Here is a 57671-nt window from a genome sequence, read left to right as displayed (position 1 = left end):
ATGATTTAGACCATTAGTGCGTAGATTCGGGCAATGCAAAGGCGACATAAGCATCACCCGAGGGAGTACCGTTTTTTCCACCGCCTCCGGATGCGATGACGACATACTGACGACCGTCAATTTCGTAGATGGAGGGATTTGCATAAGCTCCGAAAGGGAGTTTGGTTTCCCACAAGATCTCGCCCGTTTCACTATCAAGAGCTCTAAATTTTTCATCCGTCGACCCGCCAATGAAAACGAGGCCACCTGCAGTTACGGTTGGGCCTCCAAAGAGCGGCGTTCCAGTAGCCGGGATGCCACGCCGAGTGAGTTCTTCGTATTCACCAATCGGAGTTTGCCAGACAATTTCTCCTCTATTGAGATCGATGGCGCTCAGCACACCCCACGGGGGTTTGACGGCTGGGTATCCCTCTTTATCCACGAATTTATTGAATCCACTAAAGGTATAGTCTTGTGGAACGAAATCCGGATCTACCGGCTCCTTGTTTTCTTCTTGGGGATCAATGAGAAGAAAATCCACAAGATCGGCGATTACCTTGTCTCCAAGATGGGCAAAGGAAGGCATAATACCGCGACCCGCCTTGAGCAGATCCGCAAGCGCTTCAGGTTCGTATCGCCGGGCTGCGCCACTCAAGCGTTCAATGGCATGACACATCGTGCAGGTTGCTCCGAAAGCAACCGCACCTTTGGCAGCTTTTCCCGTCACTGGATCGAGACGAATGATCAAAGGCAGGTTGTTGCCCGCAACATAGAGCAGATCTGAATTTGGATCAAACGCGGCACCCGGCCACTCGGCTCCTCCTAACACGCCGTATAGAATAGTGCCTTTGGGGCTGATAGGCATAAACCAACCACTGCGGCTTTCAATAAATTGCTCAACCGCGTCGGCGCGAGCTTCCGGAGAGAGGGTCGTAAGCTGGTCGTAAGTAACTTCCTGTCGAGTAAATGGCGGTGGAAGCAGAGGCACCGTTTGAGTAGGCCATGCTTGCTCGATGGAAATATCGGATGCGGGAGCCGGGCGCTCGACGAGTGGAAAGAGTGACCTGCCTGTCAACCGATCCAGCAGGTAGGTATTGCCTGTCTTGCTTACCTGCGCCACGGCATCGACTTGCAAACCATCGCGTTCTACGGTGACGAGCATTGGCGGAGCGGGCAGATCCAAATCCCAAATACCATGTTTGATCTCCTGAAAATGCCAGACGTATTCACCCGTAGCTGCATTGAGTGCGACAACTGAGTTCGCTAAGTCATTTTTTCCTGGATACTGCCACCCAAAAAGGTCTGGTTTGGGGCTGGAGGTAGAACAAAAGACAAGTCCGTTTTCCACATCGACACTTAATCCACTCCAAACATTGGCCCCATAAACTTTAGCCCATGCACCCTCTGGCCACGTGTCTTCAAATCGTTCACCCGGGTGAGGAATCGTATTAAAGATCCATTCCATGTTTCCACTGCGTACATTGTAGGCGCGGACATGCCCCGCTGTATTTCCACGCGAGCCGACAATGAAGAGATCTTTATAGATAACGCCGGCTGCCGGATTCGCTATACCCACGAACTGAGGCGGTTTAGATAAACCATAACGCATATCTACCCGACCGTCTTCTCCAAAGGATGAAATCAATTTTCCCGTATCCGCCTTCACTGCCAGAATGTGATGACCGCGACTGTACAAAATACGTCTATCATCGCCATCCTTCCAGTAGGCGACTCCACGGTTCAGGCCAAAGTACTGACCCTGGTTCGTATCCGGACCTTTTTCAACCTCACCAGAATCACTAAATCTCCACCGTTCGACTCCAGTCGAAGCATCCAAGGCGACCAGATCAAGGTTCGGGGTTGTTGCATAAAGGACACCATCGACGACGATGGGATTGCATTGTATCGTGGATCGTCCTTGAGCGTCGCCCGATCGATAAGTCCAGGCCACCTCCAATTGAGACACGTTGGTCGTATTGACCTGATCGAGACTGGAGTAGCGAGTGATTCCGGTATCTCCTCCAGCCGTGCCCCAATCACGGTAGCCGGACCCTTGTTGGGCCAAAATACAAAGAGGCAGAAAACCAAATAAAAACGATGAGAGTAATTTCATTTTACTCAGAATATGGAAAAGGCAGATCGCCTCAATAGGTGGCAGCAACTTCTTCATGTCCGAGTGCTTCTAATATCGATTTCAAACCTTTCAGATTTGCCACATAGACGGGTTCAGCATCTTGCTTGGCAAAATGGTGAAGGATTCCGATGGGACCCTTGAACCCTGAATCGATAACCGTCTTGATCATCGCCTGTTCACGATCGCCTTCACCAATCAGGATAATCTTTGGACCTTCTACTCGCATGCCATTCAGATTGAACGCAAACAGGTAGGGCTGCATTTTTTGGAAAACCGTCTTAAAATTATCTATGCGGTCATGTCCGTGGTGCATGTTATAAACCATACCCACATGATCCATATTTCCTTCGGAACGAAGTCTCTCAATGATGGCTATCTGGTTGTCCGTTTCACCAAACCATTCCATGTGATTGTAGAGCGCAAATCGAACACCGCGACGTCGCGCTTCAATCGCTAAGGGCCGGAGAATGGCAACCGCCCTGTCGAGCCGCTGATCTTCGGGAATGGCTTCAACCAGATCTTTGCCCAGGGAAAACCAAATGTCGGGCTTTAGATTATGTTTGTCCAAACCCACCAATACCATCCGGGTTTTGGGATCTTCCATGAGGTCCTCATTCGAGGACTGCCACCATACCGAAATAATTGAGATGTCGTACTTCTTGTAGGCCAAGACATGAGCATCAAAAGCATCCTTTGCATTCGCATTGGAAACGATATAACCCGCTTTTTTAAAACCCACTCGTCTCAGCAATTGAGCACGCTCCTCAGCGGATCGCTCGATATCGAAATTTGTAAATGCCCAGGCGAGAATATTTTCTTTGGCAAAATTTTCTGCCGTCGCAACATCCTTAGCGCTCTGCTTTGGAGCACAGGCGGTCATCAATAAACAGAAGCAAAGAAAGAATACATTTTGGATAAGGCGGCTAGACATTTTGCAGTAGAGTTTTGGATTTCAGATAAACCAAGATAGGGGCATTTACTGGAATTCGGTGACCGATCATACTCTATTTGCGTGTCCGCGAAAGACTGTTATCCGAAGGTTTAGCTGGAAGGAATTTCTTCCATGTGTGGATTTGCTTAATAAGCCTATCGGCAACTTCAGGAAAAGTTTTAGCCAGATTGCTTTTTTCAGCCCAATCAGATTCGATATCGTAAAGCTCGATGCGGTCTAACTCCTCGTTCAGCAGTAGCTTCCAGCGGCCGTCACGAACACCCAGGGTTGGCCAGGTATAGTCCTTTGAAATCCCACCTCTCCACTCCCAGAAAATGGGCTTTGTCCGGTTAATGGGTTCCCCCTTAAAAGCCGAAAATGCACTTTGACCGTCCGGCACGAAACCTTCTGGCAAGGCTACTCCCGCAGCCTCAAGAAAGGTCGGGAGCAGATCAACTGCAGTAAGGACGGAGGTCCTGTCCACTTTCCCGGAGGGTACAATGCCCGGCCAACGGACCACGAAAGGCACTCGAACCCCTCCTGCATAAAGCGATCGTTTCTGACCAATCAGACCGCCCGACTCTCCCACCGAATAATAACCCCCGAGGCCAACTTTTGAATTGTTGTGAAATTTATGTTCCGGTCCGCGGGTGGCCTCAGGTCCATTGTCAGACGAAAACACCACGAGGGTGTTATTATCCAGATTCAATGCCTTCAACAAGCCGAGGATCCGCCCTACCCCTTCATCTCCTTCAGCAACCACCGAAGCATAAATCCGTTTCTGCTCATCCAGATTTTTGAATTTCTCCAAGTATTTCTCCAGAGGGAAATGGGCGAGGTGCGTTTCGTGCAGCCATAGGTTCACAAAGAAGGGATGATCCTTGTTTTCCTTTATAAACTTCTCGGCATGGTCAACGGATTCAAGGCCCTGTGGACGAAGCTCATTCTTTCCCGATCCGTTAAAGGTGGCAAAGGCATCATACCCATACAGATCTTCCGATGGAGAGTCCGTCGCATTGCCCAGGTGCCATTTTCCGAAGTGACCCGTCTTATAACCGGCCTCTTTCAGTAAGCGTGGAAGCATAGGTTCCTTAGGATCAAGCCAGTCAGGCATCCCCCGTTGTGCGTTGGAAGGAACGCCAGCAAAATGTTGATGAATAGAAAATCTTGCCGGAAATTTTCCGGTCATGACTGCAACCCGGCTTGGCGAACACACCGGACTGTTCACCGTGAAGTTTTGGAAATCAATCCCCTCCGCTGCCATTTGATCGATGTTCGGAGTTTGCACAAAATCACTCCCGTGCAAACTCAGATCTCCGTAGCCCCAATCGTCCGCGAATATGAAAACTATATTAGGCTGCTTCGCTGCAACCGTTAGCCAGCTAAACAATGCCGATACCATCAAAAATATAAGGTTCTTCATTTTCATACTATTCATATTGGATTACTTTCTTAGTCCAATCTGTGAAAGATCGATTGGAACAATACCCAATTTAAGTGCAGGTGAGTTGGGTTTAAACCGGAAATCGCCATTCTCCACGTCCATAAACAATGGATTGAATGCCAGACTATTGTCATCAACGCCGTCTTGTTGTTGCTTCTTCAGCATTTCACTTCCGAGTTGGGGGTCCTCCGCGCAAAAGTAGATGTTGTAATCGGTATTGGCATCCTTGGCCAGCGCCAGTCCTCTTCCCCTGCTATCCTCGGTTGTTATTCCTTTCCCGGGTTCCAGTTCATCGATGAAAGTCACATTAGCAGTGGAAGAATAAAAAATGTTCTTTTGGATGACCGCATCCGTCATGGGACCTTCCCTGAGGGACAGGTAGTATCCGCGTGGCGGGGCGATGACGTCTATGACGAAGTTATTTTCTGCCCGGTTGTTCAGTTTTAATATGATGCCTTGGGCAGTACACTTGTAGATGATGTTTTCCGTGATCAGCGTATCCATCTGCCCCCCATCCGTACGCAGGGCAGCCTGCATGTGCATCGGTGTGACCAGGTGATGAATGTAGTTTCTACGAAGCACGTTTCCCGCACCAGCACCACGCACATAAATTCCGTTTCCGTCTCCCATCTTCTCCATCACATGATGAATTTCGTTGTACTCGATCATATTGTCATGGGAGTGCTTGTATATGAGAGCCTCGGCATCCGTTTTTCTGGAACGTCCGCCCCCGACTTCCTGCCAACGGATGGTTCGCACCAATTCCCGATTATCCCCTCTCTCAAAAAAATGGGTCATGCATCCGGAAACGATCATTCCGCAGTAAGGCGTGTTATGGATCAGATTATTGGCTACCCTGTTTTCCCCACTCTGCCAGAGGAAAATTCCAGGCGAATGGATGTAGATAAGTCCAATGTGGTGGATATGATTGTTATAAACGAGGTTCTTCCGGTTCACATCCTTGGTACCCGGACCATATCCACAGAGCAGGATTCCTCCACCGCCCATCTGTTCAATATGATTGTTGGATATTGTGTTCTCCATCCCGTGTAAATCCACACGAATGGCGCCACTGCCACTGTGGGTAAAATGACATTGCTCAATGGTGCAGTTCTCCGTACTGCGCAGACGCACCAAAGCATTCGCCTTATCGAGCATGTCCCAGTCATGCTGCAGACCGGCGTCACCCTCAGCCAATGTATACCGCTCGCCATGCATAAAAGTCAGGCCACGAAATACGAGGTTGCGCACCGGAATGTCAGTCGGTCCCTCCTTGTCTATGTCCCCCTCCACACGAATCAGCTCCAGTAACTGGGGAGCCAGAACAGGCGTCTGGTTTCGCGGCCAGAGGTAAAGCTTTCCTTCTTTCGTGTTCAACACCCACTCGCCCGGTTCATCGAGCTCCTCCAGAACATTTTCCACCCAACAATTTTCGGTGGTCTTCAGGAAATGGAGATCATTCATTGCATAGGTTGCCTCAATGGACGTTCGGGCAATCCCTGCTCTCTCATCGACCGACTCCAGTGGCAGAACATTGGATATCCATGCATGATGCGGACGAACTATAATTTCCACGTCGGAAATATTGGACCAGTTTTTCAACCTGCCTGCTGGGAAATGCATTTCCGTTCTGCTCCCTCCTTTCTGGGTAATGAAACCTTCCGACTTGGCCCGCGGTAGCATACCCTCCCCATCATACAGAGTTTTGAAGCTGCCGGATACCTCAGCCACCAAGACCTTTCCTCGCGCCTCTTTGGGCAAACCTGCTAAATCACTCGGTGCTTGTTTCCATCCCTGGATTTCCCGGCCCGAACTGAAGACAGGAGTCTCTCCCGAATAGGCGGCATAGGTGACGGTCGAGTTGCCCATACCTGAGTCTTCGACACCGAATACTATCGTTTTGTCCAGCTGGTAAGTGCCCTCCCGAATAAGCACAATGACATCGGCCTGTTTACTTTTCTTCAATTCCCGAACGGCGTCACGCGCTCGTTCCAGGGTCGCAAAAGGACCTTCATTCCCCTGCCCGTTGGGCTCTGCTGTGGTGCCCGACCAAGTATCGGAGCCGTTGGCAGAAACATAGAAGTCGGCCTTCTCAGAAGATTGAGCTGAAAGATTACAAGTTATCAGAAGTAAAACGGATAGAAGGAGGTATATAAATCGAATTACTTTCATTGTCCTAAATACTAACTGCCGCAGGTCAGTTGCCCACCCTATTTTTACAGGATAATTTAGTTTGATATTTCTTTTGTTCAGGGCATCCACCAATTCGGCGATCAAGTCCTCTTGCTTCCTCAAATTCCCGAATCCAAAACTCGGTGAGTTACGACCTTACTGCAATTGATTTCCCTTTTTCCACAGACATACAGTTAGTCGCTACACGTCCCCGTGGCACCGTGCCTTGCGCGAAGGCAGGCACCGCCCCCGAATCTCCTGGAAATACACGGCACTGCGAGGACGCACTAGCCCTACCAATCTCGGTTACAAGAAAGTTGCATTGAGCTGTTCGCTCGAGCCCAAAGACCGGATACTCCCCGCAGATAAATGGTACCCCGAATCCAAATCTCGGGAAAACGCAAGCTTGCTAAATCCTGATCACCGCGCAGTATTTCAAAGGTTCCGTAGGCGTATTCAAAATCGCTGACAACGGATCCATAGAAAAACAAACTCAAGTTCTGATGCACGAAGTCCCCTCCAAAGTGAATAGCCGCCAAATGGATCCTCACCCGCACTGGACCGGCTTTTCGCCCGATGGTAAATTCGCCCTGGTCCCGGATCTCGGCACCGATAACATCCACATCTACAAGGTCGACTTAGACGGATCGTCGCTCACTCCCCATAGTCTTGCCCCATCCGTACCGGGCGGCGGACCACGCCACATGAGATTCTCAACCAACGGGAAATTTGTCTATTCCGCAAACTGGGGCCACGATTCAATCACCGCTTTCAAGACGGAATCCACAACCGGAAAGCTCACTGAAATCGAAACAGAACCCATCCATGGAAGCTGGCCAAGAAACGCCCGCATCGATCCCACGGGAAAGTGGTTGTTCGTATCCGGAGAAGCCTCCAACACGGTATCCATTTTCTCCATCAATCAAGAAACCGGCGAACTTACCTTCCCCACTAAAAACCTGGTAAACCTCCCCAGCGTATACTGCATCCTCTTCAAGGAGTAGACGAATAAGATCTCGAAGTTTGATGAGGTCAGGGAAAGAGCAGCATCACAGTCAACCATCAAGACCTTACGGACGTCTGTTCCTCACATTACATATTCTGTCGCGCCTGGAATATAAAGTAATTTCATTATTCTTGTTTGGAAATGCTAACCAGATTTGGTATCACTATTGCGATGGCGGTTACAGTATTATCATGCGGTTGTCAGGCAGTTCAGCGCTTCAACGCGCGGGGGCAACTTCATGGCGAAACGGTCCATACTACCCTGGATTCACCCCAGGCGGCCTACTACTTGTCCCATTACCTTCAGGGCGAGAAAAGCAATCCTGAGTTTAACGCCCGAATCGATACCTTGTTCAGAACAATGCCATCCACGGGCTGGCCGGACCGGGAATATCTGCTTCGGATCGCGGAAGAGGAATCGGTCGATTTCGCAGCGCTCTATCTAGCAGGCCTTGTGAGCAGAGATCCGGCCAGTTTGGATTGTCAGCGGCGATTCCAATTCTACCTAGAAAACCCGGACTCGGAGCGCCTGGAAAAGTATTACAACCGTTACCGGGTGCTTTTCGTGCCGGGGTGGGATTACGTGAAGAGCGGTCATTTGACAGGTGCGGATCTGGCCCGACCCAGGCAGCTTCTCAGTGATCTGGGAATCGACAACCGGTTGATCGAAATAGACCCCAATGGATCGGTGGAAGAGAACGCGGATTTGATCGTTGAAACCTTAAGGAGACTGGCGAGTCAGGACAAAAAATGCATAATTGCGGGGGCGAGTTCCGCAGGACCGGCGATACATCTTGCCCTGGAGGAGTTTCGGAATACCGGAAATGTCCATTTCGGAGCTTGGATCAACCTGGGAGGTATCCTTCAAGGGAGCCCGCTTTTTGAGCACTACAATACTTTTCCCAGGGCATGGTTCATGAATGCGGTACTGTTTATTAAAGGATGGAAAAAGGATGCCGTGGCCTCCATGGGAGCTGAGTCCTGCCGTAAACGGATTGAGCAACTGCAACTTCCTGCGGGACTGCTAATTGTCAATTATGTGGGTTTGTCCTTTTCCGGACAACTCAGCAAATACGCCAAGAATAACTACAAAGCCTTGGTCAGCCAGGGCCCCAACGACGGTTTGACCCTGCTTGCAGACACTCTCATCCCCGGCAGCCGGACTTTGATCGCGCCCAATAGCGACCACTTCTTTGCGGAAGACCCACACATCGATGCCAAAACATTGGCTATGGCCAAAACAGTCATATCTATCCTTGAGGACGAACTACTGTAGAATTGGAAATATCTGGCTCCGCTATGCTTAATCATTTGGAAGGCACCCCAGGATCACAGGAGCATCTCAGTCAACAATCAAAACCTGCCCCCGCTGATTCCTTTTGCCATTGCCGGTCCTTGTCGCTAGTTCTGAGATACAATGATGGACGCATTTTTTAAGGGGCTTGGAAAAAAGGTCGGGGAGACTTATAAAAAGTCCCGCTGGCTCTATGATTCCTTACTCGGAACCGAAGAAGAGAGCATCGCCTCGGAATATAAGCTGGGCCATCAGATGGCCAAAGAAATCACAGCCGAAAGTGAAAGGGTCGAAATCGAATTTATAGATGCGCTTTATAAGCGCCTGGCCGCATGGATCAATACGCCTCACCGCTTCACCTGCACGGTCATACGATCAAGCGATGTGAATGCCTTTGTGCTGCCGGGCGGATTTATATTTCTGACGGATGCCCTCGTGAATCACTGCGGGCGCAATGAAGACGAACTCGCCTTTATTATCGCTCATGAAATGGGCCACGTAGTGAAAGGGCATGCGTTTGACCGCATGATAGCCGAGCATTCCATTCAAGTGATCAGCAAATGGCTTCGGGCCGGTGGCCTCCTCGGGGCTGCCGCCAAGCAGGCCACTCTGAAATTCCTTAAGACGGAGTATTCGCGCGACAACGAATACGAGGCGGACGACTTCGGAATACGGCTCGCTATGGCAGCCGGTCGTGATCCGAAGGGAGCCATTCGAATATTTGAGCGACTGAAGCCATTGAAGGAATCGGATATCCCTGAATATTTCTCAACCCACCCTTCTTTTAACTCCCGCATAGCCCAGATAAAAGAAGCCGCGCAGCGCATACGACCTCGATGATCGAACGGACGGAGCAAACGACGTCAGCAACTGTGTTTTCAAAAACGGTATCCATTTTCTCCAACCATCAAAACCGGCGAACTCACCTGCCGCACGGTGGAAGAGACGCGTCTGGTCACCGAAGCCGCGCGCAAGGCGGGTGGCTCACCTTCGATTGGAAGACTATGGAATGCCCTAGTGCGCCGGAGACGGAGGCGCTCATCAAGCCTCAGTACAAGGAGGTTTGGAAAAGCTAGCCGGGAATTCTTGGACCTTTACTAGTTGTCTTCCTAATCAAGTTTCGAGCAACAAGACACTAACATCAGAGAGATTACTGGTAGGCACAGAGCCCCGAATAATCCTTATAAGCGAGGATTCTCACACCAAACAACATTGTTTGAAGCGCGCCCGCCAATCAGCAGATCCAAATCTCCATCCAGATCCATATCAAAGGCCCTAATGTCATAAGCCTCTTGATTGGTCGTGACCAAATGGTTCTTGAACTGACCGTGCCCGTCGTTTTCGAACCACCAAGCTTCCTTGTCTCCAAAAGCACAGGTCGCAGCGTCTAGATCTCCGTCCCCATCCATATCCGTAACCAACAGACTATGGGGCTCTTTCAGCGTGGGGTGAATCCCATGCTCTTTCCACATCGGAGCCTCGAACCAAACTACGCCCCGCCCGTGACCTCGCGATGCCACAGATGGGCAGTTGATTCTTCGCCGTCACATTGAGTCCTCGGCCGAAAGTGAAAACTTGATAGGACTGCCCTTTGAGTGAAACCAAGCGCTCCAATCCTCGGCCCTCTTGCCCGGGCTCCGGACAATAAACGAGTAGGTCAAAGCTAGCATGAGTATTGATGACCGTTTCAAGTTGATTTATTACCTCCTTTGGAAGCTCTCGCCTGAATTCATAAGGAACTGTCAAAGCAAGTGCTGTTGCCGGAGCGATTCTAATAAGCTCCTTCATTTCAGATCGCCGAACAGAAGCAACTGCTACACCCTCCTCTACCATTGAAGCATTCACAGTTTCATTTTCATTGAAGAATCTCTCCATCCATTCTTCAAAAGCCTCGATAGCAGAGGACGAAACCAAATCTGGTGTTTCTTCTATCACCGATGAATTCAATCTTGATCCTGCAGTTTTCTTCAGAGGGGAATTTCCCTCCTCCACTCTTTCCAGACCGGTAGAATCATACCGATTGGAGATCCAAAGAGAGACCCCACAAAAGATCAAAAAGGAAATAAAAAATCCGGTCTTTTTAATGAGGGTCATAAAATGGAAACATAAGGAAACTGGTTCTTATTTTCTCTAAAGCATGAAGCCTAAGGTATTGTAGACGACTCAAAAAAATTCTTTCAACGAAACTCGAACAATAGTTGATTGCAGACGGCCATAACTCTTGAGTAAATACAATGACGACATGAAAAAACGTTGCCTGCTTCATACACTGCTAATTCTGACGATTGGCTTTCCCCCAACATTCCTTCCGGCCGAAGTTGAGCTTCCCTTTGGGAAAAATCCTTCACGCAAGGAAGTGAGAAATTGGATAAACAACCTATCGCAGAATGAACGGGCGGAGGGGATTGCCACATTTTACGAACAAATTGGAAAACCCGTTTTGCAACGAACTCTGAACCAAAAAAAATACGTAGCTCCTGGGCTGAGCGACGAAGATACCAGGTCCTTCGTTTTTAAGACCACCGAGAAAAGGAATCTTCATATCTTTGTGGATTATCCTGACACCTGGCAAGCCACCGACAAACGCCCTGCCCTTGTTTTCTGGCACGGTGGCGGTTTTACCCAAGGAAATGCCGGACAATTCTACCACCAAGCCAATTACTTCACTCAACGTGGAGCCGTTTGTTTTCGTCCCGAATACCGAATACGAGATCTGGATCAGACGATTCCTGTCTCGGCAGTAGAGGACGGGATCAGCGCCATTCGTTGGATTAAGGAAAGAGCTCAGGAGTTTGGTATCGATCCGAATGAAATAGTGGTTGGCGGAGGTTCCGCCGGAGGATGTATGGCTTCTGCCGTTGCGACAGTAGATGCCCAGAAATTTGCGCAGCTTGGTTTTGTCGGCGAAGAGGACAATCTCGACATCGATATCGGCGTAAAAGCCATGCTTCTATTTAACCCATTCGTCGATTTCTTTGAACCAACCCACCCGAGACAAATTGAGGAAGAATGCCTCTTCCTCGGCAAAGACCCAGAAGACTACCGGGAAGGACTGCATGTGGTATCGGCCATCGAAAATCTGACCAAAGATTCGCCACCGAGCATCATCCTGTTTGGGACAAGGGACGCGTTTTACGTTTCGGACATTAGATGGATCATTCGCACAAAAGAACTTGGATTAAAGTGCCAAAGTTACGTCTATAAAGGCGAGGTTCACAGTTGGTATAACAACTCTCCTCACCTGGAATACACCACCCACAATGTAAACGAGTTTCTGATCGATATAGGATTCCTCAACAGGGAACCCGTGGTCGAAATGCCTCACAAGTCAATCAGCTCGAATAGAAGCGACATTCAAGACACCAAATACGACGGAAAAAAAGACTGGGATGAATTGGCGAAATTCAAAAAACTTCGCGAGGATAACGATATTCCACTCATCCCATTTAAGCACTACGAACAATAGATTTTCTATTCCTCTTGATACGGCTAAGCAAACTTGGTCAATATCCGGAGCAAATTATGGGAAACAAAAGACCTCTTAATGTCGGCCTGATCGGAGGAAGCAAAGGCTTCATCACCAACGCGCATCAACGCGCCATTTTCATGGATGGCACACGTCGAGTGACTGCGGCGGCACTTTCGTCGAATCCGGAGAACGCACTGCGATCTGCTGAGGAGTGGCCGTACCCCATCACAGGGTATGAAAGTTACGACGCCATGCTGGAGCAGGAGCTTGGAAAACCGCAAGGTGAACGAATTGATTATGTTTTAATTCAGACTCCCAACCACGCACATTTTGATCCTGCAAAGAAATTTATCGAAGCAGGCATTCCGGTGTTTTGCGAGAAGCCACTCACACTCAACCTGGAAGAATCCCAAACGCTGTGCAGGTTGGTAAATGAAAAGATCATCCCTTTCTGTGTTGCCCATACCTACCTGGGGCATTGGACCACACGGTTGGCACGACACATCGTTCAAAGTGGATTGCTGGGAGACATTCGTTGGGTGGATAGCTCTTATCATCAATCATGGATGGCCATGCGCGCAAGCGATCCGGATATCAAAAAAACCACCTGGCGTCTGAATAAAAACATCTCGGGTATTTCAAACTGTGGTGGTGATATCGGTACCCACGCTCTCATGCAGCTACGTTACATTACAGGTCTCGAAGTCAAGGAGCTCAGCGCTCATCTGGAGTCGTTTTTTAAGTGGAATGAAAACCCGGACGACAATCTCGATGATCATTTCACTGCCTATTGTAGATTGAGCAACGGTGGAAAAGGATTGGTGCGCGCAACACAGATCGCCATCGGCCACAAAAACGATCTTCGCATAGAAGTGAATGGAGAAAAAGGTTCATTGCGCTGGGCCCAGGAAGAGTCGGAGAAACTGCAGGTATACCCACTGGGAAAACCCGACCGCGTTTATTATCGAGATCCAAATCTGAAACCAGATGATTTCCTAGAAAAACTTCCTCAGGAACTTTTGGATGAAAACACCATTCCCTGGGGTCACAGTGAAGGGTTTCACGATGCGTTTGCCCGCCTACATCGTTGTTTTGAAAACGATGTCCGGGCGTACCAGACAAATGCTTACACCGCAACCGACGGCTCAAAATACGCTACGGTTGAGGATGGCCTCGCGGGAATTCAATTCATCGAGAAAGCGGTCGAAAGCAGTCGAAACAATGGCTGCTGGTTAAGTCTATAAATGGAGAGCGGCCATTAGGACTATCCATTTAAAAGACCACCTCTGAATTCCAAGCTCAGAAACGGAAGGTATACTGAAGTTTGGTCGCAATCTTGGTATCGCTTACATTAAACCGCAGGCTGCCAGGTTCGTTGATCCACCCCTGGTTAAAAGAAATAAATAAGTCGTTGCCAGGCTTGGGCGTCCAACGGATTCGGCTCTGCCAACCGAGATTTCTCGAGCGATTGTCAAACTGCACCAGGTTGGAAAAAGTCAGTTGGGGTGAAACGGCGTAATTAAATGTGCCTGTATAAATACGTGCTATGAAATTACCCTGCGGTAAATGAGCAAAGGTTTGGTTCACATTTATCGTAGTAGTAAAGTGAGGAGGTAACTTGTAAGTAACCCGCGCACTTATATTTTCAGATGTACCAGACCAGAAATCTCCGTATCCAACATTAATAAATGCGGACACCGCACGTTTGCTTGCTGTGGCGATTACAATATTAGAGCGGTTAGTCCTATACTCCCCGACTGGCAAAAATACTCCTGGAGAAATTTCAAACGGTTCGAAAAGCCGTTCATATAGTCTTTGGTAATCTATCAATGCGTGGACAGAATCTCCTGAGTTAAAGTGCCAGTCGAGCGGCGTTATATAGAGCTCCGTCGTCTCCTTCATACCTTTCTCAAGATTCTCGTAATAGGTATAGTAAATGTCGTGAAACATTTGCTGAATATCGAGGAAGTCTCTTGGGCGAGGATTGTAGCTTCCGGCTACTCGATACATTCGAACATTACTCCGTTGCGCAAAACCGATACCAGGATCGAAGTTCTTACCAATTTCCCTAAACACCAGCATGCCGTCCACTTGGTCATTTGGATAACGTGCAGAAAACCCAAAAGACTCTCCCGTTCCATCCGCTTCCGGATCGGACTTCGAACTGTTGTCAGAGTTTAACGCAAAAGCATCAAAAATGAAATTCTTCTTGTCTCCAAAAAGATCCGAAGTGGCCAATCGAATATCGGCTCCATAGGTATTTCCAGACTCACCTTGATTTGGGTTTCCATAGGTAAATATTCCACCTACATAAGACTCTTCAAATATCCTTTGTTTCACCCGGCCTACGAAAAATTCTTTGGCGTCAACGGAATCGTTACTACCTGTTTGAACTCCCAATATTCCGACATCGGTATTCCCCACTTTACCCGTCAACTTAACTCCTACTTCCAGTGGGACTTCGTTGCCGTTCAGCAATCCGATTCTTCTGCTAAAAAAGGGAAATACATCCACTCGTCCGGGAGGTGCCCCACCGGGCTGTTGAGGACCCGTGCTGGCAAAATCGAACACCCCCACATCCTCCAGAAAGAACGAACGTTTTTCCGGGAAGAAAAGAGAGAAACGGGTTAGGTTAATTTGACGGGCATCGACTTCGGTTTCTCCAAAGTCCGTATTAATGGTCCCTGTGAGTTTTAAACTTGGAGTTATATTCCAAAACACATCTAAACCTGGCTCAAAATCGACATCGTTATTTCCAGTAGATTTAGTGTGCAACAGGCTTGAGGCCAGAAAGGGTCGGACATCCAAACCAATTCCTTGATTGATTCCTGTCATGTTCGAAATTTCACCGGCTTCAGATACCTTTAGAAATCGATTTTCCAGGCGGGACCCTGACCACATGTCTTCCTCAAGCTTGCGATAAATAGTACGGGAAATATTGAAACCCCACTCAGAGCTGTTTCCAGGAAAACTGAGACTTTTAAAGGGAATGGCAATTTCAGCCGTCCAACCCTCTTCCGTTATCTGTGTCCGCAAATCCCAAATGGCATTCCAATCCGTATTCAAATCCTGAGTCCCAAACACCAAACCATCCACTAAAGCGCCATTCGGATTAGTGGCGAAATAAAATGCACTTTGTTGATCCCGGAAGGTATCCAGAAGGATTTCCAATCGATCATCTGAGCTCACACTCGCATCTCGAGACATTTGCGCACGAATAATTTTATCGGGTTCAGAATCGTAAGCGACAACACCGATATAAAGGTAATCAGCATTTCTCAATAAAGTGACATCTGTTCGTTCGCTAGGGGTTGTCCCCGGGTTGGGCTGTCTCTGAATCAAGTCTCCAATTGTAGAAGTCGATTTCCAAACAGCTTCATCGAGTTTGCCATCAATCACAATATTCTCGGATATGGCTGTTACCGCAATCCGTCTTTTCTCAGAACTTCCTTGGGAGGAGGACTGAGAATAAGCATGACTTCCAGTCACTAACAAAGCAGCAAGAAGCCAATTGATTCGATTAAAGAGCGATGCTTTAAAGTCATAAAACACCAGGGAATTTGGGCAGGGAATTTTCACAGGATCTGGGGAAACCTAGGTAGGATTTTTATTCTGTCCAGTCAACAAAACCTCAACCAGATACTATTTTCTTATTATCGAAAGGCAAGGAATCCAAAGATCCGGAAATCAACCTTCTCCGATACAATAGAGCATATTTTCTGACCGATAATACATCAGTCCATCCACTATGGCTGGAGTAGCATCTGTTATCCCAGGTAAATGATTCTCGGATACTTCAATATACTTCGTAGAGTCGGGTTTGATCACCTTGGTGGTGCCGTCGCGCAATATGAGATACAATAAACCTCCCGCGATAAAAGGCGAAGCTTGTACCTCGGTTCGAAAACGTTCACGCCAGAGAATCATTCCCGACTTCGCATCCATACAGGCGAACTCCCCCTTGTTAGTACTTCCATAGAGATAGTCCTCATGAAAAACCAAAGAGACTATGTACGCATCAAAACGATTCTTCCAAATGACCTCCCGACGGCGCAGGTCGATGGCTGAACATCCCATTTGGGGCCATCCACCTCCTAGATACAAATAGCGTCTATCCAACAACGGAGTACCCACGGTAGCATCGGAACCGGCCTCTACATCCCAAAGCATTTTCCCTGAGTCTGGATCATAGAATTTTACTCTACCTAACCCAACAGTCACCAACTGATCCTTACCCTGTATATTAAATATCCGTGGGGTAGAATAACTGTGAAAATCAGCATCGTCTGGTCCGTCCCGGAAGGATTTCCAAAGTTCTTTACCGTCCAAAAGATTGTAAGCAACCAGGACAGGGTTGGGTTCCATGTCACAGAGGACAATGACGCTCTTCTTGTAAACCAGGGGACTCGATCCAAATCCAAAATTGGATTTTACTTTGGCAACTTCTTTTTCCCAAAGACCTTTTCCATCAATTGTATAAGCCGCCAACCATATCGCTTTCTTAAAGCCAAATAAAACAGTCACTGTTTCACCATCTGTGGCGACGGAAGGAGATGCATGCGTATTATTCTTATGAACATTATTTAGCAGCTCCCCCCAAAAGACTAATTTCTCCCAAAGCTTTTTGCCGGTTTTCTGATCATAACAAAGCAAATACGTCTTGTTTCGCTTTTCATCAGCCGTCGTCAGAAAAATCTTCCCGCCTGAAATAATAGGGGAAGAACTTCCACGTCCTGTAACAGGCGATTTCCAAATAATATTCTTGTTTTCAGACCATTCGGTTACAGCACCTTTACCAGAAACTTCCCCCTGCCCATCCGCAGCCCCACGCCACTGGTTCCATTGTGCATTTGCGGAAGAAACAGCTAAAATGAGTATAAATAAAAGTGAGAACCACCTTTTCATGGCACCTTTCTTAGGTAGCCACCATTGGAAATGCAATCTTCAGATTCCATGACCGTTATTTGTAAAAATCCAAGTTATATGAAATAATTCAGTCGCTGGTTGAAAAACTTCAAGTGCCTCAATAAGGTCGATCAGTATGAAAAAATTCACTGCAATTGTGCGATCTCAACTTGGATTACTTCTGGTGTCTGTTTTCCTGAATACAGGCACAATAATGGTTAATGGAGAAGGACTTCCAAATATTATTCTAATTTTCGTAGATGATATGGGTTACGCTGACATCGGTCCTTTTGGTGCAAGAGACTACCCTACTCCAAACCTCGATAAACTTGCTCAAACAGGGCGTTGTTTCTCAGATTTCCATGTAAGCGCCCCCGTATGTTCAGCCTCCCGAGCGGCTTTGCTTACAGGAGTCCTGAATACACGTCTCGGAATTACGGGAGCTTACAGCCCCAAAGCAGAGGTAGGACTTAACCCAAATGAAATGACCATTGCTGAGCTTGTTAAACAAAAAGGCTACGCAACTGCGGCGTTTGGAAAATGGCATTTGGGTCACAATCCGAAATTCCTGCCGACCAACCAGGGATTTGATGAATACGAGGGGATCCCCTATTCCAACGATATGTGGCCTCAACACCCCAGGTATGCACACCTGCCTCCCAACGATCCTGAGCGTTTTAAAGTCTATAAACCACTGCCATTTGTGAAGGATGAAGAAGTTATAAACCCCGATCTGCAGCCAGCCGATCAGGCACTGCTTACACGCCGGGCAACTGAGTCAGCCCTATCATTTATTAATCGAAACCACAAACAACCCTTCTTCCTCTATATGCCGTACTCCATGGTGCATGTGCCCATTTTCGCCAGCGATAGGTTTCTCGGAAAAAGCGGTGCAGGCCTTTTCGGTGATGTCGTAATGGAACTCGATTGGTCTATAGGAGAAATTATAAATGCTTTAGAAAACCATAATATCCGGAACAATACCTTGGTGATCTTCACCACTGATAATGGTCCCTGGTTGTCCTATGGAGATCATGCCGGATCAGCCGGTATTTACCGTGGTCAAAAGCACACCTCGTTCGATGGTGGCACACGAGTTCCAACTATAATGAATTGGCCTGGGAAGATTCCTGCCAACACTCACTGCGATCTTCTAGCTTCAACCATCGATATTTTCCCCACAATCGCAAAACTTATTGCTGGAAAACTTCCTGCTCACAAAATCGATGGTCTAGACATCCGAGGTCTCATGTTTGAACAATCCAATAACAAATCACCGCACAATTTTTTCCCTCAATATGGAAGAGGTGAATTACAGGCGGTTCGAAGTGAACATTGGAAACTCGTCTTTCCGCACCTATCGAGCAGCTTGAACGGAAGGCCCGGTGGAAAAGGCGGATTCCCTGTCGATTATGAAAATTTCATAACAGAGCTAGCCCTGTATGATTTAGACAATGATCCTGGCGAAACTACCGATGTGAAAGATCAACACCCGGAAATATTTAAACAACTATCAGCGGCAGCCGACAAATACCGAGATGACCTGGGCGACAAACTCACGAAAACCACAGGTAAAAATTTGCGTCAACCAGGAATTTTGAGCGCCGACGACAAACGATTGGCCTGGTAGTCCAAAAAACAAATTTTCAATGAATCGATAACCCTCTGTTTTTTGAAAGGAGAGGAATTACTAAACCTCATTAGTGGTTTCCCTTAATTATTAAACAAAATTACTGTTAAACCTTGAATATATAGCAGTGTTCGGACACAAGTCTAAGTGGTTCTGAACCCGCCAATCTTCATTGTTTACCGTTATTACCTCCTTACTTCGTAAACCACTCCTAAAATACCTGAGTGTTTTTGGACTCCTGGTCCCTTTGTTGCAGGCTCAGGCCCCTTACCAATTGGGCGATATCGACGCCGATGGTCAGCCCACGGTTTATGACCTTACCCAGCTGATCGCGTTATATAAAGGAGAGATCGAATTAACCGACAGCCTTAAACCCTATTCGGACCTCAATCAGGACGGGAAAACGGACCTTACTGATATTTATCTTCTCAGAGATGCGGTCCTGAAACGGATAGACTTACCCGTTCCAGATATAACGCCTGAATTGGATTCTGAATCTGAATCTACTTCCATGCCTACTTACCGCATGTTGGGTTCTACATGGCCTGGAAGCCAGGTGCTAATCGAAGGGGGAAAAAGTCCGATAATAGTAAATACGGACGCCAACGGAAACTTTGAAGTCGAGGTAGAATTAAATAAAAATTCAATCAACAAGCTATTTATCACCGCGATTAATTCGAATGGTGACGCAAGCCATCCTCAATCCATCGACGTAACCCACGATTCTGTTCCGCCAGATCTGTTTATTGATTTTCCCGCTGACAATGAGGAGCTGATAACTGCAATGGCCGACATTGCTGGGCGTATTGGCGATGTTTTGAGCGGCTACCAAGGCCTGGATGTAAAAGTAAATGGAGAATCAGCAGAGGTCATAGTAGGCATTGGCCAAAATGGAACTTTTGAAAAAGGAGGTATACCTCTTGAAGTAGGTAAAAACGTAGTATCCGTGACAGCCAAAGATATGTTGGGTAATTCCGTTACTAAAACGAAAACACTTTACCGGATCGTACCCCAAGGACCTACGATTTCTGCCTTCACGGGAAATGGCCAGACCGGGATTATTCATACGGGATTACCCCAAGCCGTAAAAGTAAAAGTTCAGTATCCGAATGGGGCGCCTGTCGCCTACAAATGGGTGGATTACAAAGTGATTCGCAGTAACGGTTTGTTAAGCACAAATCCAGTTGATTTCTCAGAAGCTAAACAAACGATTCAATTAAGGACAAATGAGGATGGTGAAGCATTCGCCTACTGGAGAATGGGATCAGATGCCGGTTGTGGAAATAATCGAATTCAGGTCACAAGTAAGGACGTCGCAGGTACTGCTTACTTTTGTGCCTCGGCTAACCCACGCCCTGCAGAACAAATAAACATTGGATCAGGGAATGATCAACGCGGTGCAGCAGATACCAACGCCATCGATCTCCTGAGAGTCTGGGTCAACGATACCTGCAATGGAGTGAAAGATATTCCAGTTATTTTCACGGTTATTTCCGGAGGAGGAAAAGTGAATGGTGAAGATGAAACAATAGCAGTCACCTCAATAACGGGCCACGCAGGAGTCTCGTTTAAATACGGCCCCAATACCGGTAACAATGTAATCCAGGCAACCTTTGATGGAAACACCGGACCTCCGGCCACCTTTGTCTTATTTGGTGCAGCCAGTGATAGCACGGTGCCGACTTCATTTTCAGGTGTAGTGTTCGATAACTCAAACCAACCAATCGGAGGCGTTCGTTGCCAATTGGAAATTGGAGGCGAATTTCTGCCTCCCGTGTTGTCTGGTCGGAGGATGCCGCAGGTTATTACCTTGAGGAAAGCCTGACCCTGGGTGCTTTCACCAATTGGCAGAGCCTAAGCCAGACTGCACTCGAAGAAGCTGGTGAACTGGTGATGAGTCTAAACATCAGTGGCCAAGCTCGCTACTTCAGGCTGAATCTTGAGGCGCCTCTGGTCACGCTCGGTAATTTATCTCCGGCAAATCGAGAGCGGGGTGTAGCCGTCACGCGCGAAACCATTATCCATTTCAGCGCCCCCCTATCCAGCGAGACGATCCTCGATCAGGATATGTTTTATGCCGAATTCGGCGGCAGTAAAATTCTTTCCCGCGCCGAACTGTCCAGCGACGGAATGAAGGCAACGCTGTTTTATCTGGAACCACTGCCGGGCAGCGCACAGGTGGTGGTAACCTTCGACGGCGACACAGTAAAGGACCACGCGGGCGCATTCGTCGATGCCGATGGTGATGGCGATCCGGGAGGACAAGCCGTCATCGCCTTCAATACCCTGAGCTTGAGTCCACTGCCAGGCACCGGAGTGACGGGACAGGTCTTTGCATCGGAGTTGGCACCGGCAACCGAGGGAGGCGAGCCGGTGGATACACCGCTGGCCGGAGTGACAATTACTATCGATGGCTTGGAGGAGACACATCGCACAGTCACGGATGAGACGGGAAGTTTCACCCTCAGTCCCGTTCCCCCAGGACGATTCTTTGTCCACATCGACGGTCGGACGGTGGTGGATGAAGCCGCGGGCATCCGGTATCCAGATCAGGCATACTATCCTTTCGTGGGGAAGGCGTGGGAGGCAGTGGCAGGAGTGATGGACACTCCGGTCGGTGGCACTGGAACGGTTTACCTGCCGCTGATCACAGTGGGAACTTTACAGGCGACGAGCATGACGGAGGATACGATGATCGAATTGCCTCCGGACGTGGTGGCAGACAATCCAGCCTTGGCCGGGGTATCCATCATGGTGCCAGCCAATTCGCTACTCAGCGACGACGGTACACGCGGCGGGATGATAGGAATCGCACCGGTCGCGCCAGATCGATTGCCGGGCCCATTGCCACAGGGATTAGATCTCCCGCTGGTGATCACTGTTCAGACCGATGGTCCGAGTAATTTCGATCAACCCGCACCCGTTTGTTTCCCAAATCTACCCGACCCAACTACTGGCGAGCTGTCACCGCCGGGAACCAAGGGCACTTTGATGTCCTTCAATCATGATAAAGGGATTTGGGAAGCCGCGGGAGGCATGACCGTAAGCGCTGATGGAACACTTGCCTGTACCGATCCCGGCGTGGGCATTCTTCAACCGGGTTGGCACGGTTGGATAGGTGAAGCCTGGAGAGAGTTTTTTCCGCCGCCGCCTCCAGAGCCACCGGTTTGCTATTGGGCAGATATCTCTGATTGCCTTTCTTTTGCTAGAGGCAGCCATGATGTGTGCAATTTCTATGCATATCAAGCATACAATGAGGCTACGAAAATCTGTGACGCGAGGGAAAAAACTCTCCATCCTGAAAATACGGGTACAGATAATAGGTCTGATCAGTGGGTTGAATGCAAATTAAAATATGGGAATATAGTGGATGCTAAGGATGAGGCTTGCGTAGAACAATTTGAAATGGATTTAGAATATTGTGAAGTATGCCACGTGGAATCCACAACTCCGCAAACTAATCCCGCTAAGGCATCCGCTGTGATACAAGCAGCGCTAAATGAACCTACTATTGAGGAGGAACTCGCCAATATTTTCGAACAGATTAAGGATTTGCTTCGCCCAGTTTTGTCCAATCAGTCGCCATTAACTCCGGAATTGGTGGCCCAAGAAAACGCTCTCCATCAACTGGCTGATACGATGGCCGGTGGAAACGCTGGCGAATACTTGAGAAATCTCATTATCAAAAAAGAAGAAGCTCTTCTTCTCGAAGCCAACAAGACCGGGATTGAACTGGATGATTTGAAACTTGGCAATGCTCCAGCTTACCCAGTGTTGTATGCGGCCAATATCGCAAGACCGAGCGGCGATGTAGTTCTACGTGGAGAGACACAGCCCTATGGTCAGTATACCCTATTCGTACCTGCTGATGGAGAGTTGCTGGACGTAGTCTTCTACGACCCGATTACCAAAGGGATAGCAATCATCTCACCTTACTTGAGTCCCAACCTTCCCTACAACTTGCCCCGTTTCAACCTGTTTCCACTCCCAGCGGACGCAGTCGACTCGGACGAGGACGGCCTTTCCGATCTGGTCGAGGAGGTTTATGGTACCGATTCGAGAAATGCCGACTCTGATGACGACGGAATACCCGATGGCGCGGAGGTTGAGCAGGGCACCAATCCGTTGGACGGATTACCTGTCCAAACAGGAGTCATTGGCACCCTCAAGACGGCGGGCAAGGCCATTGATATTGCCACCGGAAACAATCTCGCGGTATTGACTGAGGGCGCCAGCGGAGTCTCCATCGTGGACATCACTGACTTCAGTCAACCGACCATACTCGCGCAGCTCGACACTCCGGGCACCTCGCAACGTGTCGCCTTTTCCGGCAATCTCGTGGCCGTCGCAGACGGCGATGAGGGTCTGACAGTAATCAACATTTCGAACTCAGCGAATGCACGAATCACCCAGCGGGTTAATCTGCCTGGCACGCAGGCCATCGCCGTCGGAGCAGGCATCGGCTATGTCGGGCTCAGCTCCGGTCAGATCGTTGTCGTGCATTTGTCCAGCGGAAGTATCCTTGACCAGTTGAGTGTGAGCGATCCAGTGCAAGACCTGGCTCTCGAAGGCGATTATCTCTACGCCCTGACCGGTGATCGACTGCATGTCATTTCTGTTCTTGGGGACGTGTTCGCAGTGGTTGGCTCTGCCTCCTCTCCGTTCGATGCATCGCAAAACACGCGACTCTTCGTGGGTGGCGGCGTGGCATACACCCTGCACAGAACAGGCTACAATACCCTCGACGTCAGCAACCCGGCTGAACCGGTTTTGATCACTCAGGGTAACACCACCCAATTCGGCTGGAGACAGATCGTGGCGAATGGTTCTGGCCTGGGGCTCGCCGCTGTTGGTCCAAACAGCACCAATGACGGAGCGCATGATATTTCCCTCTACGATCTGACCGATCCGGCGCAAACCGAAGTGTTCGTCACCACCTTCCCGACGCAGGGTAAAGCCCATGCCGTTTCCATCTTCAACGGATTGGCCTATGTGGCAGATGACAGCGAAGGCATGCAGATCATCAACTACCTGCCCTACGATGCGAATGGCGTGCCGCCAAGCATCACACTCTCCAGCAGTTTCGGCGAGGGCGAAGCAGAGAGCGGACAACGGGCGCGCGTGACAGCGCTGGTCGGAGACGATGTGCAGGTGCGCAACGTCGAATTTTATCTCGATGGTGTGAAGGCGTTTACGGACAGCGCGTTTCCCTTTGAATTTAGATTCGTTGCACCAATCCTGAGTGAAGAGAAGGATTCCTTCCTTCTGAGTGCCCGTGCCGTGGATACGGGAGGCAACTTCACCTGGTCCGATGAACAGGTGGTTCCCCTCGGGCCAGATATCACCGCACCGAGAGTCACTGCGACGACGCCAACCGGTGGGGCCAGGACATTGCTCCGCATCCAAGCATTTTTCAACGAACCCATGGATCCGGAGACGTTGACCTCCACTTCACTCACACTGTCCTCAGCCGGACCAGACGGTCTGCTCGACACGCCGGATGACGGGGAACACGGAACACAGTACCGTGAAATTCTATATCGCCCGGATCAGTCGTCGGTCTCCCTGAATTTCGCACCCCTTCCAGATGATTTGTATCAGGCTGTAATCACCACCGCCGCCACGGATCTCGCCGGAAATAATCTAGCTGAGGATGTCTTCTGGACCTTCCGTGTGGCAGACGCAGCCTTCTGGATCTCCACCAATAATGGCGAGTGGAACGACCCTATAAACTGGAGCGAGGGGGCAATTCCGGTTCCGAATGACGACGTGATTTTGCCGAGTTTTGACAATGTCGCGATCACCCTTCCTTCAGGAGTTACTCAACTAAGAAATCTCACGATTTATGGAGCTCTGGCAATTTCAGCAGGAAGCAGCTTGGAAGTGACTGAAAACCTGATTCTAAATGGAAGCCTGGAAATCAGTGGAGCTACCCTGGCACTCTCCGGCATCGCAGAACTCAATCAAAACCTGACCCTCAACGGCGGAACGATCCTCGGTGGAACGGTGACGCAGACAGACGAGGGACGGTTGTTGTTCTCCAACTTTCAAAGCGTGCTCGACGGCGTGAGCGTCAACGGCGACTTGGACCTGACCACGGGAAGCGCCCGCGTGCTCATCAGCAACGGGCTGACCCTCAACGGCACCGTACGGATAGACAACAACGGGGGCATCGGATTTACCGGGGTGCAAACTTTCGACAATGCCAGTGTCGTGTTCGAGGGTAGCTCCGGTTCCCTGAGCGCGGAGGGCAACGCCACCCTGACCCTCGGTCCCGCCATGGTGATAAGCGGCAAGACCGCCGATATCGGCCGGCCCGTTTTCCAGGGCCTCAGCAGCCATCTCATCAACCAGGGACTCATCTCCGCCGACATGGACGGAGGTACTTTGAGGATCAATCCGACACAGTTTACCAACACTGGCACCGTCGAGGTTAAGAACGGCGGCAACATCAGCCTCAGCCTCATCGGTAACACTTGGAGCAACTCGGGCCTGGTGAAGGCCACGGGCGGCATGCTGACACTGGCCGGAACCTTCACAAACACCGGAACGATTCAGGCCGACACTGCGACGGTTAATCTCAATGGAACTTTCACTCTGCCCTCGCTGGGGACGTTCCAGCGCACGGGTGGCACGGTCCAGGTGAGCGGGGACTTGGACCTCACCGGCGATACGCTGACCCTGGACGCCACGACCGGAACGTGGACCCTCATCGGCGGGACGATCATGGGCGGGACGGTGACCCAGACGGACGAGGGTCGGTTATTGTTCTCCACCACAGCAGGCACGCTCGACGGCGTGAGCGTCAACGGCGATCTGGATTTGACCACGGGCGGCTCCCGCCTGCTCATCCGTAACGGGCTATCCCTCAACGGCATCGTGCGGATCGACAATAACGGGGGCATTGCATTTACCGGGGTGCAGACTTTCGACAATGCCAGCGTCGTGTTCGAGGGTAACTCCGGTTCCCTGAGCGCGGAGGGCAACGCCATTCTGACCCTCGGTCCCGGCATGGTGGTAAGGGGCAAGACTGGAACTATCAGCCGACCGATTTTCCAGGGCCTTGGCAGCCATATCATCAACGAGGGCCTCATCTCCGCCGACACCGACGGAGGTACCCTGACGATCAATCCCACACAGTTTACCAACGCTGGCAGCATAGCCATAAAGGCGGGCAGCGTGGTATCTGTTTCGGAACCTTTTACACAATCCAACAGCGGAACACTGGCTTTCGAACTGGGCGGAACCTTGGCCAGCGAATTTGGAAGACTCATCTCTAGCTCCGCATTCACTCTCGATGGAACGCTCGACGTAAGTGTATCAGGTGGTTTCACACCTACCTCAGGAAACGAATTCGAAATCATGACCTTCGGCTCGGTCAGTGGAGACTTCACAACCAAGAATGGATTGGATCAGGGGGGGCTTACACTCGAATTGGACTATGGTGCAACCAATCTGCGTTTGGTCGCTCCTTAAGAGCAAATAGAACCTAGGGTTGTTACCCAGGTTTATTCGCTTTGGGTCTGATATCTCGAAGCTTGCTTTGGCTTAGGTAGGGACGCCTCGCCGAGGCGTCCGGGGTGCCTGTCGCCAGAGTTGCGGCCGGTCCGGTCGACCGAGCCGTATCGAAAACGGCGGTTTGGGCCAAACCGCCCTAACTTTAAATGCCTCGGTGCTAGCTCCTGGGTTCTTTATTCGCAACAATGACTGCACGTATAGGCGCAGGGTAACCTTCGACTGTCCGAGTCGGATCCTTTGGATCCAAAAAGTCCTTTAATGATTCGAAGGTCATCCAGTCAGTGGTTCGTTGTTCTTCGGGTTTCGTAGGAGTCACGTCGATACAACGAACGTTCAACCAACCGGCGTCCTTTAATGCAGCTTCTAAAGTTGAGACAGAGGGAATATACCACACGTTGCGCATTTTAGCATAACGACCTTGGGGAACAAGTACCTCCCCTTCATTTCCTTCGATCACTAAGGTCTCCAACACAAGTTCGCCGCCAGGTCGCACATAGTTTTTTAACTGCTGTAGGAATTGGTCTGGATTCCGACGATGATAAAGTACACCCATCGAAAAGACAGTATCGAAAAACGGTAACTCAGGCGGAAGATCCTCCCAACCCATAGGAAGAACCCAGGCAGGCAATTTCTGGGGAGCAAACTGTTTTGTCGCCCAGAACTGCATCACAAAAAGTAGATAGGGATCTATCCCCACGGCGAGTTTTGCGCCTGCACCCAACATCCGCCAAAGGTAGTAGCCATTTCCGCACCCGATATCGAGAACCGTCCGACCTTCCAATGGTTCAATATGGCCTTTCAAACGGTCCCACTTCCAATCGGACCGCCATTCGGTATCGATCTCCACTTCACCAAGTTTCAAAGGGCCTTTTCGCCAGGGGTGGAATTGCCGCAAGGCGGACTCAGCAGCAGGAACATTACAATCGCCGTCGAAGCGAACCCCTTCGCAAATATCTGATCGTTCGCAATCGAACTTCGGCAAGGCGTTCAACGCCGCTAACCATGTCGGCAAATGACCATCATTTGAATCCTCGATATTAGAATTCACAAACCGTCTCAAATCGGAAATCCATGAAGCAAACGGTGAGCCTTCTAGTTGTTGATAGAGGGGACTATAATCGATCCTGTTCACATCCAGACAAGATTAAGCGGCACTGCGGGGACCAGTCTTCGCTGAGAAGCTTCGCCAAGGCACGCGCAGTGGCCCTACCCTCAATTGGTATTCCAGGTAGGGCAAGAGCTTCCAGCTCTGCCGATTCGTGTGGGAAAAATATTCGCTCATTCCTTAAACGCGATCAACGAAGCAAAATTAAAACATTGAAACCACCGGGCAGACCACGAGAAGCCTGCTTGCTCAAAACGTGCCTTATGATCCTCAATTGATTCAGGAACCAGGACGTCCTCCAATGCACTTCTTTTTTGGCTAATCTCAAGTTCGCTGTAACCGTGTGCACGTTTGAAACCAAGGTGGAGTTCTGACATAGAATCCTGGATACCGGCCTCATCGAAAGCAATTTTTTCGGACACGAGTAACACCCCGCCTGGATTCAATCCGGCATAAACAGTTTCAAGTAGAGCAAGTCTCCGGTCTAAAGGAATAAACTGTAAGGTGAAATTCAGGATGACGATTGAAGCATTCACAATTTTGGTATCGAGTATATCCTCACAGCGCAGATCCCATTCATTGTAATTTGCCTGAGCAAGATTCGCCGCACATCGGCTTATCATTGGCTCGGAATTATCGACGCCGACTAATTGAATATTTTTATCTTTAACCCCAGCCAGGAGGGCCAAGCTGGAAGCACCGAGAGAACAGCCCAGATCATAGAGGCTCGTTTCTTCCTTGGCATATTTTCTGGCAATTAATGTGATCATTGAAAGCGACATCTCATAACCTGGCACAGATCGCTGGATCATATCCTGAAATACCTGTGCCACTTTTTCATCGAAGGCAAAGCCGCTTGGACTTTCATCAAATTCCGAAAATATTTCGTCCTTACTCATGAATGGCTCCTTCTCGGGATTGGATTTTATGAATAGCCCAGCTTGCGTGTTCGGCAATCATTTCATCTTCGCCGTCCGCCTCTTTCTGAAGTGCTGACAAATCTTCAGCCGCCCCAATGTTACCAAGAACTATACATACGTTCCTTTTCCACCGAGGTAGTTTTAAACGAGCAATGGGAGTTCCTTGAAACCGTTCAATAAAAGCTGCTTCGTCCCAATCCAGAGTTTCCGCCAAGTCAGGCAATCCTTTGAAATGAAATTTTATTTCCCGCGTAATCTGCGCCCAACGATTCCAGGGGCAAACATCCAGACAATCATCACAGCCGTAAATGCGATCCCCAATTGCGTCACGAAACTCCATAGGAATTGGACCATGATGCTCAATCGTCAGGTAAGAAATACAGCGAGTAGCATCCAATTGATACGGAGCCGGAAATGCATTGGTAGGGCAAACATCCAAACAACGGGTACAGGAACCACAATGATCCTGCTCCACCGGATCGGGATCCAAATCCAAGGTAGTTATTATCGACCCCAAAAAAAGAAATGTGCCATGATTGCGGTGCAGAAGTAAGGTGCTCTTACCCATCCAGCCCAGACCTGCTTGAGCGGCGATTGGTTTTTCCAGCATGGGTCCTGTGTCGACGTAAGGTTTTTGATCTCCGCCCTGATCACGCATCCATGAGCATAATTGTTTCAGCCGCTTATACATCAGCTTATGGTAATCTTTGCCGAGGGCGTACTTTGCGATTCGCCCGCGCATGGGAGGATCGTCCTGATAGTAGTTTAAACCGACCATCAAAATGGATCGTGCTTCAGGAAGGATATTCCTGGGTTGAAGACGGCGCTCATTATTCCGCTCCATCCAACGCATTGTGCCGTGTTGTTTCTCTGCGATCCAATTCAGATAATACGCTTTACGGAGCTCCACATCAATCGACGAGAATCCACAAACATCAAAGCCAAGTTCCAGGGCTTTGGTCCTGCATTGTTCCGTCAGTGTTAGGGTGGATGGCACGAAGAGTCAGCCTGCATACCCAGCTACCCAGCTCAATGTAAAATATAGGGTTGCCAAAGTACGCTTCTGGGCCATTTTTCCCCGAGCCTGCTAAAAATTCCCAGGTGTTGCAATTAAGCAATGAACAACTGAATTTCATGAAAACTGTTCTAGTTTATTCTGGAGGAATGGATTCAACCGTCCTCCTTTACCATCTGCTCGACCAAGGGGCCACTGTTGCAACCCTAGCCGTCGATTACGGGCAAAAGCACAGCAAAGAGCTCATCCAGGCCGAGGTCATTACCAAAGCCTTAGGCGTCAAGCACAGGACGGTGGATCTCAGATCAATCACAGAGCTGTTTGGAAATTCCAGTTTGACGGATACGGAAATGAAAATTCCCCATGGCCACTACGAAGAGGACAACATGAAATCCACCGTGGTACCCAATCGCAACATGATCTTACTTTCACTGGCTACTGCTTGGGCCGTATCCCTAAAAGCGGATTCAGTCTCCTATGCGGCTCATTCCGGCGATCATGCAGTTTATCCGGATTGCCGTGAAGCGTTCGCCTCAGCCCTCGACAAGGCTATCCGTCTGGCTGACTGGCAGGAGATTTTCCTGAATCGCCCGTTCGTGGACTACTCAAAAGCCGATGTAGTAAAACGTGGCGCAGAACTTCATGTTCCTTTTGAGAAAACCTGGTCCTGTTATGAAGGTAATGAAACCCATTGCGGCCAATGCGGTACCTGTATCGAAAGACGGGAAGCATTCTATCTGGCCGGAATCGGGGACTCCACCATTTACACCGTTGAGGCACCAACGATTGAGACGATGATAGCACAGGAATGGAAACTTTAAGAGCCATGAACCAATTCAATCGACGAAAATCCTACGATTCGGGCCGTTACGCCGCTTCTTCAAACCGGAAACCACTGAACCTGAAACCTTTGAACCCGTTTGATTGATGTACACCTGCTCAAAAACGTATTCGGATATTCCTTTCGCCCATCGGCAGCATTCGCATGACGGACATTGCGGATTTATTCACGGACATAATTGGACCTTCAAGTTCACCTTCGGCTGCGACGCTCTCGACGAAAAGGGGTTCGTGGTTGATTTCGGAGAACTCAAATTTATCCGCCACTGGCTGAATGAGAATCTGGACCACGCCTATGTTTACAATAAGGGCGACACCGAATCGGAGCGGCTTTTGGAACAATTTCCCGGGCAGTTTAAACCTTATCAAGTGGAAAGCTGCTCAGCGGAAGGCCTGGCCAAACACGCGTTCGATCTGATATCCGTTCAACTAAAGACTCACCACGGTGACCGCGTAACACTGCTTTCGGTGGAAGTGGCCGAAGATTCGCGCAACGCCGCCAAGTATTACCCATGAAAAAACTACCGATATACGAGACTTTCTACACCTGGCAGGGTGAAGGTTGCCATATGGGCAAGCCCGCTTTTTTCATTCGCTTGTTTGGTTGCCCGGTCCATTGCCCCTGGTGTGATTCCGCCGGAACCTGGCATCCGGACTTTGTTCCTGACTCCATCGACAAACGGTCAATCGATTCACTGGTCGAACAGGCAAAATTCCATAACCCTGAACTAGTCGTGATTACCGGAGGGGAGCCCTGCATTCATGATTTAACCGGCCTGACAAATGCCCTTCACGAAGCGGGGTTTCCCATACATCTGGAAACTGCAGGTTGCTTCGAAATTCGAGGAAGTTTCGACTGGATCACGGTCAGCCCCAAGGTATGGAAAAAACCCATTCACTCCTGCCTGGTGTTGGCGAACGAGTTTAAGGTTATCGTGGATACTCCCGACGCTGTTTCAGACTGGGAGCAGGAACTAGGAACTTACTTTTCGGGGAAACCCATCTGGCTGCATCCTGAATGGTCCCGGCGGGAGGATGGACAAACCCTCGAGATGATTAACCAGGCGGTTAAGAACCGAAAATTTGCCTACCGTGCCGGCTATCAATTACATAAGCTTTATGGCGTCGATGAAGCAGCTACGGCGAAAGAAAGGCAAGTGGGCATTAAAAAACGATTCGGCAGCAAGCTGCCTTCCTACAGTTGATTTTCGGAGAGTTTTTTGTAAGAGTGGAGCTTGCTCTCGAAAGAAAATATCAGCGACATACTTTGTCGGTCGCGATCCTACCCTTCCCGCTTATACTCAGCCGTGATGTTTGAGTGAATACCACCGCGGGTGGTCCAGACTGTCTCGACCTTCATCCAACGCGGAGCACAAAGTTCAACCAGGTCGTCGAGAATCTTGTTGGTAACCGCTTCATAAAAAATCCCCTGATTACGGTAACCTTGAAGATAGAGCTTATAGCTTTTTAACTCAATGCACTTGGCATCGGCCGTATAAGTCAGGATCACCTTTCCAAAATCGGGTTGTCCAGTCACCGGACAAACGGAGGTAAACTCTTCGGCCACATGCTGAATCGTATAATCGCGATTGGAATTCGGGTTATCAAACAAGTCGATATTCATACGATGGGAACTTAGGTAATTATTTAATGAGCATACAATCCCCAAAGGAGAAGAAACGATACTTTTCCTCAATCGCTTTCTGGTAAGCATTTAGAATAAATTCTTTTCCGGCGAAGCTGCTCACCAGCATGATCAGAGTACTTTTTGGAAGATGGAAGTTGGTTACCAAAGCATCTACAAACTTCCATGCATAACCCGGGTAAATGAAAATGACAGTGGTGGATACTTGAGGCAACAACACGCCTTCATCAGAGCAGCAACTTTCCAGGACACGAACAGACGTGGTTCCAACCGCGATAATCCTTCTTCCATTCCGTTTCGCTTCGTTCAATCGATTGGCAACTTCGGGCGTTAATTCAAAATGCTCAGAGTGCATGATATGCTCCTCGAGATGGTCGACCTTGACATCCTGAAACGTACCGCGGCCTACATGCAGAGTTACTTTCTCCACAGAGATTCTTTTATTTTTAAGCTGTGCAAAAACGTCCGAAGTAAAATGTAGTCCGGCCGTCGGTGCCGCGCTGCTCCCCGGATCCCGGGCGTAAACGGTCTGGTATTGCTCACGGGTAGCAGTCGATTCTTTGATATAGGGGGGGAAGGGAGCATGGCCAATACGATCCAGATGAAGCTGTAATTCTGCCGGAGAACAATTGAAGTTCAACAATCGACTCCCGTCTTCCTCAATTCCTTCAACAACCGCCTTTAATTTTTCATCAAATAAAACCGTACAACCTAAGCGAAACTTTTTCCCCGGTTTAGCCATCACACGCTGATTACCTTCTACCGCTTCGTTTAAAAGTAATACTTCCACTGAGCCGGTTCCAACCTCCGGGATCGTCCCAAACAATCGAGCAGGAACCACCTTCGTATCATTAAGAACCAGAACATCCCCCTCTTGTAATTCTCCCGGAAGATCAAAGAAGTGCTTATGTTCCAGCGATTGGTTCCGTCGATCCATAACCAACATCCGGGAGTGGTCACGAGGCACAACCGGGTTTTGGGCAATCAACTCAGATGGCAACTCGAAATCAAAATCAGCCGTATCCATTAGAACCAGTTCCTGCAGTATACTTCTCGATAAAATCGTTTTTGAATGCGGCAAAACGCCCTGCCTCGATACTCGACCGAATACCTTTCATCAGATTGCCGTAGAAGGACAGATTATGCAAGGTAGCCAAACGTCCACTCAAAGACTCTTTGACATGGAAGAGATGACGTAAATAGCCGCGACTGTAGTTTCGACTGATGGGGTGATTGTTCTGCGCATCCATCGGTAACTCCGAATCTTTCCACATGGGAGCCGTTAAATTGACTTCGCCGAAGGTAGTGAATATTTTTCCATGACGCCCATTTCGAGTAGGCAAAACACAATCAAACATATCAACCCCGAGCTCCACTGCATTCAGAATATCAAGCGGCGTTCCCACCCCCATCAAGTAACGCGGACGATCTTTAGGCAGATGTGGAATAGAGGGAAGAATGGCCTCGGGGGTTCGAGTAAAATCAACCACCACACCACCTATTGCGTATCCAGGCAAATCGAGGTCAGCCAGTATCTTTGCCGATTCAGTCCTTAAATCTTCATAGAAAGACCCCTGCCCGATTCCAAATAAATACATCGACTCATTAGCACCCGTATCCAGCCAGCGTTTCTTACAACGGTCGGCCCAGCGCAAACTTCGTTCCATCGATGCCTTGGCCACCTCATGCGTGCATGGGTAGTCGGTGCACTCGTCCAACGCCATAGCCACATCTATTCCAAGCGCATGTTGAATATCCACAACTCCTTCGGGCGTGAGCGAAATTTTGTTACCATCCACATGAGAACGGAATGTGATCCCTTCTTCAGAGATTTGATTCATCTTGGCCAAAGACCACGCTTGAAAGCCCCCAGAATCGGTCAGTATCGGTCCATCCCATCCCATGAACTTAGCCAGGCCACCGAAGGATTTGATGCGTTCTTCTCCTGGCCGCACATGCAGGTGATAGGTATTCGAGAGGATTAATTCAAATCCAAGCCCCCGAACTTCCATGGCCTCCACACCGCCTTTGATCGCTCCGACCGTAGCAATAGGCATGAAGAACGGTGTTTGCACATCGCCATGAAAGGAGTGGAACACCCCGCGCCGGGCATCACCATCTTGCCCGAGTAAGGTATAACTTTTCGGTGACATGTTTAAGTGACAGTCACACCACGCTTCAATGCCCGAAAAACAAGCAGATGACCGAACAAAGCGGCTTGAACATGAAACACGGGTAACCACACGAATGGCAGATGGGTGACAAAGGTATTAGCCGGTTCATTTTGAAAATACCTAAACGGAGTTGGCATCGAAAGTACTGCCACGACAATGATATTAAGCAACAGAGCAAGTCCCAGGATATTCCAGATCAAGATCGCTTTTGGGCCCACCATTTTCTTTTTAATTTGAAAGGCCATTATCACCGCACTCAATCCTGCAAGAATATCAAAATTCTGACCTGAATAAGTCATTTGAACGGGAACAATTCCTTCCAGATACATCTGATGCAAAAAATACTCTACAGCGATGCGAAAGCTCTGAAAGCCGACCAACCAAACCAGTCCAGCTCCCTCGATCACCAATAAGCCAACTCTCGAAAACGCCAAAGTGAAAGTGAGTGTGAGCGCCATAAAAACTAACACCAAAATCATGGGCGGAAACTGACTGAAATCTTGCAGTGACCCCTTTTCCGCCATCATCGCTGTACCCATGAGCCAAAGTCCCAACAGAAAAGACAGCAACATGGCTCTGCCTGGTTTACGTTCTCCAAGAACTGCGACACCCCGTATCAAGGCAAACCGAAATAGAAAGAACACGGTTATGGTTATGAAAATAAATAATCCTAAAAGGTGAGTTGGAACTTCAGGCATGATGAAAAGTAGTTAAAGACAGTTTAATAAAATGACTACCTCATTCTTCAATGCGAATAATGTGTACCGGACAATTCTCTTCAGCTTCTTTCAAGGCTTTGCGGTCTTCTTCCCAACCTTCGCCAAATTGAAGTGTTCCGACCGTTCTAATCACGGAATGAAGCTCCGCCAAACCTTCGTCATTCATGAACCAGTAATTAGGGGCTACATCACAACAGAGATCACACCCGATACACTCAGGTTGTTTGTGGATTATGCGGAGCATGACAAATACCTATCGATTTAATAGCTCAACCAGCTACCGGGATCATCAAATAGACCTTGTCGTTTTTTCGAACTTTTTTAGGTACCCGAATCGAAAATACATCTTTGGCTTTGACGGAATCTACTTTTCCATCTTCCAGATGAATTTCGTCCACTGTACCCTCAACGACGCCGGTAGTTTCCCCAATGATGACGTATTCATCGCCGACTGCCACCTTACCACTTGAAGTAATTTCTGCTACGTTGAGTTTGTTGTAGTAATGGCTTACTCTACCAACCTGCACCTTTTGCTTGGTTGCTTTTGAACCGTAAGTCGCCGACCAACCCTGGTCACGTCCCAAGTAGTAACCTTCAGAAAGTCCACGGTTGTAGACGGATTTCAGATCGTCCAACAACACGGCAACAAACTCCGCCGAATAGGTCCCGGCATGAACTGCATCAATCGCTTTCCGATAGGAACTGATAACAGTATGTACGTATTCAGGTGAACGACCTCGTCCTTCGATCTTCAACACCTTGATACCTGATTGTAGTAGTTGATCCAAAAACTCGATGGTTGAAATGTCATTGGGCGACATCACGAAATTGTTATCGATCGTCAACTTCTTGCCCGTCTCCTTGTCGACCACATCATATTCTTTGCGGCAATTTTGAACACAAGCACCGCGATTGGCAGAGGCGTTATCGGTATGAAGGGACATGCCACAACGTCCGGATACAGCGACACAAAGCGCACCGTGAGCAAAGGCTTCTATTTCAGCCGGACGACCACTGGGTCCACGAAGATCTGCGGCAACAATCTGCTCATAGAGCTTGCGGATCATTTTCAGAGTCAGCTCACGGGCTAAAACAATACGGTCACAGAACTGAGTGTAGAATTTAAATGACTCGATATTGGAAACCGATAATTGAGTAGAAAGGTGAACTTCCAATCCCAATTCACGCGCACGCATGATACAGGCCATGTCGGAAGCGATCACCGCATCCACCTTATTTTCCGCAGCCACTTCAAGAAGCTTATAAACCAATTTGAGGTCGTGATCGTAAAGAAGGGTATTCAAAGTAAGGCAGGCTTTTACTCCACCTTCCCGGCAACGATTCATCATCTCCGGCAAATCCTCCAACCCAAAAGAGCGCCGGGCTCGTGCGCGCATATTTAATTGGGCCAAACCAAAATAAACAGCATCGGCACCGGATGCGATTCCAGCCTGTAAGGACGGAAAACAACCAGCTGGGGCCAGTAACTCGGTTTCTGGCAATGGAATTTCGGTGATCATCAATGATTAAAAAAGCGCTAGAGAAAGGGCGCAAAGCACCATCAGAGTCAAGCTGAACCAAATGAAGTGGCTCAAACCTCAATTTTCCATGTAAAATATATTTGACATAAGTTGGTTTTAAGATCGCTTGTAATGTTAATTATTTTTTACATCGCGTTAACTATACCATACTCAATAAAATGACATTCGACTTAAAAACTCTCTCATTCAAAGAAAAGGTTCTTTGGGTGAATCTCATCATAACCGTCGCCTTGTTCGGCTATTATTTCATTAAGGTAATGACGGATGACATGGACGGACAACAAGCTACCTGGCTTTATATGAAGGTCGTTTTCTGGGCCATCGTAATTGAAATTGTCCTGATCTCAGTGCTCTCAGGATTCGCCAAAAAGCAGGAAGGGGACGAACGCGACAAACTCTACGAAACACGCGGATACCGTTACGGATACTTTGTCCTGTTCACGGGACTCATTGCAGCACTTTGGCAAGTGGTGATTTCCTCTCTGGGGAAAACGATCTTCGAACACCCGGAAATAGGAGAAAAAGGCGCAGAGCTGGTGATTAAATTCAGTGAATATGCCTCGCCGTTTCTGATCATCCACATCATGCTCTTTACCTTGGTACTTGCGGAGATCACAAAATCGGCTGTGCAGTTATTCTATTACCGCAGAGGATTCTAAGGATGCCAAAGATTCACATCAAAAACAATATCCGGGCTCTTAGGTTTAAAAATGGAGAAATGACCCAGCAACAATTGGCCGATAAGGTGGGCGTAACGCGACAAACCATTTTTGCCATAGAGCAGGCGAAATACTCACCTACCCTCGAATTGGCATTTAAAATAGCTGCGACCTTCGTTGAACCGCTCGACGCCGTATTTCAATACGAACCCGAGTAGTTTGAATCGTTCCGGTTATTCGATTTCGAAAATGCCTTCTATCTCCACGGAAATATTTCCAGGTAAGGCAGCTACACCAAACGCGCTCCTGGTACCCACACCGGCCTCCTCGCCAAATACTTCGGCAAAGAGTTCGCTGCAGCCGTTGATGACCGCGGGGTGACTATAAAAATCAGGAGCACTGTTCACCAGCCCCAACAATTTAACCACACGCTTAACCCGATTCAGAGATCCCAGTTCCGCCTGTAAGGTGGAAAGAATTGCCAAGCCTGTTTGTCGCGCCGCCGCATAAGCAAACTCCTGGTCCACCTGATCGCCAACTCTTCCCACATACATCGTCCCGTCGCTTTTGTAGGGTCCATGGCCCGAAAAGTAGGCCAAGCCATTCACGATAACCACCGACTTGTAAACTCCGCCCTTTGGCGGACGTGGTGGAAGTTCCAATCCGAGTTCTTTAATTTTTTCTTCTGCACTCATAGTGAAATATGTTTAATGTTCTTAGTTACTTGGCCAGTTCCGATTTATCAGCTGCTTCAATTGATTTATAGTAGTAGCATGAGCTATGGATCCTGCCAGATTTTTCATTTCCTTCGGGTCTTCGAACTGATCATACAGTTCGATACCTTTGTCACCTGAGGTCCCCCACTCCACGTAACGCCACCGATCGGTCCTAACACTATAGCCGGGGACGTCTACAAATAAGGTCTGAATAAAAGCAGGACGATCCCAGCTGGCATTCGGATTTTCCAACAATGGTTTTAGACTAATGCCTTCAAGCTCAACCGGAGGAACAAGCCCTGCAAGATCGGCAATCGTCGGATAAATATCTACAAACTCCACGATAGCTGGAGAACCATTTTCCGCGGGCTCTATTCCGGGAACTCGAAATATCAATGGAGCGCGAGCCGATTCCTCATATAGACTGTTTTTTCGCCAGAGGCCATGTTCTCCAAGATGATAACCATGATCTCCCCACAACACGACGATAGTATTGTCGCGTAATCCGAGTCGATCCACTGCAGTCAGCAAACGCCCAACTTGTGTATCAACGAAAGATATACAGGCATCATAAGCCAAAATACAATCACGTGCTTCATCTTCAGTAGTTCCGAAATTAGGCCAATCAGCAGTGGAGCTTAAAGCACCAGGTGGCACCGTATCACGATACCCAGGTGGCAAGTAAGGCACCTCTGTTGTTGCCAGGTCGTATAGCTCGAAGTATTTCTTGGGCGCAATATAAGGAGTGTGTGGTCTATAAAGTCCGGCAGCGATAAAAAAGGGTTCCCCTTTGCGCTCTTCCAACATCCGAATTGTCTCATCAACCACCTTTCCATCCGTCTGCTCCGAGTCTTCGCCATCCGCCTTAAGAAAACCCATCGTATCGGTAATAGCCAATTTATTGGTATAAATGGTCATCAGGTCTTTCTCATCTACGTCGCGGCCTTTCGGATTCACCACTTCATGCCACGATGCCGGATCATCCGCACCACTCGTTCCGATATCCAAGGGCACCCGTTGATGAAATATTTTTCCAACCCGGGCGGTGTGGTAACCATTGCTTTTAAACAGTTGTGGCAAAGTCACGGCATCAGGGGCCAACTCACGAAACGACATGCTATTATTGATCATGCCTGTCGTCTGCGGTCGCAGACCGGTCAACACGGATGTTCGACTGGGCCCACAGGAAGGATACTGACAGTACGCCCGATCGAAGCGTACTCCCTCTTGCGCCAGCTTATCAATTTGAGGTGAAGAAACGTGATCGAAACCGTAACACCCCAATCGTGTGTTCAAGTCATCGATGGCTATAAAAAGCACATTCAGGTTTTCAGGAACTACGCCCTTCGCAAACGGAACGAAGGTCGTTAACAGGAGAATCAATGCCGATTTAATTATTCTGGTCATCTCGACTTATTGTTTAGATTGAGAGTAGAGTTTCACGCCCTTCTCATCGTGAAAATCAAAAGTAAGCGTTGCCCTTTTGTTTCCAGATCCTGGTGAAACCTTAACCAAAAGAAATCCTCCAGAATTTGGATTCTGTGTATAAACCTGATTGATCAGACCTTTCGGGTCAGTGGAATTTTCATCGCCCGGATTCACACCCAAACGCGAATTGGTATCGGTCAAAGCACCGCTGGCAAACTCCTGTATTCCTTCCGGAGAAATGGAATGATACTGCCAATGCCTGTCTCCACAGATGATATAAAAATTGCTGGAACCGACACCTGAATTTCCCAGCCATTCAAAAAACTCATCCCGCTCGTGCTGAAATCCTCCGATATCTGCATGATTGTCCGTCTTGTGCAAAGAATCCGGACCGATCATGGGTGTAGGTGATACCATGAGTTTGAAAGTAGCATCACTTTCCAAAAGCGTTTTCTTGAGCCATGCCTTTTGCTCCGCGCCCCAAATCGTTTTCCCTGGCCCATCTTCCATCGCATTTGGGCTTCGATACATGCGGTTTTCAACAAACCAGATTTGCAGCTCTTTACTCACCCGGTGCGTACGATACGTTTTAATGTCTGTGGCTTCCATGGGAGCAATGGGAAGTTGCTCGAGAAATATGCGCCGCGCTTCGGCAGGCGATGGCCTATAGTCACCGGAGTTGTCACCATCATCTATTCGGTAATCGTGGTCGTCCACTTCCCAATAAGTTGGGACTTTGGCAAACAGACTATGGTACCGAGGCTGAACAAATTGTTCGTGCCACTTCTGCCTCATTTCTGTGAGCGTTTCAGCACGAGGTTCTTTGGGAGTATCATAGTAAACATTGTCGCCCGTCCCTACAAAAAAATCTGGTTTCATTTTCAAAATGGTTTCCAGGGCAGGATATCCCAGATGTTTATCAGCACCCTCGTAAGGTGCAGCCAACTCCGTTGCGTTAAGTAATAAATGGATGTCCCGATCGATACGATTGTCTCCGTGAAATTTCGCATAATTCATACCTGTCACGACCACGAACCGGACAGCTTCTGATCTCTCCTTACCAGGTAGTGTTTTGAAAGACGCCACAGGGCCAGTAATCAGATGATCTTCGTCCACTCCGAGTCGCGTATGAATTTCATATTGAGTCCCTGGTGAAAGTTTTTCAAAAAAAACACGGGCAATAAAATCCCGGTAGGCAGACGCTTTAGCGGTCGCTCGATTTATTTCAGAACCATCGGTCGCATTTAAAAGAATAAATTCAACAACTCCTGCGGTTCCTTCAAGATCTCCATCAAGCAAGTTTTCACCAACAGTCAGACGCACTTGAACCAGGGCACTACTATCCGTCACTTCCCCTACAAGGATTCCCTGACCAGCCTTCGGATCGATCCTAGGAACACATCCTTGAAAGATCGGAACCGTGCAACAAATGATCAAAGCTAAAATGGAGAACGAGTGGAATCTCATGCTCTGACACTTCCCTCCACTAGAATTTTGGCAAGAAAATGTGAAACTCCAGGATAGAAGAACTGGAATTCCTAACTGGAAGCCTTTGGGGAAGTTATCGGAGTTTTGTTTCTAAAATGAATGATCATACCTGCTCCGAAAGCGAAAACAACCTCAGCAATACAGAACCAGAGAAGCTTCTTGGCGGTTCCATCATCAAATCCGTAACTGTGTAATCCAACCTGCAAAAGGTTCACACCAAACCAGGCCACGGCGACCGTGATGGGGGTCAAAGCCATAGCAACTGAAAAGCTAAGCTCTTTCAAATGACCTGATAATCGACCATGGACCAGAACTAACAACCACATCACAATAAGCAAGGCACCATTTTCCTTAGGATCCCAGCCCCAGAAACGCCCCCAGGATTGGTCACCCCAAATTCCACCTAAAATGGTCCCAAAGGTAGTGAAGAAGACCGCAACTAAACCAACCCCATAAGAAACTTTAAAAATGTCTGTATGCAGCTTCTGATCAGTCGGATCTTTAATACGTATTACCAGATAAACATGCGCGACAAGTCCTGCCAGTAAAGAGATAGCATAACCAATGGTTATGGTTTGAACGTGCGTAAGAAGCCAGAACCGCGAGTCTAATACAGCAACCAACATTACCGCGGTATCTCCATCCAATGCGTATCGCGATGCAATATAGTTTAAGACAATTCCAGCAATAGAACCAACGATCAACCCAATCGTGTCCTTCCTGATAAATTCGATGACGCAGGCAAAGAGTACCAATATCGCTGATACAAAAATAATAGATTCGTAAAGCGTAGATACCGGGGGTCTTTCCAGAATATAAACGCGCAAAAGAATTGCGGAAATTTGCAGAAACAAGCCTAAAACAAGACTGGCAAAGGCTATTCGTTGCACGAGCGTACTGTTGAGCATGTAGCCCAAAAGCAGAATCAGAAACGCAAAAGAATAAAGAACCGTGCTAAATAGGAACAGGCGTGATTTATTGTAAAACAGTTCCGCTTTATAATGCACCGGCACATTGAGCGAACTATTGGCAAGCGCTACTTGTGCAGATACATCTGCAAAGGCATCGACTGAAAATGCACCGACAATAGCTTCAAGTTCTTTTATCCGGGCAATCTCCCATTCAGAAAAATTTCGCCCATCCATAATTCCCCAGGGAGAAAACCAATCGCCCTCCTTCTGGTTTTGCAATGGCTTGATCATGCGGATTAAGTCTGAGCCCTGGTCAACCATCTTAACTTGAAGTTGTTGCACCAAATCAACCATCGCGCTTTCTTTTTCTGAAATCGCATCGCCTTCAGTACGCCCCTGCAAACTTTGGAGCTCCTTAGCCAATAATACACGCGACTGCATAAACTCCCGATAGGTGTAAGCTTTTCGTGCCTCCAATCCAATGGCTTTGGCCAACTCCTCATTTTCAATTCTGATATCTGCAAGCAAGCCAGTCAGAGTGCGACTGAGAGCATGGTATTTAGAAACCTTGCTGTACAAGGTCAACAATTGTGTCTCTGCCCGTAAACGCTCCTCGGGCTTCTTTTCAATAAGAAGTTTCAAGGAATCCAACCGCTCACCAATGCCGTTTCTCAACTCGTTAAAGGAATACAGGTAGTCCGGATCCAATCCGATTCCCAGAGCCAGAATCGCTTCCTTTTCAACTACTTTGAAAACCTTCCGCTCAAAGGCCTTTTCAGGAACAATCAAGAGCTCCAGCAACCAATCTGTGGCGCTTTGCCGATTGATCGATGAACTTCCGCGGAAAAGCAACAATTGAGACCTTGCAAAGGTATCAAATGGTTTTAGCCGGCCTTGATCTTGGACCACCAGTGATTCAAAGGCACCGGCGCGAACAGGAGACTCGTAAATCTCAGCGCTTATGAAAATGCTCGATACTAGAAAAATGAGACTTCCAATAAACTGCTTCATGCTGGGGTGACCTCCACTTTCCGTTTTGATCTCACTATTAATTTCGGCACTTGAATAAGCAAATGCAGGAATAATCCGGCAGCCATTATACAACTGGAAATATAAGGGAAATTTCTTCCTGCATTTTGCACGACCGCCAGCACCGTCGTCTCATCGGCAACACCTTCGATAAAGGATGCCTGGTAGAATGTGTAGTTTAGAGTTCTCAATGGCTCATTCATCGAGATAAGCACCTCACGTTTGAAGCCATCGGTAATCACATTTACCAACGAGCTGTAATGGGATGCCATTTGGGTTCCGGGATGAACCTTTTTTTTAAAATCCAAAAGTTCGATGGAAAATGGAAGTTGGTAGCGTTTATTTCTCAATTCGATCACATACTCTTTTCCATCAACTCGAACCGTCTGTGGAATTTCCATAAATTGAAAAACCATATAAGTGCCGTCGCTCCCCTCACCCAAACCTTCAATCTTGAGAACCATGCCCGCCATATTTTGAGCAAACTCGTTTTCCAATTTTTTAGGAACAAACTGAAATCGTTGGGCAAACCCAAACACGCCATTGGTCACTTCTGGTTCACGACGAATGATGTCGATGTTTCGATGAAAGGTTTCCACAGAAATGGTGAACGGAAGATCGGGATCTGAGATAACTGCACCTTCCTTAATATACTCATGATTGAATACCGTGACGGCATCGTAGTCAGCGTGTGATTTATCAATTACAGCAAATTCCAGCTGATGATAATCCTGGTAGTAATTACCAGTCTTCCCTTCAGGAATCGGCATACTACCTTCGTTGGAGAAATAGGCCGTAAAAAACCCACCCAGCAACAGGAGCAACATGCCGCTGTGAGTAACAAGAGTACCTATGCGGTTAAACCGAATCGGACTGTTGAAGATGAGTTTACAAGCGAGATTTACAAAAACGATCGACATCGCCAATCGACCTCCCGGAAAAATACCCCACACAAACCAGGAGGAAAAGTATTTCTGCTGCGCCATGAAAAGGCCGTTGTATTTCTGGTCAATTGTCCCGTAAACCAACAGTATGATTAACCAAATTGCGGTGAAGAAAAATACATCCGGCTTGGAAAGAAAGTGGAGGACCTTCAGAATCGGAGATTTGGGCTTAGATTCGCTCATCGTCTTGCTCGAACTAAACGTCATTGAAAACGATTGAATTGCAGAACGCTTCAAATGAGTTCTGAGCCTCCAACACTCCTGCTTTTGTTGCGGAAAGTTTGGCAAATAAAGTAAATCCGGGCCGCTCAAAGATTCCTGCAATGATAGCGCTACCGGAGTTGTCGTCGTTGATCAGTGTGATGTGTAAATACTCCATCCCCTGTCCTGTTGTGTGCATGTGCGCGTTCTTACCTATTTCTTCAGGAGCGGCGTCACCAAGACCGATTTGTCCCCGCCAGCGATTGATATTAGCCATGATCCCTCCGGCGCCCCCACCAAGTTGCACGAGTGAAAAGTCCCCAACTCCTCCATCAGAGAGTGGAACATTGAAACTGGCCAAGCGCATAGAGGACGTTGTTCCCTCTTCCCAGCCAGCGGGAACAACCCAGGTTAAAGGTAACCCTGTGTTTGGGACCGTTCCTGGATTGGAAGCAGAAGGAAGCTCGACGGCTACTGGTGTCTTGAGTACCTGGTATTTTTGAACGGATGGCTCATCCGAGCAAGACCACAATAAAAGTGATGCCAAAGCGACGGAGACAGAAGAAAGGAAATTTGAAAGATTCATTTTGAAAATGCTATGGGGACCCGGCACAGGGGTTAAGGTTATCAAATTAGCATGCTAATAACGTTACGACCCATTGTGAAGTCAACGAAGGAAATGCAATTTTCGTCCAGAATAGTTAGACACAGCGCTAAACTGGAAGGGAAAGAGCTCCCTCGATGCTTTACTCATCAGAAATCTTTTAAAGATTATTTTTTTCCTAGGCAAAAGCGGAACCATTGTGCACAACCTATTCTCCAACATGAACCTGAGATTCCCCTGCTTCTTTTTACTGATACTTGTCTACGCAAATGCCGCTTTCGGAATCGAACTGTTTTTGAAAAACGGTGACCGATTACTGGGCGAACTAATCATGGAGTCAGATGACCACTTGACGATCAGGCACCCGATTCTCGGAGACCTGGAGATTGCGAAATCCGCCCTGGCAGAACTACCCCTGGAAGAAACTGTACCTCCTCGGTCAAACCCGAGGAATAAACGAACTTTTGCGCAAATCTCTCCAGGCGAAAACCCTACTGGAGAAGAAGTGGATGGGACTGGCGAAGGTTATTCAATGGCAACCATAATCCCTGAATACATCGGATATACCCCAATGAAACTAATCCAAAGCTTAAAGAAAATGAACGCGGAGCTTGGGTTATCATTTACAGATAAGTCCAGTAGACGTGACCAAACAGACCTGAGGTTCTTTTACAATAGTAAGTGGGAGGAAGGGAAGAACGAATACCGTTTCGATACGGACTATCGTTATAGTGAATCAGATAAGGATGTTAGCGAAGACCGCTATTCAGGTGATTTTCGATTCAGGCGTCAGCAACAGCGCAATATGTTTATCCAGGCATCCACCCTATACAAAAGAGACCCTATTCGGGAAATAAATCACCAACTCGAGCAAGGAGCAGGGATCGGCTGGAAAAATAAAGTATCGCCAGCTTTTCAATATTCGATGGGGGGAGAAGTCAGATTCCGTTGGGAAGATCTCAGCTCAGGTAATAAAGCGATCGGTGGAACCAACCTCGTAACCAGTGTATTTGAGGATTCTATATTGGCACTCAGCGAAGCCTACCATCTCATTCAGGAAGCAGAAACCTATTTGAACCCGGAAAACTCCGAGGACTGGGGTTATAGCCTAGACCTGAATTTGGATGGAAAAATAACCAAAGGCTTAAGCTTTCGGTTGGGTTATGAATACAGTTTTGAAAATCTTATACCTCAAAACGTACCTCAAGAGGAAACGCTCTTTAGTAGCTCATTGCTGTATACCTTCTGATTTTATCGTGCCTCAGTAGCCAAAAGCGTTTCCAGGTCTATGGTTTTGGCATCTTTCCAAAGCTCATCGAGTTTGTAGAATTCTCTTTGCTCATCTACGAACAGGTGAACCATTACATCAAAGGCATCAACCACCGCCCATCCGCTTCCTGGGCCAGATTCGCTTCCAATCGTCCTGACCTTCAAATCCTTAAATTCGCGGGATACAGTACTCAATAAAGCCCTCAGATGAGTTTCCGAATTTCCGGATGCTAAAATAAAGAAGTCTGTTATTGAGGATATTTCGCCCACATAAAGCACTTTCAAGTCCTTGGCCTTCCGGTCGTCCAAAGCACGGACGACTGATTTTAAAACTTTATCCAACGATTGAGGAAGTTTCTCTAAATCCATAAAAATGGTTACTCTTTATATAAGTTATTCTCCACGATAATAGCGTTCACGTTTGAAGGCAATAGATCACTAACCGGCCTTCCTGCGGCAATTCGCTCACGAATCTCAGTGGAGGCGACATCGAGTAAACGAGACCTCACCTCTGAAAATTGCAACCCTGAGATGGCAGAAATCTTATTCGTGTCAATCTCGTATCCTGGTCGAGACACAACAATAAATTGCACAAGCTGGCCAAGTTCTTGGATGTCTTTCCATTTGGCCAACTGAGCACCCTGATCTCCTCCGATGATCCAATGGAAATCAATATCGGGGAATTTAGCCTTAAAATGACGCACTGAATCAATCGTGTAACTTACCCCACCCCTCTCAATTTCGCTTCGATCGATTTTGATAAATGGATAAGATTCCAAGGCCGCTTCCAGTAGCATTAATCGTCCCTTGGCATCCAGGACCGCCGGATGGCCCTTCAATGGAGATTGTGCAGTCGGAACAAACCAGACCTCATCCATGGCAAACATCCGGTAGACATCTTCAGCTAAGGACAAATGCCCCAAGTGCACGGGGTCAAAGGCTCCGCCAAGAATGGCTACAGATTTTTTCGGTGATTTCATTAAGATGTCATTATACTGAATATGAAACGAATTACGACTTTCCTCACAAAGAAAAGGAAATTCAAAACTGTTTTCGAAATGCAACCTGTAAAGATAAAGGTCATGCCACCTCAGCTGTCCACCGAAGACTTGACCTATTAAATCAATTCAATTGCACTTCGCCCTTCATGAATTCGGATACACCGGCAGCAGAGACAGTTACTGAAAAACGACCCCACGTCATCCGTCGTCTATATCAATGGACCATAAGTTGGGCTGACCGGCCTGGTGGCAAATGGGCATTATTTTTTATCGCGTTGGCCGAATCATCTTTTTTCCCCATCCCCCCCGACGTTCTTCTTCTCGCGCTCTGTGTTGGAGCTCCGACCAAAGCATTTCGATTCGCCCTCATATGCACAGCTGGATCCATCGTAGGCGGAGTAATAGGATACGGCATCGGTTACTGGGGTTATGAATTAATTGGCGAACCGCTGGTACACGCCTACCACGGCGAAGCAGTTATGGCCAAGGTCAAGGAATGGTATGACGAATACGGATTCTGGGGCAACCTGGCGGCCGCTATTACTCCGATTCCCTACAAAGTATTCACCATTGCTTCCGGTTCTTTCGAATTTTCTTTCGGCAGCTTTCTTTTGTCCTCTGTCATAGGCAGATCTTTCCGCTTTTTTGTGGTCGCCGGATTACTTTATTATTTCGGACCCAAGGTAAAAATAATTATCGAAAAATACTTCGATTTTCTGGCTATCGTATTCGTAGTTCTGTTAATAGGAGGTTTTGTCCTCATCAAATTCCTAAAATAACTGCTACTCAATCTACGTAGGTTTCACAGTTTAAAAGAATTTATAGGAAGCCACCGGATTCACAATCAAGGAAAGTTTGCATAGAAGAATCAAGGCTTGCACTGAGTAAGCTGCTTACTAACTTCCCTTTCTTCTAATGGGCCCAGGTGGCGAAATCGGTAGACGCTGTGGACTTAAAATCCATTGCCTGTGAGGGCGTGCGGGTTCAAGTCCCGCCCTGGGCACCATTGCTAAAACATAAGTCAATTTTCAACAAGGACTTATGGAGTTTTTAGGATTCGGTTTTTAGAAGTTCTACAGATTGTTCTACAAGCTGTTCTACAAAACCTCACCCTTCCACCTTTCCATAGATAGCTTGGAGGATCTCAACCTTTTTAGATAACTTTGAAAAAATGAAGGAAATTGCCTGCAAATTGAGCGTTGGATTTCCATTTGTCCGTGTCGATGTCTACAATATTGACGGTAAAATAATTTTTGGCGAATTAACCTTTTACCCGGACAACGGAAGTTTAAATTTTACTCCATTCGAATGGAACACATTTTTTGGCGATCGTTTGGTATTACCATTAAATAAAAAGTGACCTTCGCCACGCTTACCTGCGTAATCAGGATGAATTTACTTCAAATACGCTGACCTCTTTTTTTGAAATCGTTGTCCGATTAGGATCGGATAAACAATCCAACGAGAAGAACTCAAACGTTTTGCAAAGGCAAAAGGGTTACCGATCCGTCCGGTCCATACCAGCAATGCAGGCTGAAGTGCCCGGCGGAGAACTTGACAATTGACTAGTGACCCATCGGTTTCCCATAGTGACCCCATCGGTTACCCAGGAATGATTTTCACCAGATCAAGCATGCACAAGGATCCATATTGTGCCTTGGTAAATCCTGAATCGAAAAATATAAAACCGCCAGGTCCGGCACCTTTTCGCCTCCCACCTTTTTGCCGCCCTTCAGGATCAGCTGTCCAGGGGTTAATCCGCTTTGGCGGACTCCTTGTAACGGACGCGGACGGTGAGTCGGTTTCCGTTCTGGAGTTTCTCCACTTCAAACTGATCGATGGCTGCGAATAAATCGCTGAGCTTGGAAAAGCCATAAGTGCGGTGGTCGAAAGGTCCCTGGTTTGAGATATGCGCCCCAACCGGACCCAGTGGAGCCCAGCCATCTTCATCTCCCGTGGCCTGTACCGCATTGCGCAGGGTGTGCATCAGCTTGGTGTTGGCTTTAAACGGTTTGGCGGAGGCCTTCTTTTTATTCTGAGTGCTCGGGCTCTTTTCGACCTCCTCCAGATAGAGAAATTTCGTGCAGCCATTGATAAAGGGTTCGGGTGTTTTCTGCCCGCCAAAACCGATCACTTGTTTTCCGTCGGTCCGCAATCGTAACACCAGGGGCGTGAAGTCGCAGTCCGAAGAAACCAGGCAAAACGTATCCACCGCTTTGGTATAGAGAATATCCATGGCTTCGATCACCAGGCCCATGTCACTGGCATTCTTACCCTTGATAAGGTCGAAATGCTGACTCGGTTGAATCGCGTGGTCATGAAGCACTTTTTCCCAGCCCGACAACCCCTGTTTCTTCCAATTGCCATAGGCACGGCGGATGTTCACCTTACCATGGCTGGCCAGCTCGCTGAGTATGAACTCGATTTTCCCGGCGGGTGCGTTGTCTGCGTCGATGAGCAACGCGATACTTTCATTGGGTGTTTGCTCCATAAATTTCTTAACGTTCTATCCCATCCTAGGCGAAAGCGGATGAAAGCCAAGGTTCTCTTTCAAGCCGCTCAAATTTCAAACGGAGATTGCCTCGCCTGGTAAACCTAAACAGGCAACAGACTGGATCTTCTGTGAGAAGAGCTTCGACCCGCTAGTCATATATCCAACGCCTGTTTTTCGCGGATGCGTTGGGCGACGAGGCGTACATTGTACAGGTTGCTTCTGAAAGCGACGTCAAATATGTCCCCCACCACTGGGATCGCGCCGATCAGCCAGTCGATTCCGACGTTGGCCAGCATCTTGAGAATAGTCCAGGCACCGACCTTGGTTCTATAGGCTTCATAGAGCAAATAAAGTTGGGGTAACAGAGTCAGGGTATCTCCGACAACGGGAATCAAGCCGATGATCCCGTCCCATCCAAACCGTATGCTGGTTCCGGGAATGACAAATTTTGAATCAAGGAAATCGGCCAGCTTATTTATTCTGGCAAGTCGCGCCGAGTATTCATCCTCGTAGGGTTGAAGAATAGGGCAAGGGTCGTCTTCCTGGATCATCGGCTAAAGCAGAGCAGGTTTTTCCGGTTTAGTCACCCCCTCTATGGTTCTTTGCTGGTAAATTAATTTCGTGTTTCTTTTTCACCGCCAGCCAACGTGTGTGGAAATCCAGATTCCAGACGCCGAGAATACCAACCAGATCAATGGTCAACAAATCCATCGAATTCCTGATTTCTTCCCGCAGTCGTAATTAGATTGTGAGCCAAATAAATTGATAATTGACCGCTGACCCTGTCGGCCAAGGTCAGATCCTTCAGTTCTGGAATATTGAAACTCCCGGACAATCTGATTTTGTCGAGATCCAAGGTGTGTCCCCTTTGGCTCTTCCCTACCTACGCCGTCACAGACAAAGTCTCCTATGTCGGCGCGGCGTTCCCTAAGATCAAATACCAGTCGGATTTCACGCCCTCACTTACAGTTATTGCTGATGGGCGGAACATCACCAGCTCAATACTAAGCAGCATGGATAGCGTCATTTCCCTCGATTTTAAAAACGAGTGGCCGTCAATTCTAACTAAGACCCTCATCTCCACAGCCCTAAAGGCAACGGTCGACGTCGCGATCCAGAAGGAGGCCAAGGAACAGTTCGGCGTGTGGGGCCAGCTTGCAGCCAAAGCGATCACCGCCGCTGGCCAAGCGGCTATCAACATCGCCGATACGCGCACATGGCGCAGCTTGCCAAAGGAGTTCCACTACATGCGTCTCGACACCCCCGCCGATCGGTCGCTCACGCTTGCCGCTGGCACCCAGACGCAGACGGTCAAGCTCGTGCCTGGTAGCATCAATGTGGTCTACGTAATCAGCACCAACTCCATCGCTCCGATCCTTGTCGATCAATTTGCGCTCAAACCATAACGCTCTAATTCTGCCGTGCGAGGGATCGATCAAAGCCAAATTCGTCGTCGTCTTTTGGCGACGGAGAACCTTTTCTCTTCTTCTCGGTCACACCTGTCGTCACTATGAAAATTATTCCTCTCCTCGCCGTGATGAGCTGCCTCTTGCTTGCCTTGGGCTGCGCGACTAACGTCAATACCGTCGAGCGCGCCAACCCTCAGGCTAAGCCTGACATGATCGCCGATAAACGCATCATCACTGATGCCTCCCTCGGCGGCCCGATCAGGATCGTCTCGGTCAACGAATCGATTGTCTCGGGCAACCTAAAGAAAGTCCAAGTCACACTGGAAAACGTCAAGAATAACACCCGGCGTGTCAGCTATAAGTTTGAGTGGATCGACCAAGATGGCATGGCGACAAACTCGGTCGTCCAGTCTTGGCAATCGTTGTCCTTCGCCGGTGGTGAGACACAGATGGTGTCCGCGGTCGCGATCTCGCCCAAGGCCGTCGACTTTAAATTGAAACTCGCCGAGGCCAACTAAACGGCCCCGATTGCTCCCTCCACTCACCGCTCACTTCCTTCCGTTTCCGCTTTAAACTCTATGAAAAATATCCGCTCCCTTATCGCCACGGCGGCCCTCGCGCCAGCCCTGTTCCTCGTCTCCGGTTGCGCGACGAAATACGTCGACTCCAAAGGTAAAGAAACTGTGGTGTCCCTCGACCAGATCAATATCCAAGACTGGAACCAAGCGGCTGAAACGATGGTCGCCTCGCTTCTCGCTAGTGGCGTCCTCGAGCGGTCGCCGACCCAGCCCTCGATCATGGCGATCTCGCGCATCGTCAATAACACGCAGACCCAGATCGACACCGATTCGTTGACGAAGAAAATTCGTATCGCCCTCAACCAGTCGGGCAAAGTAGTCACAACGACAACTATGGGCCTTGGCGGTGCCGCCGAAGATCCCTTAGCGAAAGACGCCGGTGAGATGGCCGCGATGCTTGCCGGTAAGAAGCAGACGACGACGCTTCCCTACTACACGCTTTCTGGAAAACTCCTCGAAGACCGAGCCCGCTCCGGCAACACACGACAAGTAACATATACGTTCCAACTCTCTCTCACAACAGTGAAAGATGGTCTGGCTATGTGGGAAGATGAGGTGCTAATCACCAAACAGGGCAAACGCCCGTCGGTAGGGTTCTGATTCGTCGCCTCCTAAACCTTCAATTCAACCGGCTCGATATCGGATCGGTTTTTTTGTGGTTTATCGGCGCGCTGGGCTTGCTACTCTTAGCCAGGCGCACGCGTAGGCGTGAGTGATCCACGTCGCCTTCTCCCGCTACCTCCCCGCGATCTGGGTCTCCCCCGCCCATTGATAGGAATTTGCTTTTTAGCGGCGCAGCCGCAGAGGTGGGGGTTGTTCAAATATGTCGACCTCTTCGTTTAGGTCAGTTCCGTTTACAACCACTTGGGCATTTCCTTGTGAGAAAAATACAGCGGCAAGAAGGAGGATTATTTTTTTCATTGATGAAAAATGTAAGGGTTAGGTTGGCTAATTTCCAACGTCTTTAATTTGGAACAGGGTAAACTTCCGGGAGAATTCCATCAAGCTGCATTTTACATACTCCTGGGTGAGCTCAATCCTTCAATCTTCCTGTGAAAGGCGTTTCAACTCCCTTTGACGGGCAATCAAATCTTTTTCAATTTCATCCATGGGGCGGTTATCGACAGGAACAAGCATAACACCCGACCTGTGTTCCACGTCTGCCTTTATTTGAATGGTCTCCAACCCAAATATTTTGGAAAGCAGGGATTGTGCTCTTACCCTTGCTGAATGTGTGGACCCCTCTCCGAAGAAATTCGCCTCGCGCCAAATCATCGAAATGATTTCTTTATGTGCATCCTTGTTTTCGAGTGAAAGCTGTTCATAGCGTTTTGAAAACTCTGCCTTGGTGAAGGGATGGTGGAAAAACTCATAGCCTTGGGATGAAGCAGAATTACCCTTGTAGCCCATCTGCCTGGCGGCTTCGGTTGCGTTGAAGGTTTGAAGGTAATGCTCGATAAACTCAAGGCACCTGAGTTTTATCGCGGAAAGCTTTTTGCTGCCCGTGGGGGAGGGGAGCTTTTTAAGTCCTGACTTAATTTTCTTTGGTGGTGGCATTGTTTTTTTTCTTTCGGGTTCAAAATTTCGTCCCATAAGTCTCACCCTAAAGGGTTGTGAGACTTATGAGACATGAGACGGGCGGATTCATAATGTGTTTTGGATCATTTTGGGACTTATGAGACTTTCCTTTATTTATGCGGTGTCGCGGGTATCTTCTATTTTGGGACTTAGTGGATCATTGGGAAAGGGCTGTCCAAGCCCCTTACATTTTCGAATTCCCCCCTTTCCATCTTCAAATTCGAAGTGCGTTCCTTCGGTTAACAGGTTTTTGTAACGGAAGAATGAGTTTTTTTTAATATTTAGCTCTTCCTCTGCTGCCGTCCGCCAATCGCCAATTGACCCCACGGGCAGCAATTCAAGAAGCTCTTCCGGTTCGTGCTCTGATGGCCGTCCCTTCTTTTTCTGTGGTGCTTCGGATTCGTTCAAATGTTGAACTAAGCAGGAAGTGATTTCCCGTCCTTTGTCATCAAATCCGAGCTGAACCACCTGTAGCTTGAACGGGAATTTACCCGCGCACTCGAAATCCTTTTGCTTCGATACCGTAGCGGTAATGATTTTGCTGGCGGTATCCTGGGACAAAGTGATCTCTGTTCCGATAGCTCCAAGAAGGGAGGAGTGCCCACGGGCTCCCCTGGACTTATCCTTCCCCGTATGGTGGACTAGGGCGGCATGGGCGGCTGTTTTTGTCTGTATGCGTTGAACCGTTGCGAGCATCTTTGTCATATCCTCAACCGCGTTCTCGTTCGCCCCTGGCATGCTTCTGCTAAGGGTATCGACCACAATCAGCTTTACGGGCTCACCGATTGCCTTAACCAAATCTTCAATAGCCTCGATCAATTTTTCCCCGTGGTCGGGGTTCAATAGATCCAACTGCGTTTCGAGTAAGTAGAAAGGGCAATCGTTGGTTAGAAGCCCCGCCTTTCGAAATGCATGAATCCTTCTTTTAAATCCTGTCACGCCTTCTAGGCAGGCATAGATTACAGCTCCCTGTTCAACTTCCCTATCACGCCAATCTCGTCCCATGGCAATACATGCTGCTAAGTTTAGGGTAAAGAATGACTTTCCCACACCCGGGGCGGCTAGAATTACCGAGATATCTCCCTTGAGTAAAAGCCCCTCTATGAGGTCATTTGATTTGGTGGAAAAATCAATTTCAGAAATATGGATAAGCTCGAAATCTTTTCTGCTATTTTCGTCCTGTTCGATTTCAGAGTATTCCTCATTTTGCGTGTCCTCAATTTCTGGAAGTTCATCAATTCGCCATTTATCGAAATGGGCATCAAAGCGTCTATAGACAACAACGCTTTGCCTTTTCCCATTGTCACGGATTGCTCCTGGTGTTCTAGCCAACTGGCATTTAGAGAACATTTGTTTATCAGATCCAAGCATCACCCCACGGCGCATTAATTGGTATACATCCCCCTCGCTTTGTCCTTCGCAATCAAACCAACCATGGAGGCTTTTCCCGCCTGATCTAATGACCATGGCTAGAGGTGCAAACTCTGCCAAGTAATTCAATACCGCCGCCTGGTCATCCATTGGTATCTTGTCAGATTCGATCACAAGGTATTTACGGGGTCCTGTGTTATCGAGACATCGCACCGATTCCTCTCCCTCTTGGGTCAACCCTGTTGGTTTACTCATTGGGTTTGGTACAATGAACTGGAATTTCGTAGGGTCGTTTTTTAAGTGCTCCGATAGCTTCTTTGTGCTGCACTTATGAGGGCTTTCGTCAAAACAAACGAGTGGATCATGGGGGAATAACCCTTTCAAAATTTCTTTGATGTCTGCCTTTTCAGATGGAAATTTTTCCATTAGCTCAATCACGCTTTTTACTTCGGACTTTTCGCAAATGTCTTTAACCAACTCAGGGTCAAATTTAGGCCACTTCTTCAGGTTACCCGGCGGGCTATCATCATAAGCCTTGGCAATTACTCTTTCAATTTCCCTGGTTTCAACCGGGCGAGTGTATGCATCTCCACATGCCGTTAATATTTCTCTCAGCTCTTCCTGGTTGAAGTGTTGCCCAAGTGCTCTAGCGCACCCCATCAAATGGTTATTGAACCCATCATCGCCAAGGGTGAATAGCTTCTGCTTAACCCAAGGCAGAAGTTTTTTTATTCCGGCTTGAAGAGCTGGTGAAAGGGTTTCCACCCATTCGGGTGGCACGTGATCAAACGGCAGTGTCATTCCGTTACCCCTCCCCTCTTGAAGCCGTGCGCTTTCCGGCATACTTCCATCAGGTTATTGGCATAAGCGATTGCCTCACGAAAGCCTGCAAGTTTTCCGTTGTGTTTGATCTGGTCTAAAGTGAAGAAACCTTCGTAATGGGTAATAAAGGAAACGATAGGATTAGTTTCATGGTCAATATACGAGCTGACTCGCGCCATCGTAAAATAATCTGGACCTTCTTCTTCTGCTCTATCTCGGTCGAAATCTCGTAACCAATCTGGAAGAGCTTTCTTTATTTCCTCAAGTGCTGTTTTCCCTGTTAGGTATCTGTGAAATAAATTCGTTGGAGAAGCTGGAATTGCTTTCCACAAGTGATAATCCGTTGCTTTCATAATTCTGAAAGCCCTTGCTCTTCTAACACTGACCACTAAAGTTTCCTATACCATCAGAATACTTTATGCCGCCCGTGTGCTGAAAAGCTCCGGGCGGTTAGTTTTTTGACGGTTGTATTTGGAATTGTTTATCAAGTGCCGCTCGGACTTGTTCCGGATCCATGAAAATTCTTCGTCCTACACGATGGTAGGGGAGATAACCACGCGCCTTCCATTCGTTGAACGTCCGAAACGAAGGGCGGCTATCTGGATCAGGGAATACTATTTCTAAGCAGGAACGGATTCCCACGAGTTGCTTGTTTAGAGTACCAATTTGCATGAACTCACACAAGAGGAAGCAATTATGCTGAGGCCAGCCTAACAGATTAACATTAGTCCAATGTTAAATCTACCGATATACGACTCAACTTGGATTCCACCTCATCCGGCGATAGTGGTGCTTTTTTCCACGCTTTCTTCCACCGAGAGTAAGTTTGCGGGAAGCTGCCGTTGTAAGGAATGCCATTGTCTTTTAAATGACTAACCATTTGTCCGGCAGTTGGCTCTTTCCCTGTTTCTTGAATAGTGCGTAACCAGTACCTGTAAGCTATTTTGCTTCCATCGGTAACTCCATGGCTATTCCCTAAGGTGAGGCCTAAAAGAAGACCCAAGCGAAGCCATTCCAATGGTTTAAAATCTTCTGCATTCCTACCTGCCTCAATTAGCGGGAAAAGATTTAGGGCAATCTCATGTGAGCGAGTCCAATTGATTTTGGGATCTTTATTCCAGGCCATTTCCAAACCTTCTAACGCGAGTTGCTTTAAATCCTTCTGGTTGGATACAAATTGCCTTATGTTATCCAATGCTTCTTGTTCGTCCTTTGTATGAACTATTGACATTATTTTGGTGTAAAACGCTGCTCTTTTCATCTGGTCCTCTTTTTTCATCCAACGGCCTTTAGTTTCGGTTTGTCTTCTGTGTGGTTTCTTACCGCTTTGGCGTTCTCCATGTCGGGCACAATCGAAAAGAAGTGTTCGGCCTCTTCCTTGGGGTGGAGATTGAGGTAATGCTTTTTGACTATGCTCTCCGAATTGCCGGCCTGTAAGGCAACGTCCCCAACTGACCTGAATAAGCCAACATGGTAAGAAATGAAGCTATGGCGGGTCTCATCGTGCTGAAGGCCATAGTGCGCCCGTGCTTGCTTCATCAAGCGGTCAAAGTTGGTCGGAATCACCGGGGCGGCATCAAAGGCAACGAGCCACTTTCTGAGGTTCGGTGAAATGTTCACCTGCCGCGATTCCTTGGTTTTGGAAACGTTGGCCGGGATTTTGATTACCCCTGTCTTGAGGTTGATCAATTCACTGCTCCGGGCGGCTAGCCGTTTCATTTCCCCATCCGGGCGAATTCCAGCAAAATAGGCCAAAGCAAAGCACTTGACCAGAACGCCACCACGCCACCGCATTAAAGCCGAAAACAGGTTTTGAACGTCTTCAGGGCTTGTTGTGGATATTTCGTCCCGCTGTTCGTCAACCTGCTTGGCCGAATAAATGCGAACCTGGCTTGCCGGATTGTTGAAAATCCACGGTCTTTGGGTCGAGAGGTCTGATTCCCCCGCCCATGCGAAAAAATGGTTCAGGCTGTTTCGATAGTTATTCCAGGTTTTCCGCTTTGCCGGTGAAACTCCATCCTTAGCCCTTAGACCGCGAAGGAAGCTTTCAACCAACTGAGGGGTTACCTGATGAACGAGGCAGTCATTCGCAAAAGTGGTGAATTGGCGTAAAACGCTCTTGGATTGAACCATGGATCTATCCCTAAGCCCGTCCCTCTCGCGCTCTCCAAGGTAGGAGACAACGGCATCAGAGAAACGGATTGTAAATTCCGGGGCACGGTGGTTTTCCAGAAAATACTCAACCGCTTGGGCTAAGCTGTAAGTTTCTCCCAGTTTATCGAAAGCCTCAATAGCTTGAAGATGCTGCTCTTCGGTGAGAGGGGACAAAAGCATTCTTTGAGCCCGCCCCTGGTTCTCCAGTTCGACATGTTTGAGAGCGACAAACCTTTCCGCGTCTTTCCGCTCCTTGAATTTTTTCCGCTGCCATTTCCCGTTCTCCTTCCACCCCTGAACCAAATAGGACGCATAGCCGCGCCCGTTCTTGATTTCGTGGTGTTCCCGAATGGTTAGCGAGATTGCCGCCGTTTTCTTGGGTGTTGTTCTCGTTCTCTTCTGTCCGTTGCTCATTCATGCATTTGAGTGCATTTTAAGGGCATAATCAAGCATCTATTGCACGAAGTGTTGCACGAAAAAACTTATTTCCTTTTATTTAAAGGGTGGCCTGCGGGCTCATAACCTGAAGGTCCTTGGTTCAAATCCGAGCCCTGCACCCATCGAGGCCTACCGGT

At 48.3% G+C, this 57671-nt stretch carries 52 protein-coding genes and 1 tRNA gene; 20 read left to right on the top strand and 33 right to left on the bottom strand.

Going from position 1 to position 57671, the window contains the following annotated elements; genetic code table 11:
• Positions 1-13 precede the first annotated feature (13 nt).
• From O3C43_07840 to O3C43_07825, 4 genes are all read right to left on the bottom strand, one after another.
• Positions 14-2092 (bottom strand): PQQ-binding-like beta-propeller repeat protein, encoded by a 2079-nt coding sequence (locus tag O3C43_07840; protein MDA1066399.1) that lies wholly within the window; start codon positions 2090-2092, stop codon positions 14-16.
• A 31-nt stretch (positions 2093-2123) separates the two neighbouring features.
• Positions 2124-3044: a TIM barrel protein gene (locus O3C43_07835; GenBank protein ID MDA1066398.1), complete on the bottom strand. Its 921-nt coding sequence runs from the start codon at positions 3042-3044 to the stop codon at positions 2124-2126.
• Positions 3045-3117: 73 nt separating this feature from the next.
• Positions 3118-4467: a sulfatase-like hydrolase/transferase gene (locus tag O3C43_07830; GenBank protein ID MDA1066397.1), complete on the bottom strand. Its 1350-nt coding sequence runs from the start codon at positions 4465-4467 to the stop codon at positions 3118-3120.
• Between the two features lie 21 nt (positions 4468-4488).
• Positions 4489-6660: a right-handed parallel beta-helix repeat-containing protein gene (locus O3C43_07825; protein MDA1066396.1), complete on the bottom strand. Its 2172-nt coding sequence runs from the start codon at positions 6658-6660 to the stop codon at positions 4489-4491.
• 419 nt (positions 6661-7079) lie between these two features.
• Between O3C43_07825 and O3C43_07820 the strand changes: the two genes are divergently transcribed.
• From O3C43_07820 to O3C43_07810, 3 genes are all read left to right on the top strand, one after another.
• Positions 7080-7664, top strand: coding sequence for a beta-propeller fold lactonase family protein (locus O3C43_07820; GenBank protein ID MDA1066395.1), 585 nt, complete (start codon positions 7080-7082; stop codon positions 7662-7664).
• A 143-nt stretch (positions 7665-7807) separates the two neighbouring features.
• Complete coding sequence (locus tag O3C43_07815) at positions 7808-8941, top strand: hypothetical protein (GenBank protein ID MDA1066394.1); 1134 nt, start codon at positions 7808-7810, stop codon at positions 8939-8941.
• Positions 8942-9082: 141 nt separating this feature from the next.
• On the top strand, positions 9083-9799 hold the full coding sequence (locus O3C43_07810; protein MDA1066393.1) for a M48 family metallopeptidase: 717 nt from the start codon (positions 9083-9085) through the stop codon (positions 9797-9799).
• 341 nt (positions 9800-10140) lie between these two features.
• Here O3C43_07810 and O3C43_07805 read toward each other — a convergent pair whose 3' ends face one another.
• The gene (locus tag O3C43_07805) at positions 10141-10431 is read right to left on the bottom strand and encodes a VCBS repeat-containing protein (protein ID MDA1066392.1); all 291 of its coding nucleotides are present in this window, start codon (positions 10429-10431) and stop codon (positions 10141-10143) included.
• Positions 10385-11053, bottom strand: coding sequence for a hypothetical protein (locus O3C43_07800; protein MDA1066391.1), 669 nt, complete (start codon positions 11051-11053; stop codon positions 10385-10387). The genes O3C43_07805 and O3C43_07800 overlap by 47 nt, the downstream gene beginning before the upstream one ends.
• A gap of 148 nt (positions 11054-11201) precedes the next feature.
• Here O3C43_07800 and O3C43_07795 point away from each other — a divergent pair, with 148 nt between their 5' ends.
• Together O3C43_07795 and O3C43_07790 are read left to right on the top strand one after the other, a co-directional pair.
• Entirely contained in the window at positions 11202-12425 is a 1224-nt protein-coding gene (locus O3C43_07795; protein ID MDA1066390.1) for an alpha/beta hydrolase fold domain-containing protein, read from the top strand.
• A 56-nt stretch (positions 12426-12481) separates the two neighbouring features.
• Positions 12482-13672: a Gfo/Idh/MocA family oxidoreductase gene (locus tag O3C43_07790; GenBank protein MDA1066389.1), complete on the top strand. Its 1191-nt coding sequence runs from the start codon at positions 12482-12484 to the stop codon at positions 13670-13672.
• Between the two features lie 55 nt (positions 13673-13727).
• Here O3C43_07790 and O3C43_07785 read toward each other — a convergent pair whose 3' ends face one another.
• Positions 13728-16007: a DUF5916 domain-containing protein gene (locus O3C43_07785; protein MDA1066388.1), complete on the bottom strand. Its 2280-nt coding sequence runs from the start codon at positions 16005-16007 to the stop codon at positions 13728-13730.
• A 108-nt stretch (positions 16008-16115) separates the two neighbouring features.
• A complete protein-coding gene (locus tag O3C43_07780) occupies positions 16116-17333 on the bottom strand; it encodes a PQQ-binding-like beta-propeller repeat protein (protein MDA1066387.1) in 1218 nt (405 codons plus the stop codon).
• A gap of 136 nt (positions 17334-17469) precedes the next feature.
• Here O3C43_07780 and O3C43_07775 point away from each other — a divergent pair, with 136 nt between their 5' ends.
• The 3 genes from O3C43_07775 (at position 17470) to O3C43_07765 (ending at position 26439) form a co-directional block, all read left to right on the top strand.
• Positions 17470-18963, top strand: coding sequence for a sulfatase (locus O3C43_07775; protein ID MDA1066386.1), 1494 nt, complete (start codon positions 17470-17472; stop codon positions 18961-18963).
• A gap of 172 nt (positions 18964-19135) precedes the next feature.
• The gene (locus O3C43_07770) at positions 19136-20788 is read left to right on the top strand and encodes a hypothetical protein (GenBank protein MDA1066385.1); all 1653 of its coding nucleotides are present in this window, start codon (positions 19136-19138) and stop codon (positions 20786-20788) included.
• The gene (locus O3C43_07765) at positions 20701-26439 is read left to right on the top strand and encodes an Ig-like domain-containing protein (protein MDA1066384.1); all 5739 of its coding nucleotides are present in this window, start codon (positions 20701-20703) and stop codon (positions 26437-26439) included. The genes O3C43_07770 and O3C43_07765 overlap by 88 nt, the downstream gene beginning before the upstream one ends.
• A gap of 199 nt (positions 26440-26638) precedes the next feature.
• Here O3C43_07765 and cmoB read toward each other — a convergent pair whose 3' ends face one another.
• The 3 genes from cmoB to queG form a co-directional block, all read right to left on the bottom strand.
• On the bottom strand, positions 26639-27604 hold the full coding sequence (cmoB, locus tag O3C43_07760) for a tRNA 5-methoxyuridine(34)/uridine 5-oxyacetic acid(34) synthase CmoB (GenBank protein ID MDA1066383.1): 966 nt from the start codon (positions 27602-27604) through the stop codon (positions 26639-26641).
• 155 nt (positions 27605-27759) lie between these two features.
• On the bottom strand, positions 27760-28485 hold the full coding sequence (gene cmoA, locus O3C43_07755) for a carboxy-S-adenosyl-L-methionine synthase CmoA (GenBank protein MDA1066382.1): 726 nt from the start codon (positions 28483-28485) through the stop codon (positions 27760-27762).
• Entirely contained in the window at positions 28478-29503 is a 1026-nt protein-coding gene (queG, locus tag O3C43_07750) for a tRNA epoxyqueuosine(34) reductase QueG (protein MDA1066381.1), read from the bottom strand. Before queG ends, cmoA begins: the two co-directional genes overlap by 8 nt.
• Positions 29504-29640: 137 nt before the next feature.
• Between queG and queC the strand changes: the two genes are divergently transcribed.
• From queC to O3C43_07735, 3 genes are all read left to right on the top strand, one after another.
• Complete coding sequence (gene queC / locus O3C43_07745; protein ID MDA1066380.1) at positions 29641-30342, top strand: 7-cyano-7-deazaguanine synthase QueC; 702 nt, start codon at positions 29641-29643, stop codon at positions 30340-30342.
• A gap of 106 nt (positions 30343-30448) precedes the next feature.
• Positions 30449-30877 carry a 6-carboxytetrahydropterin synthase gene (locus tag O3C43_07740; GenBank protein MDA1066379.1) on the top strand — a complete coding sequence of 143 codons (429 nt, stop codon included), beginning with the start codon at positions 30449-30451 and terminating at the stop codon, positions 30875-30877.
• Positions 30874-31566, top strand: a complete 693-nt coding sequence (locus O3C43_07735) for a 7-carboxy-7-deazaguanine synthase QueE (GenBank protein ID MDA1066378.1) — start codon at positions 30874-30876, stop codon at positions 31564-31566. Before O3C43_07740 ends, O3C43_07735 begins: the two co-directional genes overlap by 4 nt.
• Before the next feature lie 77 nt (positions 31567-31643).
• On the opposite strand, the gene queF is transcribed toward O3C43_07735, so the two are convergent.
• From queF to O3C43_07705, 6 genes are read right to left on the bottom strand one after another with little or no spacing between them, the layout of a single operon-like run.
• Entirely contained in the window at positions 31644-31985 is a 342-nt protein-coding gene (gene queF, locus O3C43_07730; GenBank protein ID MDA1066377.1) for a preQ(1) synthase, read from the bottom strand.
• 19 nt (positions 31986-32004) lie between these two features.
• Positions 32005-33033, bottom strand: a complete 1029-nt coding sequence (gene queA / locus O3C43_07725) for a tRNA preQ1(34) S-adenosylmethionine ribosyltransferase-isomerase QueA (GenBank protein ID MDA1066376.1) — start codon at positions 33031-33033, stop codon at positions 32005-32007.
• Positions 33020-34159: a tRNA guanosine(34) transglycosylase Tgt gene (gene tgt, locus O3C43_07720; GenBank protein ID MDA1066375.1), complete on the bottom strand. Its 1140-nt coding sequence runs from the start codon at positions 34157-34159 to the stop codon at positions 33020-33022. The genes queA and tgt overlap by 14 nt, the downstream gene beginning before the upstream one ends.
• Positions 34160-34161: 2 nt before the next feature.
• A complete protein-coding gene (locus O3C43_07715; GenBank protein MDA1066374.1) occupies positions 34162-34878 on the bottom strand; it encodes a hypothetical protein in 717 nt (238 codons plus the stop codon).
• Positions 34879-34918: 40 nt separating this feature from the next.
• A complete protein-coding gene (locus O3C43_07710; GenBank protein ID MDA1066373.1) occupies positions 34919-35143 on the bottom strand; it encodes a ferredoxin in 225 nt (74 codons plus the stop codon).
• A gap of 25 nt (positions 35144-35168) precedes the next feature.
• Entirely contained in the window at positions 35169-36419 is a 1251-nt protein-coding gene (locus tag O3C43_07705) for a U32 family peptidase (GenBank protein MDA1066372.1), read from the bottom strand.
• A gap of 179 nt (positions 36420-36598) precedes the next feature.
• On the opposite strand from O3C43_07705, the gene O3C43_07700 reads away from it, so the two are divergent.
• Both O3C43_07700 and O3C43_07695 read left to right on the top strand, forming a co-directional pair.
• On the top strand, positions 36599-37099 hold the full coding sequence (locus O3C43_07700; GenBank protein ID MDA1066371.1) for a hypothetical protein: 501 nt from the start codon (positions 36599-36601) through the stop codon (positions 37097-37099).
• A gap of 2 nt (positions 37100-37101) precedes the next feature.
• Positions 37102-37317 carry a helix-turn-helix transcriptional regulator gene (locus O3C43_07695; GenBank protein ID MDA1066370.1) on the top strand — a complete coding sequence of 72 codons (216 nt, stop codon included), beginning with the start codon at positions 37102-37104 and terminating at the stop codon, positions 37315-37317.
• A gap of 15 nt (positions 37318-37332) precedes the next feature.
• On the opposite strand, the gene O3C43_07690 is transcribed toward O3C43_07695, so the two are convergent.
• The 6 genes from O3C43_07690 to O3C43_07665 form a co-directional block, all read right to left on the bottom strand.
• Positions 37333-37794 (bottom strand): RidA family protein, encoded by a 462-nt coding sequence (locus O3C43_07690; protein ID MDA1066369.1) that lies wholly within the window; start codon positions 37792-37794, stop codon positions 37333-37335.
• Between the two features lie 21 nt (positions 37795-37815).
• Positions 37816-39222, bottom strand: a complete 1407-nt coding sequence (locus O3C43_07685; GenBank protein ID MDA1066368.1) for a sulfatase — start codon at positions 39220-39222, stop codon at positions 37816-37818.
• Between the two features lie 6 nt (positions 39223-39228).
• Positions 39229-40710, bottom strand: a complete 1482-nt coding sequence (locus O3C43_07680) for an alkaline phosphatase D family protein (GenBank protein ID MDA1066367.1) — start codon at positions 40708-40710, stop codon at positions 39229-39231.
• Between the two features lie 71 nt (positions 40711-40781).
• A complete protein-coding gene (gene ccsA / locus O3C43_07675) occupies positions 40782-42653 on the bottom strand; it encodes a cytochrome c biogenesis protein CcsA (GenBank protein ID MDA1066366.1) in 1872 nt (623 codons plus the stop codon).
• Positions 42650-43798 (bottom strand): cytochrome c biogenesis protein ResB, encoded by a 1149-nt coding sequence (locus O3C43_07670; protein MDA1066365.1) that lies wholly within the window; start codon positions 43796-43798, stop codon positions 42650-42652. The genes ccsA and O3C43_07670 overlap by 4 nt, the downstream gene beginning before the upstream one ends.
• Positions 43799-43811: 13 nt before the next feature.
• On the bottom strand, positions 43812-44402 hold the full coding sequence (locus tag O3C43_07665) for a hypothetical protein (protein MDA1066364.1): 591 nt from the start codon (positions 44400-44402) through the stop codon (positions 43812-43814).
• Positions 44403-44640: 238 nt separating this feature from the next.
• On the opposite strand from O3C43_07665, the gene O3C43_07660 reads away from it, so the two are divergent.
• The gene (locus O3C43_07660) at positions 44641-45669 is read left to right on the top strand and encodes a DUF481 domain-containing protein (protein ID MDA1066363.1); all 1029 of its coding nucleotides are present in this window, start codon (positions 44641-44643) and stop codon (positions 45667-45669) included.
• 2 nt (positions 45670-45671) lie between these two features.
• Here O3C43_07660 and rsfS read toward each other — a convergent pair whose 3' ends face one another.
• Together rsfS and nadD are read right to left on the bottom strand one after the other, a co-directional pair.
• Complete coding sequence (rsfS, locus tag O3C43_07655; GenBank protein ID MDA1066362.1) at positions 45672-46058, bottom strand: ribosome silencing factor; 387 nt, start codon at positions 46056-46058, stop codon at positions 45672-45674.
• A gap of 8 nt (positions 46059-46066) precedes the next feature.
• Positions 46067-46669, bottom strand: a complete 603-nt coding sequence (gene nadD / locus O3C43_07650; GenBank protein MDA1066361.1) for a nicotinate-nucleotide adenylyltransferase — start codon at positions 46667-46669, stop codon at positions 46067-46069.
• Between the two features lie 167 nt (positions 46670-46836).
• Between nadD and O3C43_07645 the strand changes: the two genes are divergently transcribed.
• From O3C43_07645 to O3C43_07635, 3 genes are all read left to right on the top strand, one after another.
• Complete coding sequence (locus O3C43_07645) at positions 46837-47469, top strand: VTT domain-containing protein (GenBank protein MDA1066360.1); 633 nt, start codon at positions 46837-46839, stop codon at positions 47467-47469.
• Positions 47470-47609: 140 nt separating this feature from the next.
• A tRNA-Leu gene (locus O3C43_07640) sits at positions 47610-47696 on the top strand.
• Between the two features lie 135 nt (positions 47697-47831).
• Entirely contained in the window at positions 47832-48050 is a 219-nt protein-coding gene (locus tag O3C43_07635) for an ATP-grasp fold amidoligase family protein (GenBank protein MDA1066359.1), read from the top strand.
• A 393-nt stretch (positions 48051-48443) separates the two neighbouring features.
• On the opposite strand, the gene O3C43_07630 is transcribed toward O3C43_07635, so the two are convergent.
• Positions 48444-49181 (bottom strand): NYN domain-containing protein, encoded by a 738-nt coding sequence (locus tag O3C43_07630; GenBank protein MDA1066358.1) that lies wholly within the window; start codon positions 49179-49181, stop codon positions 48444-48446.
• Positions 49182-49336: 155 nt separating this feature from the next.
• Positions 49337-49735 carry a DUF4112 domain-containing protein gene (locus tag O3C43_07625; protein ID MDA1066357.1) on the bottom strand — a complete coding sequence of 133 codons (399 nt, stop codon included), beginning with the start codon at positions 49733-49735 and terminating at the stop codon, positions 49337-49339.
• Between the two features lie 267 nt (positions 49736-50002).
• Between O3C43_07625 and O3C43_07620 the strand changes: the two genes are divergently transcribed.
• The 3 genes from O3C43_07620 to O3C43_07610 all read left to right on the top strand — a co-directional run bounded on the left by O3C43_07620 (position 50003) and on the right by O3C43_07610 (position 51771).
• Positions 50003-50590, top strand: coding sequence for a hypothetical protein (locus tag O3C43_07620; GenBank protein MDA1066356.1), 588 nt, complete (start codon positions 50003-50005; stop codon positions 50588-50590).
• Positions 50591-50694: 104 nt separating this feature from the next.
• Positions 50695-51111, top strand: coding sequence for a YcfL family protein (locus O3C43_07615; protein MDA1066355.1), 417 nt, complete (start codon positions 50695-50697; stop codon positions 51109-51111).
• A 60-nt stretch (positions 51112-51171) separates the two neighbouring features.
• Positions 51172-51771 (top strand): penicillin-binding protein activator LpoB, encoded by a 600-nt coding sequence (locus tag O3C43_07610; GenBank protein ID MDA1066354.1) that lies wholly within the window; start codon positions 51172-51174, stop codon positions 51769-51771.
• Positions 51772-51957: 186 nt separating this feature from the next.
• Here O3C43_07610 and O3C43_07605 read toward each other — a convergent pair whose 3' ends face one another.
• The 6 genes from O3C43_07605 to O3C43_07580 form a co-directional block, all read right to left on the bottom strand.
• Entirely contained in the window at positions 51958-52092 is a 135-nt protein-coding gene (locus O3C43_07605) for a hypothetical protein (protein MDA1066353.1), read from the bottom strand.
• A gap of 120 nt (positions 52093-52212) precedes the next feature.
• Positions 52213-52728, bottom strand: a complete 516-nt coding sequence (locus tag O3C43_07600; GenBank protein ID MDA1066352.1) for a terminase small subunit — start codon at positions 52726-52728, stop codon at positions 52213-52215.
• Between the two features lie 135 nt (positions 52729-52863).
• Positions 52864-54921: an AAA family ATPase gene (locus O3C43_07595; protein ID MDA1066351.1), complete on the bottom strand. Its 2058-nt coding sequence runs from the start codon at positions 54919-54921 to the stop codon at positions 52864-52866.
• Positions 54918-55295 carry a hypothetical protein gene (locus tag O3C43_07590; GenBank protein ID MDA1066350.1) on the bottom strand — a complete coding sequence of 126 codons (378 nt, stop codon included), beginning with the start codon at positions 55293-55295 and terminating at the stop codon, positions 54918-54920. Before O3C43_07590 ends, O3C43_07595 begins: the two co-directional genes overlap by 4 nt.
• A 371-nt stretch (positions 55296-55666) precedes the next feature.
• Complete coding sequence (locus O3C43_07585; protein ID MDA1066349.1) at positions 55667-56173, bottom strand: hypothetical protein; 507 nt, start codon at positions 56171-56173, stop codon at positions 55667-55669.
• A 44-nt stretch (positions 56174-56217) separates the two neighbouring features.
• Positions 56218-57510, bottom strand: a complete 1293-nt coding sequence (locus O3C43_07580; GenBank protein ID MDA1066348.1) for a hypothetical protein — start codon at positions 57508-57510, stop codon at positions 56218-56220.
• Between the last annotated feature and the right edge of the window lie 161 nt (positions 57511-57671).

This window comes from Verrucomicrobiota bacterium (assembly GCA_027622555.1).
GTDB lineage: Bacteria > Verrucomicrobiota > Verrucomicrobiia > Opitutales > UBA2995 > UBA2995.
Note: the sequence above shows the minus strand (reverse complement) of the source record. Positions and strands in the feature narration are given on the sequence as shown.

What these genes read in the sequence shown, in the direction of transcription:
- O3C43_07790 (MDA1066389.1), top strand. Translation starts at nt 12,482, where the DNA reads ATGGGAAACAAAAGACCTCTTAATGTCGGCCTGATCGGAGGAAGCAAA.
- O3C43_07715 (MDA1066374.1), bottom strand. Translation starts at nt 34,878, where the DNA reads ATGCCTGAAGTTCCAACTCACCTTTTAGGATTATTTATTTTCATAACC.
- O3C43_07600 (MDA1066352.1), bottom strand. Translation starts at nt 52,728, where the DNA reads ATGCCACCACCAAAGAAAATTAAGTCAGGACTTAAAAAGCTCCCCTCC.
- O3C43_07690 (MDA1066369.1), bottom strand. Translation starts at nt 37,794, where the DNA reads ATGAGTGCAGAAGAAAAAATTAAAGAACTCGGATTGGAACTTCCACCA.
- O3C43_07800 (MDA1066391.1), bottom strand. Translation starts at nt 11,053, where the DNA reads ATGACCCTCATTAAAAAGACCGGATTTTTTATTTCCTTTTTGATCTTT.
- cmoA (MDA1066382.1), bottom strand. Translation starts at nt 28,485, where the DNA reads ATGAGTAAGGACGAAATATTTTCGGAATTTGATGAAAGTCCAAGCGGC.
- O3C43_07580 (MDA1066348.1), bottom strand. Translation starts at nt 57,510, where the DNA reads ATGAGCAACGGACAGAAGAGAACGAGAACAACACCCAAGAAAACGGCG.
- O3C43_07835 (MDA1066398.1), bottom strand. Translation starts at nt 3,044, where the DNA reads ATGTCTAGCCGCCTTATCCAAAATGTATTCTTTCTTTGCTTCTGTTTA.
- O3C43_07660 (MDA1066363.1), top strand. Translation starts at nt 44,641, where the DNA reads ATGAACCTGAGATTCCCCTGCTTCTTTTTACTGATACTTGTCTACGCA.
- nadD (MDA1066361.1), bottom strand. Translation starts at nt 46,669, where the DNA reads ATGAAATCACCGAAAAAATCTGTAGCCATTCTTGGCGGAGCCTTTGAC.
- O3C43_07630 (MDA1066358.1), bottom strand. Translation starts at nt 49,181, where the DNA reads ATGGAGCAAACACCCAATGAAAGTATCGCGTTGCTCATCGACGCAGAC.
- O3C43_07700 (MDA1066371.1), top strand. Translation starts at nt 36,599, where the DNA reads ATGACATTCGACTTAAAAACTCTCTCATTCAAAGAAAAGGTTCTTTGG.
- O3C43_07735 (MDA1066378.1), top strand. Translation starts at nt 30,874, where the DNA reads ATGAAAAAACTACCGATATACGAGACTTTCTACACCTGGCAGGGTGAA.
- queC (MDA1066380.1), top strand. Translation starts at nt 29,641, where the DNA reads ATGAAAACTGTTCTAGTTTATTCTGGAGGAATGGATTCAACCGTCCTC.
- O3C43_07615 (MDA1066355.1), top strand. Translation starts at nt 50,695, where the DNA reads ATGAAAATTATTCCTCTCCTCGCCGTGATGAGCTGCCTCTTGCTTGCC.
- O3C43_07680 (MDA1066367.1), bottom strand. Translation starts at nt 40,710, where the DNA reads ATGAGATTCCACTCGTTCTCCATTTTAGCTTTGATCATTTGTTGCACG.
- O3C43_07685 (MDA1066368.1), bottom strand. Translation starts at nt 39,222, where the DNA reads ATGACCAGAATAATTAAATCGGCATTGATTCTCCTGTTAACGACCTTC.
- O3C43_07585 (MDA1066349.1), bottom strand. Translation starts at nt 56,173, where the DNA reads ATGTCAATAGTTCATACAAAGGACGAACAAGAAGCATTGGATAACATA.
- O3C43_07595 (MDA1066351.1), bottom strand. Translation starts at nt 54,921, where the DNA reads ATGACACTGCCGTTTGATCACGTGCCACCCGAATGGGTGGAAACCCTT.
- O3C43_07815 (MDA1066394.1), top strand. Translation starts at nt 7,808, where the DNA reads ATGCTAACCAGATTTGGTATCACTATTGCGATGGCGGTTACAGTATTA.
- O3C43_07705 (MDA1066372.1), bottom strand. Translation starts at nt 36,419, where the DNA reads ATGATCACCGAAATTCCATTGCCAGAAACCGAGTTACTGGCCCCAGCT.
- O3C43_07825 (MDA1066396.1), bottom strand. Translation starts at nt 6,660, where the DNA reads ATGAAAGTAATTCGATTTATATACCTCCTTCTATCCGTTTTACTTCTG.
- O3C43_07780 (MDA1066387.1), bottom strand. Translation starts at nt 17,333, where the DNA reads ATGAAAAGGTGGTTCTCACTTTTATTTATACTCATTTTAGCTGTTTCT.
- queF (MDA1066377.1), bottom strand. Translation starts at nt 31,985, where the DNA reads ATGAATATCGACTTGTTTGATAACCCGAATTCCAATCGCGATTATACG.
- O3C43_07610 (MDA1066354.1), top strand. Translation starts at nt 51,172, where the DNA reads ATGAAAAATATCCGCTCCCTTATCGCCACGGCGGCCCTCGCGCCAGCC.
- O3C43_07795 (MDA1066390.1), top strand. Translation starts at nt 11,202, where the DNA reads ATGAAAAAACGTTGCCTGCTTCATACACTGCTAATTCTGACGATTGGC.
- O3C43_07740 (MDA1066379.1), top strand. Translation starts at nt 30,449, where the DNA reads ATGTACACCTGCTCAAAAACGTATTCGGATATTCCTTTCGCCCATCGG.
- O3C43_07710 (MDA1066373.1), bottom strand. Translation starts at nt 35,143, where the DNA reads ATGCTCCGCATAATCCACAAACAACCTGAGTGTATCGGGTGTGATCTC.
- O3C43_07670 (MDA1066365.1), bottom strand. Translation starts at nt 43,798, where the DNA reads ATGAGCGAATCTAAGCCCAAATCTCCGATTCTGAAGGTCCTCCACTTT.
- O3C43_07840 (MDA1066399.1), bottom strand. Translation starts at nt 2,092, where the DNA reads ATGAAATTACTCTCATCGTTTTTATTTGGTTTTCTGCCTCTTTGTATT.
- O3C43_07645 (MDA1066360.1), top strand. Translation starts at nt 46,837, where the DNA reads ATGAATTCGGATACACCGGCAGCAGAGACAGTTACTGAAAAACGACCC.
- O3C43_07695 (MDA1066370.1), top strand. Translation starts at nt 37,102, where the DNA reads ATGCCAAAGATTCACATCAAAAACAATATCCGGGCTCTTAGGTTTAAA.
- rsfS (MDA1066362.1), bottom strand. Translation starts at nt 46,058, where the DNA reads ATGGATTTAGAGAAACTTCCTCAATCGTTGGATAAAGTTTTAAAATCA.
- O3C43_07590 (MDA1066350.1), bottom strand. Translation starts at nt 55,295, where the DNA reads ATGAAAGCAACGGATTATCACTTGTGGAAAGCAATTCCAGCTTCTCCA.
- O3C43_07625 (MDA1066357.1), bottom strand. Translation starts at nt 49,735, where the DNA reads ATGATCCAGGAAGACGACCCTTGCCCTATTCTTCAACCCTACGAGGAT.
- ccsA (MDA1066366.1), bottom strand. Translation starts at nt 42,653, where the DNA reads ATGAAGCAGTTTATTGGAAGTCTCATTTTTCTAGTATCGAGCATTTTC.
- O3C43_07830 (MDA1066397.1), bottom strand. Translation starts at nt 4,467, where the DNA reads ATGAAGAACCTTATATTTTTGATGGTATCGGCATTGTTTAGCTGGCTA.
- O3C43_07805 (MDA1066392.1), bottom strand. Translation starts at nt 10,431, where the DNA reads ATGTGGAAAGAGCATGGGATTCACCCCACGCTGAAAGAGCCCCATAGT.
- O3C43_07605 (MDA1066353.1), bottom strand. Translation starts at nt 52,092, where the DNA reads ATGAAAAAAATAATCCTCCTTCTTGCCGCTGTATTTTTCTCACAAGGA.
- queA (MDA1066376.1), bottom strand. Translation starts at nt 33,033, where the DNA reads ATGGATACGGCTGATTTTGATTTCGAGTTGCCATCTGAGTTGATTGCC.
- O3C43_07775 (MDA1066386.1), top strand. Translation starts at nt 17,470, where the DNA reads ATGAAAAAATTCACTGCAATTGTGCGATCTCAACTTGGATTACTTCTG.
- O3C43_07810 (MDA1066393.1), top strand. Translation starts at nt 9,083, where the DNA reads ATGATGGACGCATTTTTTAAGGGGCTTGGAAAAAAGGTCGGGGAGACT.
- O3C43_07665 (MDA1066364.1), bottom strand. Translation starts at nt 44,402, where the DNA reads ATGAATCTTTCAAATTTCCTTTCTTCTGTCTCCGTCGCTTTGGCATCA.
- tgt (MDA1066375.1), bottom strand. Translation starts at nt 34,159, where the DNA reads ATGTCACCGAAAAGTTATACCTTACTCGGGCAAGATGGTGATGCCCGG.